This is a genomic window from Phenylobacterium conjunctum, from assembly GCF_042679085.1.
GTDB classification, from domain to species: domain Bacteria; phylum Pseudomonadota; class Alphaproteobacteria; order Caulobacterales; family Caulobacteraceae; genus Phenylobacterium; species Phenylobacterium conjunctum.
In genome coordinates, this window is the sequence record NZ_JBHTLQ010000009.1 from 1 (window position 1) to 54,737 (window position 54,737).

54 protein-coding genes (1 of these 54 running past the window's edge) are annotated in these 54,737 nt (G+C 69.3%); 25 read left to right on the forward strand and 29 right to left on the reverse strand.

The features are described 5' to 3' along the window. Nucleotides 1–282: 282 nt before the first annotated feature. Nucleotides 283–1,377, reverse strand: coding sequence for an NADH:flavin oxidoreductase (locus ACFQ27_RS05655; protein ID WP_377352918.1), 1,095 nt, complete (start codon nt 1,375–1,377; stop codon nt 283–285). Nucleotides 1,378–1,507: 130 nt separating this feature from the next. Here ACFQ27_RS05655 and ACFQ27_RS05660 point away from each other — a divergent pair, with 130 nt between their 5' ends. Next, nucleotides 1,508–1,717 carry a hypothetical protein gene (locus ACFQ27_RS05660; protein WP_377352919.1) on the forward strand — a complete coding sequence of 70 codons (210 nt, stop codon included), beginning with the start codon at nt 1,508–1,510 and terminating at the stop codon, nt 1,715–1,717. Nucleotides 1,718–1,764: 47 nt separating this feature from the next. After that, nucleotides 1,765–2,409: an FABP family protein gene (locus ACFQ27_RS05665; RefSeq protein ID WP_377352920.1), complete on the forward strand. Its 645-nt coding sequence runs from the start codon at nt 1,765–1,767 to the stop codon at nt 2,407–2,409. Here ACFQ27_RS05665 and ACFQ27_RS05670 read toward each other — a convergent pair. Further along, nucleotides 2,406–2,792, reverse strand: a complete 387-nt coding sequence (locus tag ACFQ27_RS05670) for a RidA family protein (RefSeq protein WP_374348034.1) — start codon at nt 2,790–2,792, stop codon at nt 2,406–2,408. The two genes, ACFQ27_RS05665 and ACFQ27_RS05670, sit on opposite strands and share 4 nt — an antisense overlap. Before the next feature lie 56 nt (nt 2,793–2,848). Between ACFQ27_RS05670 and ACFQ27_RS05675 the strand changes: the two genes are divergently transcribed. From ACFQ27_RS05675 to ACFQ27_RS05685, 3 genes are read left to right on the forward strand one after another with little or no spacing between them, the layout of a single operon-like run. Then, nucleotides 2,849–3,571 (forward strand): hypothetical protein, encoded by a 723-nt coding sequence (locus tag ACFQ27_RS05675; RefSeq protein ID WP_377352921.1) that lies wholly within the window; start codon nt 2,849–2,851, stop codon nt 3,569–3,571. Continuing rightward, nucleotides 3,571–4,440 (forward strand): alpha/beta hydrolase family protein, encoded by an 870-nt coding sequence (locus ACFQ27_RS05680; RefSeq protein WP_377352922.1) that lies wholly within the window; start codon nt 3,571–3,573, stop codon nt 4,438–4,440. The genes ACFQ27_RS05675 and ACFQ27_RS05680 overlap by 1 nt, the downstream gene beginning before the upstream one ends. After that, nucleotides 4,437–4,922: a ribonuclease H gene (locus ACFQ27_RS05685; RefSeq protein WP_377352923.1), complete on the forward strand. Its 486-nt coding sequence runs from the start codon at nt 4,437–4,439 to the stop codon at nt 4,920–4,922. Before ACFQ27_RS05680 ends, ACFQ27_RS05685 begins: the two co-directional genes overlap by 4 nt. 138 nt (nt 4,923–5,060) lie before the next feature. Here ACFQ27_RS05685 and ACFQ27_RS05690 read toward each other — a convergent pair whose 3' ends face one another. Then, nucleotides 5,061–5,492 (reverse strand): PaaI family thioesterase, encoded by a 432-nt coding sequence (locus ACFQ27_RS05690; RefSeq protein WP_377352924.1) that lies wholly within the window; start codon nt 5,490–5,492, stop codon nt 5,061–5,063. 10 nt (nt 5,493–5,502) lie between these two features. Further along, nucleotides 5,503–6,132, reverse strand: a complete 630-nt coding sequence (locus ACFQ27_RS05695) for an NUDIX hydrolase (protein WP_377352925.1) — start codon at nt 6,130–6,132, stop codon at nt 5,503–5,505. Between the two features lie 56 nt (nt 6,133–6,188). On the opposite strand from ACFQ27_RS05695, the gene ACFQ27_RS05700 reads away from it, so the two are divergent. Further along, a complete protein-coding gene (locus ACFQ27_RS05700) occupies nt 6,189–6,581 on the forward strand; it encodes a hypothetical protein (protein ID WP_374348047.1) in 393 nt (130 codons plus the stop codon). Here the strand turns inward: ACFQ27_RS05700 and ACFQ27_RS05705 are convergent. Continuing rightward, entirely contained in the window at nt 6,578–7,225 is a 648-nt protein-coding gene (locus tag ACFQ27_RS05705) for a glutathione S-transferase family protein (protein ID WP_377352926.1), read from the reverse strand. The two genes, ACFQ27_RS05700 and ACFQ27_RS05705, sit on opposite strands and share 4 nt — an antisense overlap. Before the next feature lie 151 nt (nt 7,226–7,376). On the opposite strand from ACFQ27_RS05705, the gene ruvC reads away from it, so the two are divergent. The 11 genes from ruvC to tilS all read left to right on the forward strand — a co-directional run bounded on the left by ruvC (nt 7,377) and on the right by tilS (nt 16,420). Further along, on the forward strand, nt 7,377–7,892 hold the full coding sequence (gene ruvC / locus ACFQ27_RS05710) for a crossover junction endodeoxyribonuclease RuvC (RefSeq protein WP_377352928.1): 516 nt from the start codon (nt 7,377–7,379) through the stop codon (nt 7,890–7,892). After that, nucleotides 7,889–8,515 carry a Holliday junction branch migration protein RuvA gene (ruvA, locus tag ACFQ27_RS05715; RefSeq protein ID WP_374348055.1) on the forward strand — a complete coding sequence of 209 codons (627 nt, stop codon included), beginning with the start codon at nt 7,889–7,891 and terminating at the stop codon, nt 8,513–8,515. Before ruvC ends, ruvA begins: the two co-directional genes overlap by 4 nt. Next, nucleotides 8,512–9,549, forward strand: a complete 1,038-nt coding sequence (ruvB, locus tag ACFQ27_RS05720; protein WP_374348057.1) for a Holliday junction branch migration DNA helicase RuvB — start codon at nt 8,512–8,514, stop codon at nt 9,547–9,549. The genes ruvA and ruvB overlap by 4 nt, the downstream gene beginning before the upstream one ends. A 105-nt stretch (nt 9,550–9,654) precedes the next feature. Beyond that, a complete protein-coding gene (gene ybgC / locus ACFQ27_RS05725; protein ID WP_374348059.1) occupies nt 9,655–10,095 on the forward strand; it encodes a tol-pal system-associated acyl-CoA thioesterase in 441 nt (146 codons plus the stop codon). Between the two features lie 73 nt (nt 10,096–10,168). After that, nucleotides 10,169–10,876, forward strand: a complete 708-nt coding sequence (gene tolQ, locus ACFQ27_RS05730; RefSeq protein ID WP_374348061.1) for a protein TolQ — start codon at nt 10,169–10,171, stop codon at nt 10,874–10,876. Nucleotide 10,877: 1 nt separating this feature from the next. Beyond that, entirely contained in the window at nt 10,878–11,375 is a 498-nt protein-coding gene (locus tag ACFQ27_RS05735; protein ID WP_374348063.1) for an ExbD/TolR family protein, read from the forward strand. Nucleotides 11,376–11,384: 9 nt separating this feature from the next. Next, nucleotides 11,385–12,209: an energy transducer TonB gene (locus ACFQ27_RS05740; RefSeq protein WP_377352930.1), complete on the forward strand. Its 825-nt coding sequence runs from the start codon at nt 11,385–11,387 to the stop codon at nt 12,207–12,209. A gap of 17 nt (nt 12,210–12,226) precedes the next feature. Further along, nucleotides 12,227–13,525: a Tol-Pal system beta propeller repeat protein TolB gene (gene tolB, locus ACFQ27_RS05745; RefSeq protein WP_374348068.1), complete on the forward strand. Its 1,299-nt coding sequence runs from the start codon at nt 12,227–12,229 to the stop codon at nt 13,523–13,525. A gap of 145 nt (nt 13,526–13,670) precedes the next feature. Next, a complete protein-coding gene (gene pal / locus ACFQ27_RS05750; RefSeq protein WP_374348070.1) occupies nt 13,671–14,204 on the forward strand; it encodes a peptidoglycan-associated lipoprotein Pal in 534 nt (177 codons plus the stop codon). Between the two features lie 135 nt (nt 14,205–14,339). Next, the gene (gene ybgF, locus ACFQ27_RS05755) at nt 14,340–15,194 is read left to right on the forward strand and encodes a tol-pal system protein YbgF (RefSeq protein ID WP_377352931.1); all 855 of its coding nucleotides are present in this window, start codon (nt 14,340–14,342) and stop codon (nt 15,192–15,194) included. After that, nucleotides 15,182–16,420 carry a tRNA lysidine(34) synthetase TilS gene (gene tilS / locus ACFQ27_RS05760; RefSeq protein WP_377352932.1) on the forward strand — a complete coding sequence of 413 codons (1,239 nt, stop codon included), beginning with the start codon at nt 15,182–15,184 and terminating at the stop codon, nt 16,418–16,420. The genes ybgF and tilS overlap by 13 nt, the downstream gene beginning before the upstream one ends. Here tilS and ACFQ27_RS05765 read toward each other — a convergent pair. From ACFQ27_RS05765 to ACFQ27_RS05805, 9 genes are all read right to left on the reverse strand, one after another. Continuing rightward, nucleotides 16,417–17,271 (reverse strand): alpha/beta fold hydrolase, encoded by an 855-nt coding sequence (locus tag ACFQ27_RS05765; protein WP_374348077.1) that lies wholly within the window; start codon nt 17,269–17,271, stop codon nt 16,417–16,419. The genes tilS and ACFQ27_RS05765 overlap by 4 nt on opposite strands. A gap of 73 nt (nt 17,272–17,344) precedes the next feature. Continuing rightward, a complete protein-coding gene (locus ACFQ27_RS05770) occupies nt 17,345–17,854 on the reverse strand; it encodes a hypothetical protein (protein WP_377352934.1) in 510 nt (169 codons plus the stop codon). Between the two features lie 120 nt (nt 17,855–17,974). Next, the gene (locus ACFQ27_RS05775) at nt 17,975–18,742 is read right to left on the reverse strand and encodes a M23 family metallopeptidase (protein WP_377352935.1); all 768 of its coding nucleotides are present in this window, start codon (nt 18,740–18,742) and stop codon (nt 17,975–17,977) included. Nucleotides 18,743–18,943: 201 nt separating this feature from the next. Further along, the gene (locus ACFQ27_RS05780) at nt 18,944–20,362 is read right to left on the reverse strand and encodes an NAD(P)(+) transhydrogenase (Re/Si-specific) subunit beta (protein WP_377352936.1); all 1,419 of its coding nucleotides are present in this window, start codon (nt 20,360–20,362) and stop codon (nt 18,944–18,946) included. A 15-nt stretch (nt 20,363–20,377) separates the two neighbouring features. Then, on the reverse strand, nt 20,378–20,692 hold the full coding sequence (locus ACFQ27_RS05785; RefSeq protein ID WP_374348086.1) for an NAD(P) transhydrogenase subunit alpha: 315 nt from the start codon (nt 20,690–20,692) through the stop codon (nt 20,378–20,380). Nucleotides 20,693–20,701: 9 nt separating this feature from the next. Next, nucleotides 20,702–21,835: a Re/Si-specific NAD(P)(+) transhydrogenase subunit alpha gene (locus ACFQ27_RS05790; protein WP_377352937.1), complete on the reverse strand. Its 1,134-nt coding sequence runs from the start codon at nt 21,833–21,835 to the stop codon at nt 20,702–20,704. Nucleotides 21,836–21,977: 142 nt separating this feature from the next. After that, nucleotides 21,978–22,208, reverse strand: coding sequence for an aa3-type cytochrome c oxidase subunit IV (locus tag ACFQ27_RS05795; RefSeq protein WP_374348091.1), 231 nt, complete (start codon nt 22,206–22,208; stop codon nt 21,978–21,980). Nucleotides 22,209–22,402: 194 nt separating this feature from the next. Continuing rightward, nucleotides 22,403–23,452: an alpha/beta hydrolase gene (locus tag ACFQ27_RS05800; RefSeq protein ID WP_374348094.1), complete on the reverse strand. Its 1,050-nt coding sequence runs from the start codon at nt 23,450–23,452 to the stop codon at nt 22,403–22,405. Between the two features lie 2 nt (nt 23,453–23,454). Next, nucleotides 23,455–23,934 (reverse strand): PaaI family thioesterase, encoded by a 480-nt coding sequence (locus tag ACFQ27_RS05805; RefSeq protein ID WP_374348097.1) that lies wholly within the window; start codon nt 23,932–23,934, stop codon nt 23,455–23,457. A 112-nt stretch (nt 23,935–24,046) separates the two neighbouring features. Between ACFQ27_RS05805 and ACFQ27_RS05810 the strand changes: the two genes are divergently transcribed. The 5 genes from ACFQ27_RS05810 to ACFQ27_RS05830 all read left to right on the forward strand — a co-directional run bounded on the left by ACFQ27_RS05810 (nt 24,047) and on the right by ACFQ27_RS05830 (nt 31,052). After that, nucleotides 24,047–24,460 (forward strand): hypothetical protein, encoded by a 414-nt coding sequence (locus ACFQ27_RS05810; RefSeq protein ID WP_377352938.1) that lies wholly within the window; start codon nt 24,047–24,049, stop codon nt 24,458–24,460. 64 nt (nt 24,461–24,524) lie between these two features. After that, a complete protein-coding gene (locus ACFQ27_RS05815; protein WP_377352939.1) occupies nt 24,525–26,801 on the forward strand; it encodes a TonB-dependent receptor in 2,277 nt (758 codons plus the stop codon). Nucleotides 26,802–26,806: 5 nt separating this feature from the next. Continuing rightward, nucleotides 26,807–28,198 carry a PepSY-associated TM helix domain-containing protein gene (locus tag ACFQ27_RS05820; RefSeq protein ID WP_377352940.1) on the forward strand — a complete coding sequence of 464 codons (1,392 nt, stop codon included), beginning with the start codon at nt 26,807–26,809 and terminating at the stop codon, nt 28,196–28,198. Between the two features lie 56 nt (nt 28,199–28,254). Continuing rightward, nucleotides 28,255–29,712: an amidohydrolase gene (locus tag ACFQ27_RS05825; RefSeq protein ID WP_377352941.1), complete on the forward strand. Its 1,458-nt coding sequence runs from the start codon at nt 28,255–28,257 to the stop codon at nt 29,710–29,712. Further along, nucleotides 29,712–31,052, forward strand: coding sequence for an amidohydrolase family protein (locus ACFQ27_RS05830; RefSeq protein WP_377352942.1), 1,341 nt, complete (start codon nt 29,712–29,714; stop codon nt 31,050–31,052). Before ACFQ27_RS05825 ends, ACFQ27_RS05830 begins: the two co-directional genes overlap by 1 nt. Nucleotides 31,053–31,152: 100 nt before the next feature. Here the strand turns inward: ACFQ27_RS05830 and ACFQ27_RS05835 are convergent, their stop codons facing one another. Further along, complete coding sequence (locus ACFQ27_RS05835; protein WP_377352944.1) at nt 31,153–33,321, reverse strand: beta-glucosidase family protein; 2,169 nt, start codon at nt 33,319–33,321, stop codon at nt 31,153–31,155. Between the two features lie 70 nt (nt 33,322–33,391). Between ACFQ27_RS05835 and ACFQ27_RS05840 the strand changes: the two genes are divergently transcribed. Continuing rightward, nucleotides 33,392–34,087, forward strand: a complete 696-nt coding sequence (locus tag ACFQ27_RS05840; RefSeq protein WP_377352945.1) for a TetR/AcrR family transcriptional regulator — start codon at nt 33,392–33,394, stop codon at nt 34,085–34,087. Nucleotides 34,088–34,162: 75 nt separating this feature from the next. Here ACFQ27_RS05840 and ACFQ27_RS05845 read toward each other — a convergent pair whose 3' ends face one another. The 11 genes from ACFQ27_RS05845 to ACFQ27_RS05895 all read right to left on the reverse strand — a co-directional run bounded on the left by ACFQ27_RS05845 (nt 34,163) and on the right by ACFQ27_RS05895 (nt 47,717). Further along, complete coding sequence (locus ACFQ27_RS05845) at nt 34,163–35,953, reverse strand: M3 family oligoendopeptidase (RefSeq protein WP_374348115.1); 1,791 nt, start codon at nt 35,951–35,953, stop codon at nt 34,163–34,165. Nucleotides 35,954–36,004: 51 nt separating this feature from the next. After that, nucleotides 36,005–36,166 (reverse strand): hypothetical protein, encoded by a 162-nt coding sequence (locus tag ACFQ27_RS05850; RefSeq protein WP_374348116.1) that lies wholly within the window; start codon nt 36,164–36,166, stop codon nt 36,005–36,007. A 27-nt stretch (nt 36,167–36,193) separates the two neighbouring features. Continuing rightward, entirely contained in the window at nt 36,194–36,418 is a 225-nt protein-coding gene (locus tag ACFQ27_RS05855; RefSeq protein ID WP_374348119.1) for a hypothetical protein, read from the reverse strand. Next, nucleotides 36,418–37,164: an acyl-homoserine-lactone synthase gene (locus ACFQ27_RS05860; RefSeq protein WP_377352947.1), complete on the reverse strand. Its 747-nt coding sequence runs from the start codon at nt 37,162–37,164 to the stop codon at nt 36,418–36,420. Before ACFQ27_RS05860 ends, ACFQ27_RS05855 begins: the two co-directional genes overlap by 1 nt. Before the next feature lie 102 nt (nt 37,165–37,266). Continuing rightward, nucleotides 37,267–38,058, reverse strand: coding sequence for a helix-turn-helix transcriptional regulator (locus tag ACFQ27_RS05865; RefSeq protein ID WP_374348125.1), 792 nt, complete (start codon nt 38,056–38,058; stop codon nt 37,267–37,269). Between the two features lie 67 nt (nt 38,059–38,125). Then, the gene (locus ACFQ27_RS05870) at nt 38,126–40,063 is read right to left on the reverse strand and encodes a S9 family peptidase (protein WP_377352948.1); all 1,938 of its coding nucleotides are present in this window, start codon (nt 40,061–40,063) and stop codon (nt 38,126–38,128) included. Nucleotides 40,064–40,120: 57 nt separating this feature from the next. Further along, on the reverse strand, nt 40,121–41,083 hold the full coding sequence (locus ACFQ27_RS05875; protein WP_377352949.1) for an alpha/beta hydrolase: 963 nt from the start codon (nt 41,081–41,083) through the stop codon (nt 40,121–40,123). 79 nt (nt 41,084–41,162) lie between these two features. Then, nucleotides 41,163–43,304: a transglycosylase domain-containing protein gene (locus tag ACFQ27_RS05880; RefSeq protein ID WP_377352950.1), complete on the reverse strand. Its 2,142-nt coding sequence runs from the start codon at nt 43,302–43,304 to the stop codon at nt 41,163–41,165. Between the two features lie 69 nt (nt 43,305–43,373). After that, complete coding sequence (locus tag ACFQ27_RS05885) at nt 43,374–43,952, reverse strand: hypothetical protein (protein WP_374348135.1); 579 nt, start codon at nt 43,950–43,952, stop codon at nt 43,374–43,376. A gap of 66 nt (nt 43,953–44,018) precedes the next feature. Beyond that, nucleotides 44,019–46,172, reverse strand: a complete 2,154-nt coding sequence (locus ACFQ27_RS05890) for a malate synthase G (protein ID WP_377352951.1) — start codon at nt 46,170–46,172, stop codon at nt 44,019–44,021. Nucleotides 46,173–46,313: 141 nt separating this feature from the next. After that, a complete protein-coding gene (locus ACFQ27_RS05895; RefSeq protein ID WP_374348139.1) occupies nt 46,314–47,717 on the reverse strand; it encodes a helix-turn-helix domain-containing protein in 1,404 nt (467 codons plus the stop codon). 165 nt (nt 47,718–47,882) lie between these two features. Between ACFQ27_RS05895 and ACFQ27_RS05900 the strand changes: the two genes are divergently transcribed. After that, a complete protein-coding gene (locus ACFQ27_RS05900; RefSeq protein WP_374348141.1) occupies nt 47,883–49,481 on the forward strand; it encodes an isocitrate lyase in 1,599 nt (532 codons plus the stop codon). A 194-nt stretch (nt 49,482–49,675) separates the two neighbouring features. Here the strand turns inward: ACFQ27_RS05900 and ACFQ27_RS05905 are convergent, their stop codons facing one another. From ACFQ27_RS05905 to ACFQ27_RS05915, 3 genes are all read right to left on the reverse strand, one after another. Then, nucleotides 49,676–50,185, reverse strand: a complete 510-nt coding sequence (locus ACFQ27_RS05905; protein WP_377352952.1) for a GNAT family N-acetyltransferase — start codon at nt 50,183–50,185, stop codon at nt 49,676–49,678. A gap of 174 nt (nt 50,186–50,359) precedes the next feature. Beyond that, nucleotides 50,360–52,444 carry a PQQ-dependent dehydrogenase, methanol/ethanol family gene (locus tag ACFQ27_RS05910; protein ID WP_374348420.1) on the reverse strand — a complete coding sequence of 695 codons (2,085 nt, stop codon included), beginning with the start codon at nt 52,442–52,444 and terminating at the stop codon, nt 50,360–50,362. A gap of 68 nt (nt 52,445–52,512) precedes the next feature. Next, nucleotides 52,513–53,166 carry a hypothetical protein gene (locus ACFQ27_RS05915; protein WP_377352953.1) on the reverse strand — a complete coding sequence of 218 codons (654 nt, stop codon included), beginning with the start codon at nt 53,164–53,166 and terminating at the stop codon, nt 52,513–52,515. Nucleotides 53,167–53,392: 226 nt separating this feature from the next. Here ACFQ27_RS05915 and ACFQ27_RS05920 point away from each other — a divergent pair, with 226 nt between their 5' ends. Further along, nucleotides 53,393–54,737, forward strand: partial view of a sigma-54-dependent transcriptional regulator gene (locus ACFQ27_RS05920; RefSeq protein ID WP_374348424.1) — the 5' portion only. 134 nt of this gene lie beyond the right edge of the window; 1,345 of the gene's 1,479 nt are visible here — the first part of the coding sequence; its start codon is at nt 53,393–53,395; the stop codon falls past the right edge of the window.

Here is a 54,737-nt window from a genome sequence, read left to right on the forward strand (position 1 = left end):
TCTGGTTAGGACTATCTGCTAGAGCGCCGCCGCCTGCGTTTCTCTTTCCAATTCAACGATGTCAAAGACCGTGACCGGCTCTCGCCCGCCCCACTGTTTAGCGCCGGTGGCCGGCGGAGGCGGCTATCTAGGGGGCCGCCCTTCCCGTGTCAATCAGTCATTTGAAGACTTTTTGACACCGCCTGGAATGCTTTGGCCGGTTGGCCGCCGCCCCCGCAGGAGGGCGGCTCTAAAACCCCGCCCAGCGGAAAGAGTCAACCCCTGTTGCGCGAATTCCGAGGATTAGGCGTTCGCCTCTTCCTTGGCCACGAAGCCCGGCCAGCTCGACATGTAGGTCACAAAGGCCGGCCCAAGGCCTTCCGCCTTCAGGTGGTCCTTCGTCACCGGCAGGGCGATCGGCGCGAAGTCCGGGTCGGCCGCCACCTTCTTGGGATAGTCGTGGTGCAGGATGGCCGCCCGGCCGATGAGGGCGAAGTCGGCCCCGGCCTCAAGCACAGAGCGGGCCTGGGCGGCGGTCATGATCTTGCCCGCCACGCCCAGCCGCACGTTTCCGCGCGGCAGCTCGGTGAAGTAGCTCATCAGGCTGCGCCCCTTGAACGCCTCCTCCACCGGCTCCTTGAAGACATCCCACAGGGACATGTCGAGATAGTCGATCTTGCCGGCCGCCAGGATCCGGCGCGACGCCTCGATGATCTCCGACAGCTGCAGGCCGAAGCGCTCCGGCGACAGACGCAGGCCGAGATTGAAGTCCGGCCGACACCGCGCCCGCACCCCGTCGATGATCTCGATGATCAGCCGCAGGCGGTTCTCCAGCGAGCCGCCATAGTTGTCGGTGCGCTTGTTGATCTCCGGGCTCAGGAACTGACACAGGATGTAGCCGTGCGCCCCATGGATCTCGACGCCGTCAAAGCCGGCCTTGTCGGCGCGCACGGCGGCGGTGATGAAATCCTCCCGCAGTTGGATCACCTCGGGCAGGGTCAAGGCCCGGGCGCCGCTCTCCGGGTCATCAGAGGGACAGACCGGGGCCTGGCCGCCGATCAGCTCCTTGGGCGTGCGGTTGCCGGCATGGTGCAGCTGCACCACCGCCAGGCTGTCATCGGCCTTGATGGCGGCCGCCAACCGGGTCAGGCCCGGCAGGTGGTCATCCGACCAGATCCCCAGCTGGCCGGGAAAGCCCGCCCCGATCTGCTGGACGTGCGCCGCACAGGTCATGGTCAGGCCGAACCCGCCCTTGGCCCGCATGGTCAGCCAGTGGAACTCGTCGTCCGACAGCTTGCCGTCGGCGTGGCTCTGGCTGTTGGTCAGGGGCGCCAGCATGAAGCGGTTCTTCATGGCCGGGCCATGCGCGAAGCTTAGGGGGGCGAAGAGGTCGGTCATGGGCCAAGCCTTGGCTGCATCTTTTGAGGGGGCCCTATTTGCGCTGGCGGTCCCTGCGGAACAAGGTGGACGCTGCGTCAACAGCACTCAGGATTTCTGGACGCTGGCCCACCCATGCTATGAACACCCCATGAGCGCTGAGAAGAAGCCTGAGGTCGTGGACCTCTCCCAGTACAAGCGAGCCAGGGCCGACGCCGAGCAGCAGACCCGGGCCAAGGCCAAGGTGGACGCCAAGGCCGCGCGAGAGCCCCTGCTGGGCCGCCGCCCCAAGGCCGGGCTGATCCTGGGCCTGCTGATCCTGGTCCTCGCCGCCGTGGTCCTGCTGCCGCGCCTGCTCTAGAGCGCGGTCCATTCCCGACATCCCACACCCCGGCTGAAGAGGACCCCATGGGCGAGCTTCCCGACGACATCTTCACCGAGCCCGAAGACGTCGATCCGAACACCCTGGCCAATCTGGGGCCGCTCACCCGGCTGGCCGGGATCTGGGAGGGCGCAAAGGGCGTCGATATAGCCCCCAAGGCGGACGGACCTGAACGGCGGGCGTTCATCGAGCGGGTCGAGATGCAGCCCATCGATCCCCAGGCCAACGGCCCGCAGCTGTTCTATGGCCTGCGCTATTCCATCCACATTGTCGCTTCGGACGAGCCGGGGACCTTTCACGACCAGGTCGGCTATTGGCTGTGGGAGCCCGCCACCGGCCTGGTGATCCAGACCCTGGCCATCCCGCGCGGCCAGGTCGCCCTGGCCGGCGGCCGGGCCAAGCCGGACGGCGCCGGCCTGGTGGTCGAGGCCCGCCGCGGCTCCACCGAGTTCGGCATCGCCTCGCAAGCCTTCCTGGAACAGGCCTTCCGGACCGACAGCTACACCCTGGACATCACCTTCCACGACGACGGGACCTGGTCCTACGTCTCCGACACCCTGCTGGTGGTGCGCGGCCAGGGTGAGCCTTTCCTGCATCGGGACCGCAACACCCTCACCAAGGTCGGGGAGCCGACGCCAAACCTGAAGGCGCGACTGGAAGCCGGGGGCTAGTCCTCGATCACGGCGTCGATCTCGACCTCGACCAGCCAGTCGGGGTCGATGAAGCCCTTCACCTCGACGAAGGTGCAGGCCGGATTGATCCCGGCGAACCATTCGCCGTGCACATCGGCGGCTTCGCGCCAGCGGGTGATGTCCGTCAGCATCATCCGGGTGCGGGTGACGTGCGCGCGCCGGGCGCCGGCCTCCATCAGGGCCTGTTCGGCGATCTCGAAGCAGCGCCGCGTCTGGCCGGCGACATCGCCGGGGCAGGCGGTTCCACCGGCCGCGGCGATTGGCGCGGTGCCCGCCACCACCACATAGGGACCGGCCCGCACCGCGCGGGAGAATCCGATCACCGGCTCCAGGGGCGAACCCGAACGCACCAGCTTGCGCATGCCGCTTCCTTCCATCAGGACTTTGGAGACGTGTGTTGGGGGAAGGACGTCCAAGATTGCAACAGCCGACCGACCTCAGCGGCGTGCTCGACGCCCTGGCGCCTCTCAGACCGCCCTCGGCGCCCTTCATTGTCGGGATCACCGGCGCGGTCGCCGCGGGCAAGAGCGTCTTCGCCGGCCAGCTGGCTGAGGCGCTGTCGGCGCGCGGCGAGCGGGTGGAGAGCGTCTCCACAGACGGCTTCCTGATGACCAACGCCCGGCTGGCGGAGCTCGGCCTCACCGACCGCAAGGGCTTCCCGGAAAGCTATGACCACACGGCCCTGGCCCGGGCGCTGACCGAGATCCGCCTGGGGCCGTCGACTTTCCCGGCCTATTCCCACATCACCTATGACGTGGACGAGACCCTGGCCCGGCGGATCGATCCGCCCGACGTCCTGATCCTGGAGGGCCTGGCCCTGCGCCGGCCGGAGACCGGGCCGGCCAAGCTGTTGGACGCGCTCATCTATATCGACGCCGAGGAGGCCGACCTGGAGGCCTGGTACGTCGCCCGCTTCCTGGGCTTCTGGGCCGCTGCCGAGGACGATCCGCAGAGCTTTTATTTCCGCTTCCGCCACATGGACGAGGCCGCCGTGACGGGGCTGGCCCGCATGGTCTGGGCGCAGGTGAACCTGAAGAACCTGCGCGAGCATATCGTGGACGCCCGCGCCGTCGCCGACCTGGTCATCCGCAAGGGCGCTGACCACGCCATCCTGACCCTTGAGACTTCTGGAGCCGCCTGATGATCCGCGCCCTGACCCTCGCCCTGCTGATGGGCGCCGCGACCTCGGCCGCGGCGGCCCCGTCTTCCGTCATACCCGCCGCCATCTATACCGACCCGCCGGCGGACAAGGCGCACCCGGCCAGCATGGAGGTTCTGCACATCCCTTCGGGCGGGGTGGAGATCAACGCGATCGCCTATCTGGCCACCGGCGCCGGGCCGCACCCGACCGTGATCCTGTTCCACGGCCTTCCCGGCAATGAGAAGAACCTCGACCTCGCCCAGGCGATCCGCCGCGCCGGCTGGAACGTGGTCGCACCCAACTATCGCGGGTCGTGGGGCAGCCCCGGGAACTACCGCTTCCGCCAGAACCTGGCCGACGCCGACGCGGTGCTGGCCTTCGTCCGCGATCCCGCCAACACCGGCCGACTGCGGATCGACACGCGCCGACTGGCGCTGGTCGGCCATTCCATGGGCGGCTGGGTGGCGGCGAACACCGCCAGCCACGACACCGGCTTGATCGGCGTGGTCACCATCTCGGCGGGTGACGCCGGCGCCATGGCCTCGGCCCCGCGCGCCGGGGTCGTCGCCACCATGGCCGACAACCGGGAAGCCCTCGCCGGCGTAACCCCGGAAAGCATGGCCGACGAGGTGGCGACCCTTGGCGACACCGCCTTCCCGAAGATCGCGCCCGGCCTGAAAGCCACACCCTATCTGGCGCTCACCTCCGATGACGGTCTGGCCGGGTTCACGGACGCCCTCGTCGCGGGGGTCAAGGTCGCCGGCGGAACCAAGGTCTCGACGGCCCATGTCGCCACCGATCACAGCTGGTCCGACCGGCGGATTGATCTGGAAGCGCGGATCATCACCTGGCTGCAGGGCCTGAAGTGAGCCTGAAACTCTGGATCGCGACGGCCTTTGATCCCGTCTACGGCAATGGCGGCTGGGCCTATGTGCGCGCTGACGCCGCCGGCCTGAGCGGCAAGGCCGGCGGGGAGCGTCGCACCACCGCCGGCGCGCTCGGGCCGCTGGCCATCGCCGCGGCCCTGGCGGATGTCGACCTCAAGACCCCGCTGACTGTCTATGCGTCGCCGGCGCTTGCGGCCGGCCTCGCCGCCCTGCCCGTCTGGGCCGCCGCAGGCTGGCGCACCGACGACAACGAGCCGGTCCCTGACCGCGTCCAATGGGAGCCGCTGCTGCCGAAGCTGGGCGCCCGGCCGCTCACCGTGCTGGCGGCGCCGCAGGGCGCCGACACGCCGACGGCCTTCTGCGCCGCCTGGGCCGAGCTCGGCCGCGACAAGGCCAAGGCCACGGGCAAGCCCTTCGCCAGCGCGATCCCGAAGCCGAACCTGTCGAAGGTGAAGGGCCTCTAGAAGTCCTCCCCCGCGTGCGGGGGAGGGGGACCGCGAAGCGGTGGAGGGGGCGTGACGGGGCTCAGAGTGGGCGGACGCCCCCTCCACCGCCGTTCGGCGGTCCCCCTCCCCCATTTGCATGGGGGAGGATTAGACGCTTCACCCCCTCGGGTAGAGGATCACCTGGGTGCAGCGGAAGGCGGCCATCAGCTTACCGGTGGCGGCGTCCTCGACGCGGGCGTCCCAGACCTGGGTGGTGCGGCCGCCATGCAGCAGGCTGGCGATGCAGACCGCCTCGCCCTCGCGCAGGGTGCCGACGAAGTTGCACTTCACCTCCGCCGTGGTGAAGCCGCTCGCCCCCTCCGGCCAGGCGGTGGAGACGCCATAGGCGCACAGGATGTCGGCGACGCTCAGCACCGCCCCCGCCAGCAGGAAGCCGGTATGGGCCACCAGCTCGTCGCGCACCTTGAACCGCCCGACGACCTTGCCGTCGGCGACCTCGGTGATCTCCAGGCCCAGGTGGCCGGGCAGCTTGCCGACATTGGCCTGGTTCAGTTTCTCGACGCTGGTGTGGTTGCTGGTCGCGGCCATCGGCCTGCTCCTATTTCCAGGCGAAGACCGGCTGTTCCAGCTCGGCGACGCGGGTGACCCGGCCTGCGATCAGCTCGCGCAGCTGGTAGACGAGGGCCGCCGTCGGGGCGCGGATGTGATGGCCGCCGCCGATGTCCAGGCGGATCAGCGGCCGCGGGCTTTCGGGGATCGTCTCAAAGGCCACCGAGGCGTCGTCGGCGATGATGTCCAGGCGGATGCAGTGGACAGACGCCACCTCCTCCGGGCTCGGATTGAGCGCCGCCAGGTCCTCGACCCAGGCCACCACCGGCGCGATCGCATAGCCGGAGCGGGTCGGATAGTCGTCCAGCACGCCCAGGATGGTGTCGGGTCCGGCATCCAGGCCCAGCTCCTCGCGCAGTTCGCGCAGGGCCGCCTCCTCCAGGGTCTCGCCGGGGTCGCAGCGCCCGCCGGGCAGGGCCCACTGACCGCCGTGGGCGCGCAGGGTCATGGCCCGCCGGGTCAGGATCACCGCCGTCTGGCCCGAACCGTCGTCGGCCGGCGCCAGGGCGGCGACCACGGCGGCCCGCTTCAGGTCAGCCCCCTCATAGGCCAGACGCGGAAACGCCCGGCAGCGCTCCAGCAAGATCTCACGAAAAGCCGGGGTGAAGGCGTGGGTCATGCCAATTCCCTATCAGGGGTCATTGGGCCTAAACAGGCCAAAACAGGAGCCCGCCCATGTCCGACCTCGACGACGACGCCTTCGACGGCGGCGGCTATGACGTGGATGATTGGAACCGCCTTGTCCCCTTCACCGGTCGGGTGGCCACGCTGGATGACGTCCAGGCCAAGCGCGCCGTCTTCGCCCTGGGCGACACCGAAGACCCGCGCGTCCTCGATATGGACCTGCCTCAGCCGGTGATCTGGTGGGAGGAGGATGGCGAACAGGCCGCCGTGGTCGTCCAGGCCGAGGTGCACATGAGCCCAGAGGGTGAGGAGATGCAGGTCCTGGGCCTGATCCTGCCCGACGGCGACGCCGCCGTGGCCCTGTTCGACGACGTCGATCTGGTGGACGACACCGACCCCACCTGGCGGGACCTGGTCGACGCCGCCATCGGCGACGAGGGCTAGCCACCGCTCTCCAGGAAAACCTGGCGCTGCGCCTCGAAGGCCCGCTGGAACGCCGGCCGCGCCTCGCCGCGCGCCACATAGGCCGCGATCCTCGGATGCGCCTCCAGCAGGGCGGAGCCCTTCAGGCGGCGCAGCACATTGATCATCACCAGGTCCCCGGCGCTGAACGCGCCCTCCAGCCACTCGGCCTCGCCTAGCCGGGCCGCCAGCTGGTCCAGCCGAGTGCTGATCCGCGCCTCCAGCATAGCCTGCCGCGCCGCGAACCAGGGCTCATCCTTCTCCAGCATCCCCGCCATGGACCGCTCGACGATCGGCGGCTCCAGCGTGCTGAAGGCCGCGAACATCCACATGATCGCCTGCGCGCGCCCAGCCTCGTCCGTGGGCAGCAGCCCCGTATGGGTCTCGGCGATCCGCAGCACGATGGCGCCGGACTCGAACAGGCTCAGCCCTGGCTCCTCATAGGTCGGGATCTGGCCAAACGGGTGCAGGGACAGATGTTCCGCCTGCTTCATCTCCGCGAACTCGACCAGCCGGACCTCGTAGGCCTGGCCGACCTCCTCCAGCGCCCACCGCACGCCGAAGTCTCGCGCCAGTCCCCTGCCCCGGTCGGGCGCGGCCTTGAAGGCGGTAAGGGTCGGGGTCATCGGCGGGCTCCTGTCTGGGCGATGGTCAGCATGACATGACGACCCGAGGACGCACCATGCCGGCCGGGTCCGACAACCCCTCCTTAACCCTTCCCCGGTCACATGCCGCGCTGTAGGAACATATACTGAACGTCGCGACTCGAAGGGCCGTATGATTCCGATCCGCATCCTTGGCCTCGACCCGGGTCTCCGCCGCACTGGCTGGGGGGTGATCTCGGCCGAGGGGTCGCGGCTGACCCACATCGCGCACGGGGTGATCGCGCCCAAGGAGACCTTGGCCTTCGCCGAGCGGCTGCTGGTCCTGCTGGAGGGGATCGAGGCGGTGATCGCCGCCCACGCCCCCCACGAGGCCGCGGTGGAGGAGACCTTCATGAACAACAACGCCGCCTCGGCCCTGAAGCTCGGCCACGCCCGGGCCATGGCCCTGGTCGCCCCGGCCCGCGCCGGGCTGGTCGTGGCCGAATACGCCGCCACCGTGGTCAAGAAGTCCGTGGTCGGCACCGGCGGGGCGGACAAGACCCAGGTCGGCTTCATGATCCGCCGCCTGCTGCCCACCGCCGGCGAGACCACCGCCGACGCCGCCGATGCGCTCGCCATCGCCATCGCCCATGCCCACGCCCGCACCTCGCGGACCTTGGCCCAGCGCACCGGAGGGCGTGCGGCATGATCGGGCGTCTGCGGGGACTGGTGGCCGAGGTCGGCGAGGAAGAGGCCCTGATTGACGTGGGCGGAGTGGGCTATGTGGTGCGCTGCGGGGCGCGGACCCTGTCGCACCTGCCGCCGCTGGGCGAAGAGACGGTGCTGCACGTCGAGACCCAGTGGACCGAGAGCGCCGGCATGAAGCTCTACGGCTTCCTGGGCCGCGATGAGCGTCGGGCCTTCCTGGCCCTGCAGGCCATCCAGGGCGTGGGGCCAAAGGCGGCGCTGGCCGTGCTCGACGTCCTGCCGCCGCCCGAGCTCGCCGCGGCCTGCGCCCGCGAGGACAAGGCCGCCGTAGCCCGCGCCAACGGGGTGGGGCCAAAGCTGGCCCAGCGCATTGTCACCGAACTGAAGGACAAGCCGATCACCGACGGTCCGGTCGCGGCCTTCCACGCCCAAGGGGTGGCGGCGTCCCAGACGGCTGCGGCCCCCGCGCCGTCAGCCACCGGCGAGGCGGTCGCGGCCCTGCTCGGCCTTGGCGTCGCCGAGGTCAACGCCCGCCGCGTGGTCGAACAGGCCGCCCTGCGCCTGGGCGAGGACGCTCCCGTGCAGGCCCTGATCAAGGCCGGCCTGCAGGAGCTTGGGCGTTGACCCGCCTGATCTCCGGCGATGCTGAGCCCTTCGAGGGCGGGTCGGACCGCGCCCTGCGACCGCAGACCCTGGCCGAGTTCGTGGGTCAGGAGCAGGCCAAGGCCAACCTCAAGGTCTTCATCGAGGCCGCCCGCACCCGTGGCGAGGCCCTGGATCACGTCCTGCTGTTCGGCCCGCCGGGCCTGGGCAAGACGACGCTGGCCCAGATCGTCGCCCGCGAGCTGGGCGTGAACTTCCGCGCCACCTCCGGCCCGGTCCTGGCCAAGGCCGGCGACCTGGCGGCGATCCTGACCAATCTCGAACCGCGCGATGTCCTGTTCATCGACGAGATCCACCGCCTAGCCGCCAATGTGGAGGAGATCCTCTATCCGGCCATGGAGGACCACGTCCTCGACCTGATCATCGGTGAAGGGCCCTCGGCGCGGTCGATCCGCATTGACCTGGCCCCCTTCACCCTGGTCGCGGCCACCACCCGCGCGGGCCTGTTGGCCACCCCCTTGCGCGACCGCTTCGGCATTCCGCTCAGGCTCGAATTCTACACCCACGCCGAACTGGCCAAGGTCCTGGCCCACGCCGCCGGCAAGCTGGGGGTGGGCCTGACCGCCGATGGCGCGGCCGAGATCGCCGCCCGCTCCCGCGGCACGCCCCGGGTCGCCGGCCGGCTGCTGCGCCGGGTCCGCGACTTCGTGAACGCCGACGGGGCGGAGACCATCGACGCTAAGGGCGCCGCCAAGGCCCTGGCCCGCCTGGACGTCGACCCCGCCGGCCTGGATTCCCTGGACCGCCGCTATCTGCGCGCCCTGATCGAGAACTATGGCGGCGGCCCGGCCGGGGTGGAGACGCTTGCCTATGCGATCGCCGAGGCCCGTGACGCCGTCGAGGACGTGATCGAGCCCTATCTGATGCAGCAGGGCTTCATCCAGCGCACCCCGCGCGGCCGCGTCGCCACCGCCCGCGCCTACGCCCAGATCGGCCTCACCCCGCCGCCCCAGATGCCCAGCGGCGGCCAAGGCGCGTTGTTCGACGAGGGGTGAGCCTGCAAGCGCAGCGCTTGCCCCACGGCCCCAAATCAAACATCACCAAGCCTTGGTTCTCTAAGACCTGGGTCCCCGACTTCGCGGGGATGAGCGGATGGAAGCATGACCACCGAACCCTCCTGCGGCTGGATCGAGGGCCGTGAGCACTGCCTGCCAGTGCGGATCTATTACGAGGACACCGACTTCACCGGGGTCGTCTATCACGGCCAGTATGTGCGGTTCTTCGAACGCGGCCGCTCGGACTTCCTGCGCGCGGCCGGCATCGACCACTCCGCCTTGCTGGATCGCGAGGACCCGGCGGCTTTCACCGTCGTGCGCATGAGCCTGGACTTCAAGCGGCCGGCCCGGATCGACGACGCCCTCCTGGTCCGCACCACCTATGACGAGGCCAAGGGGCCGCGCCTGTTCATCACCCAACGCATCACCCGCGGCGCCGAGCTGATCTGCGAGGCTAAGGTCGAAGCCGCCTGTATCGACCTCAAGGGACGGCCCAGGAAGCCTCCTGGGGGACTCCTGGAGACGCTTCGGCCTCTCTTTTGCTAGGACTAGGCCTCAAGTTCGCCACTGGTCTGTTACAGACCACCTGACCAAGCCGCCCAACGGAGCCCAAGACCTGATGGACGCCGCCGCCACGACGATCACGCCCGAGACCTTCTCGTTCATCTCCCTCTTCCTTCGCGCCGACTGGGTGGTGAAGGGGGTGATGATCGGGCTGGGCCTCGCTTCCCTGTGGTCCTGGACCGTCATCGTCGACAAGCTGGCCCGCTTCACGGTGCTGAACCGCCAGGCCGACCGCTTCGAGGGCGAGGTCTCCTCCGGCCGCAGCCTTGAGGACATCGCCCAGGAAGCCGGCGAGCGTCCGAAGCACGCCCTGCCCCGCATGCTTCAGGGCGCCCTGCGCGAATGGCGTGACGCCCGGGCCAAGGGCCTGACCACCGACACCCAGGCCGCCTTCCTGGTGCAGCGGATCGACCGGGTGCTCGACACCACCATCGCCCGCGAAGCGCTGCGGGTGGAGGACGGCCTTGGGTCGCTCGCCATCGTCGCCACCGCCAGTCCGTTCGTGGGCCTGTTCGGCACGGTCTGGGGGATCATGCACTCCTTCCAGGCCATCGCGATCCAGAAGAACACCAACCTGGCCGTTGTGGCGCCCAACATCGCCGAGGCCCTGTTCGCCACGGCCATCGGTCTGATCGCCGCCATCCCGGCCTATATCGCCTACAACAAGTTCTCCACCGACGCCTCGCGCTACACCGCCCGGCTCGAGGGCTTCGCCGACGACCTGTCCACCGCCATCCAGCGCCGTATCGCGGAGCGGTCCTGACATGGCCCTGTCGACCCATGACGCCTTCGCCGCCGGCGGCGGGGGCGGACGACGCCGGCGGCGCGGCCGCCGCGGCGCCCTGTCCGAGATCAATGTGACGCCCCTGGTGGACGTGATGCTGGTGCTGCTGATCATCTTCATGATCTCGGCGCCGCTGCTCACCGTCGGCGTGCCCGTGGACCTGCCCAAGACTGAGGCCGGCGCCATGGAGGACCAGAACGAGCCGATCACCATCTCCATCAAGGCTGACGGTTCGCTCTATGTGCAGGAAAACGCGGTGGCCTTCGCCGGCCTCTCGCCGCGGCTGAAGGCCATGGTGGGCGGAAACACCAAGCGCCCGATCTATGTGCGCGCCGACGGCCGGGCGGCCTATTCCATCGTCGCCCAGGTGATGGCGGCCCTGTCCACCTCGGGCTTCACCTCGATCAACCTGCTCACCGACACCGGCGGGCCCTCGTCCGGGGCCTCGACGCCGGTCGAGCCCAAGCCCGCGCCTTAAGGCTCAGGCATGCAGGAGCGGTCCGATTTCTCGCTGGCGATGGTCGTCTCCGTGCTGCTGCACGCGGGCGCCCTGGTCTTTGCGCTGATCTCGTGGCCGCAGGAGCGCGCCCTGCCCATCGGCGGCGCGGTCGCCATCAATGTGGTGCCCAACTCGGCCATCACCGACATGCGCGCCGCCGCCGAGGCGCCGAAGGAACAGACCGGCCAGACTGAAGCGCCTGAGCCCGACGCCCCGCCCGAAGCCGCGCCGCCCTCGCCCCAGCCGACCCCGAAGCCGACCCCTGCGCCGCCCCAACCCCAGGCCGCCGCCAAGGCTGCGCCCAAGCCGGCCCCGCAGGCCCCGACCAATCCCAACGCCAAGGGCCAGAAGAAGCCCGAGGCCAAGCCCACGGGCCTCGATCTCGACGCTCTGGCCGCCTCGCTGGCCAAGTCCAAGCCCTCCGGCGGCAAGGCCTCCTCCGCCGCCAAGGGGCCGACCCGGCCGGAGACCGCCCTGCAACAGCGCCTGGCGGCCGGCGCTGGGCGCGGGCTGTCGGCCAATGCTGCGGCGGGCCTGGCGTCTGAGCTGATGCGCCGCTGGAACCCCAACTGTGAGGTCGAGGGCGGCCGGGCCGTGAAGGTCCGGGTCACCTTCACCCTGGGCCTGGGCGGCCAGATCGTCGGCCCGGTCAACGCCGGCGGGGCCGAGGACTCCTCCAACGCGGTGGTCAAGGCCGCCGCCGACCGCGCCATCCGGGCGGTCTACAAGACCGCCGCCGACAACGCCTTTCCAAGAGAGACCTACGGGAACACCTGGGCCCCGACCTTCAACGCCCAGGAAGCCTGCAGCTGAGCCTCGGAGACCGACCCATGCGCCTGAAGACCCTGTTCCTGGCCCTCGCGGCCGTGATGGCGGCCTCCGCGGGCCTCGCCCCGGCCCCGGCCAGCGCCCAGATCGAAGTCGACGTCAACAAGGGCGACATCCAGCCCCTGCCGATCGCGATTCCCGCCTTCGGCGGCCAGCGCGGCGCCGATATCGCCCAGGTCATCACCGGCAACCTGGAGCGCTCGGGCCTGTTCAAGCCGGTCGACCAGGCCGCCTTTATCGAGAAGAACCTGAACGTTGCGGTCCAGCCGCGCTTCCCGGACTGGAAGGCGATCAACGCCCAGGCCCTGGTCAACGGCCAGGTGACGGTCGAGGGCGGCCGGCTGCGCGTCGACTTCCGCCTGTGGGACGTCTTCTCCGAACAGCAGCTGCTGGGTCTGCAGTTCACCTCGACGCCGGAGAACTGGCGCCGGGTCGCCCACAAGATCTCCGACGCCGTCTATGAGCGGCTGACCGGGGAGAAGGGCTATTTCGACACCCGCATCGTCTTCGTGGCCGAGAGCGGCGGGCGCCTGAACCGCACCAAGACGCTCGCCATCATGGACCAGGACGGCGCCAACCCGTCCTACCTGACCGACGGCTCCTACATTGTCATGTCGCCGCGCTTCTCCTCGACCAGCCAGGAGATCACCTACATGACGCTGAAGCCCGAGGGCTCGGCCATCTACCTGTTCAACCTGGAGACCGCCCGTCGCGAGTCGCTCGGCCAATTCCCGGGGATGGTCTACGCCCCGCGCTTCTCCCCCGATGGCGGCCGCGTGGCCTTCTCCGTCGAGCGGGGCGGCAACAGCGACATCTATGTGATGAACCTGCGCAGCCGGACGAGCGCCAAGCTGACCAGCGACCCGGCCATCGACACCTCGCCCTCCTTCTCGCCGGACGGCTCGCGGATCGCCTTCAATTCCGACCGCGGCGGCTCGCCCCAGCTCTATGTGATGAATTCCGACGGCTCGGGCGTGCAGCGCATCTCCTTCGGCTCGGGCCGCTACACCACCCCGGTCTGGAGCCCGACCGGCGAGTTCATCGCCTTCACCAAGCAGACCGGCGGCGAGTTCCACATCGGCGTGATGCGCGCCGATGGCTCCGACGAGCGGCTGCTGACCACCAGCTATCTGGATGAAAGCCCCACCTGGGCGCCCAACGGCCGGGTTCTGATGTTCAGCCGCGAAACGCCTGGCGGCCCGCCGCGTTTGTGGACAGTGGATGTGACCGGCCGAATCCTGCGCCCCGCCCCCTATCCGGGCTCGGCGTCTGACCCCGCCTGGTCGCCTCTGCTGAACTAGACCGCTCAACCCGCAAGAGAAATCAGGTGTAAGGGAAACATAGTGGCGTTTCTCTGCCATGTGCGGGACAAGAAAAAGCAGTTAGAGTTTTGGAATTGGCGCATCCCGCGCCGTCGCCGAACCCCAGCCTGAGGAGAAGCCCAAGATGAGCTTCAGCACCAAGCAAGCCCTTCGACTGGCGCTTGTCGCGGCCTGCGCCGTGTCCGTCACCGCTTGCGCGTCCAAGCCCAAGCCGACCCCGTCGACCCCGACGGCGCCGCCCAGCTATCCGACCCAGCCCTCCGTGCCGCCCGGCCCGAACGGTCCGGTCCCCGGCTCCGTGCAGGACTTCGTCGTCAATGTCGGCGATCGGGTCTATTTCGACTTCGACCAGTTCGACATCCGCGCGGACGCCGGCCCGATCCTGAACGCCCAGGCTCAGTGGCTGCTGCGCTATCCGTCGGTGATGATCCGCATCGAAGGCAACGCCGACGAACGCGGCACCCGCGAGTACAACCTGGCCCTCGGCGCCCGCCGCGCCAACTCTGTCCGCGACTACCTGATCGCCCGCGGCGTCCAGGCGGCCCGCATCTCCACCGTCTCCTTCGGCAAGGAACGCCCGATCGATCCGGGCACCTCCGAGGAAGCCTATCAGCGTAACCGGAACGGCCACACGGCCATCACCGGCGGCGCGCGGTAAGCGTACAGTTCGAGGAGAGTATCGGAGGGGGCCCCGCAAGGGCCCCCTCTTTGCGTCTGGCCCCCAGGATCCGCACTGGACTTGAGCCCGGCCCCGGCCCCATTTTGGCCCCGCAACCGAAGTGATGATGAGACCATGAGCCTGCGCCGCCTCGCCCTGCCGTTCGCCTCCATCCTGGTCTTGGCCACCGCCGCCCCGGCCCTGGCCCAGACCCCGATCGACCCACTGGACGCCCGCGATTCGCGCCGGGTTGACCGCATGGAGCAGGTGCTTCGTGAACTGCGCGGGATCGTCTTCCAGGGCCGCGACTCCGGAAAGCCCGTCGTCGTCCAGCCGGCCGAGACCGACTACCAGCTCCAGGAGCTGACCCGCCGGCTCAGCGACCTCGAACAGACCCTGACCCGTCTGAACGGCGCCCTGGAGACCACCACCTTCGGCCTGACCCAGGCCCGCCGCGACGTGGACGCCCTGAAGGCCGAGAACGCCGTGCTCAACGCCCGTATCGCCAAGCTGGAAGCCGGCGCCGTCGCCCCGGCCCCGACCGCCGACGCCGGTCTGGCCGGCGCGACGGCGGGCCAGGCCGCGCCTGCCGCCCCGGTGCAGACCGCGGCCGAGGCCTTCACCCAGGCCCGGCAGATCATGCTGAGCGGCGACTATGCCGGCGCCGAGGGCGCCTTCCAGGACTTCGTCGAGCGCTATCCGGACTCCAGCCGTGGGCCGGAGGCTCGCTACTGGCTGGGCAAGACCCAGAGCGCCCGGGGCGCCAACGCCGACGCCGCCACCTCCTATATCGGCGCCATCCGCGGTTGGCCGCAGACCAGCTGGGCGCCCGACGCCGTGGTCGAGCTGGCCCGGTCCCTGATCGGCCTGAAGAAGCCTGACGACGCCTGCCAGGCCCTGGCCGAGTTCAAGCGTCGCTATCCCAAGGCGCCCCAGGCGGTGCAGAACCGGGCCGCCGCCGCGCGGACCCAGGCCAAGTGCGCGGCCTAAAAGAGGCCGTCCGCGCCCGTCTCGACGCGCGCCTGAACCCGGACAGTCGAGCCCCCCTGGCGGTCGCCCTGTCAGGGGGATCTGACTCCCTGGCCCTGACGATGATGGCCGCGGCCTGGGCTGAGCGTCACCATCGCCGCCTGCTGGTGCTCACCGTCGATCACGGCCTGCGGCCCGAGAGCGCCGGCTGGACCGAGCTCTGCGCCGGCCACGCCCGCCGCCTTGGCGCCGACTTCCAGGCGTTCTGCTGGCGCGGCGACAAGCCCCTCACCGGGCCCGCCGCCGCCGCCCGCGCCGCCCGCCACGCCCTGCTGGCCGACGCTGCACGGCAGGCGGGGGCCAGCGTCATTCTGATGGGTCACACCGCCGATGACCTCGCCGAGAGCGCCGCCATGCGCGCCGCCGGGGCCACGACACCGGACGCCCGCGAATGGTCGCCCTCTCCGGTCTGGCCTCAAGGGCGCGGCGTCTTCCTGTTGCGCCCCTTGCTGGATCAAGGCCGGGCCGTCCTGCGCGCGTGGCTGGCGGCGCAAGGCGAGACCTGGATCGAGGACCCCGCCAACAGCGACTTGCGATTCGCCCGCGCCCGCGCCCGCGCCGCCGGACCCTCGGCGGCGGCCACGCCGCGCCAGGCGCCGGACCTGCGGTCACTTGGGCGTGCGGTCACCGAGACCCTGGACGGCGGCCTGACCCTGCCTCGCCAGGCCCTGCGGATGGCGCCGCCCGACGCCGCCAGAGCCTTTGTCGCGGCCTGCGCCCTCAGCGCCGCCGGAACCTCCAGCCCGCCGCGGGGGGACCGGCTGGATCGGCTCACGGATCAGCTGCGCGGGGCGGCGCCCATGGTCGCCACCCTGGCCGGCGCGCGCATCGAGGCCGATGGAGAGACCCTCGCCTGGCGTCGGGAGCCGGGCGAGTTCCGCCGAGGCCAAAGCCCGGTGTTGCGCCTCGCGCCCGCCGAGACCGGGGTCTGGGACGGTCGGTTCGAAATCACCGCCAACCACGCCTTGGAGATCGCGCCGCTGGTGGGCCGCACGGCCAGCCTGGCTGAGCCTTCCGCCCGCGCCCTGCGCCAGGTTACGGCTTCGGCCCGCGGCGCCCTGCCCGCCCTGAAGACCGCCGCCGGCCTCGTCTGCCCGCTCCTGCAGCCCACGCCGGGCGTCAAGATGCGCGCCCTCGCCCTGGCGCGGCTCCAGGCGGCGTGCGGTCTGGTGGTCCGCGAGCCCTAGGCCCTCAGGACGTGATGGACGCCGTCGATGATCGGGTCGGCAAAGGCCTTGCCCAGCAGGCTGGCGTGGGTCGCGCCGGCGACATCGACCCGATAGCCGGCGTTGGAATGATCCGCAGGCGCGCTCTGCATGGCCTTGATCGCCGGCGGGACCCGCGAGGCGCCCGCCGTCACCACCGCCACCGGCAGGGCCGGATCATAGGCCTCGCGGCCCTGGCGTGAGGTGTCCGGCCAGGCCTGGACCTCGGCCGCCGCCCACTTGGCGTGGGAGGCCAGGCCATAGATGCGCCGCTTCTCAGCCGAGGCCTCGCCCTCCAGCCCGATCAGGTCGCCGATCACCAGCGACACCGGCCGCATGAAGCCCAGGTGCGAGAACCGGCCCACCAGGTCCATGGCCCGGCGATAGCCATGGATCGCCTTGGCGACGCGGGGATGGTCGATCATGTCCGGGGTGACCGCGTCCACCAGGACGAGCCCGCGGATCCGGTCACGGTTGCGGGGCGTGAACACCCGCAAGAGGTTGCCCGCCATGGAATGGCCGACCATCACCAGCGGCCCGGTCTCCCCCGCATGGGCCAGCAGGGCCTCAAGGTCCTCGGCGATCGCCTTGCCGTCGCGGGGCGCAGGCCCTGGATCGGAATAGCCCAGGCCCGCCCGGTCATAGGCCAGGCTGGCCAGACCCTGGGCCGCCAGCCTGGCCTGGACCACGGCCCAGTCGGCGGCGCAGCCGAAGGCGCCGCATTCGAACACGATCAGCGGCTGGTCGGACCTTGTCCCGGCGCGGACGGCCCGCAGGCGGCGGCCGCCGATATCGATCAATTCGCCACGACCGGGGTGCAGTCCGGAGCTCACATGCGCCTCCGCAAAGGGAACCAGGCCCGAGACTTAGGAACCTCGGCCCCCCTCGCGCAAGCGCCCGGCGCAGCTATTTCCAGGTCAGGGTCTGGGGCGCCCCAGGATCCCCATAGTCCAGCTCGATGCGGGTCACCGTCTTGGCGCCGGCCGGCACCGTGAAGGGCGAGCGCACCGTGGTCGGCTTGTTGCCGACCAGCGCCCCGCCGTCGAAGCTGACGCGCACCTCGCGCACCCCCTGGTCCGGCTGGGCCAGCCAGGCCGGCTTGCCCTTGGGGTCACCAGTCTCCTCGGTGATCTGGAAGAACCGCTTGGTCTGGGACAGGCCCGCATACCAGGTGACGTTCAGGACCCCGCCCTGGACGCGCCAGATCGGCGTCAGGGTCATCTTGGCGGAGTAGCCGTTCTTGCCCTGGATGCTCAGGGTCTGGCCGGCCAGGACGCCGTCCTCACCTTCAGCCACAGGTATCGAGAAGCTGGCGGGCGCCGCCGCCGCGGCGGTCGAGGCCGCCTCATCCTTCTTGGCGCAGGACGCAAGCACGAGAACCGACGCGAGCAAAAGCCCGCCCGTCACTAAACGCATGGTCGTCTCCCCCTAGATTATGGGGTGAGCCTGCGCCTGCGCCGGGTTGCGGACAATAGGCCTCTGCAACCGCCTATTTTTGACGGGTTTGCGCAAAACCGGGCGCTTAATCGCGCCGAATCAGTCGGCGCTGCGTTGCAGGGCGAGCTGGGCCAGGCGCAGGTCGGGGGGCAGGCGGCCGCGGCGGTTCTTGGCCTTGGCCTTGGCGATCTTGGCCGCCATCAGGGCGCGCTTGCTTTCCGGAATGGTCGAGACGGTGGCCAGGCGCACGCGCGGCGAGACGGTCTCGGCCATCTCCACCGGCAGGTCATCGGCGGTGGCGAAGCGGCGGTTCAGGAACAGGATCGGATTGATCGGATCGCCGCCGTTGCGGATTTCCAGGTGCAGGTGCGGCCCAGTGGAGGTGCCGCCATTGCCGATGCGGGCGATGGGCGTGCCCGCCGCCACGGCGCGGCCCACGCGCATCTTGCGCTCGACCGAGCCCAGGTGGGCGTAGAAGCTGGTCAGGCCGCCGGGATGCTTGACCTCGATATAGGTTCCATAGCCGCCGGCCACGCCGCGCCCGACCACCACACCATCGGCGACGGCCAGCACCTTGGCCCCGGCGTCGGCGGCGATGTCGACGCCCTCATGCAGGCGGCCATGGTCCTCCCAGGGCAGCTTCCGCAAACCCCAGGGCGAGATGATCTTGCGGCCGGGCACCGGTTCGCCGAACGCCAGGAAGGGCGGCCCCTCGGGTTCGGGCGACGCTTCGTCGGCGATCTCCTCGACCATCGGGGCGGCTTGCGCCTGGCCAGGGCCGATCTCGCCGGGGAGGGCGGCATGGGCCACGGCGATGACGGCGAGCGCCAGGATGCAGGCGCCCAGAAGCGCCAGCGCCCAGCTCATCCAACCCTGTCCGCGGGACGTTTCCGTCAAACCCAGACCCCACACACCGCGCCGCGCTCTCGGCGGCTTTGCAGAGCCTTTGTCCCGCAATTGCGCGGAGAATTGGTTAAGTGCGGGGCGACATTCCGGCGCAGCGGGGCCGCAAACCAAAAGGGCTCCTCCTTGCGGAGGAGCCCTCTGGATCTGTCGAGGTCTGGAAGATCAGAGCCCCTTGATGATGCCTTCGACCATCTTCTTGGCGTCCCCGAACAGCATCATGGTGTTGTCGCGGAAGAACAGCTCGTTCTCGACGCCCGCATAGCCGGAGCTCATGCCGCGCTTCACGAACAGCACGGTGCGGGCCTTTTCCACGTCCAGGATCGGCATGCCGAAGATGGCGCTGGTGGGGTCGGTCTTGGCGGCCGGGTTGGTCACGTCATTGGCCCCGATGACGAAGGCCACGTCGGCGGTCGGGAACTCGGCGTTGATGTCCTCGAGCTCGAAGACCTCGTCGTAAGGCACATTGGCCTCGGCCAGCAGCACGTTCATGTGCCCGGGCATGCGGCCGGCGACGGGGTGGATGGCGTACTTCACCTCGACGCCCTCCTCCTTCAGCTTGTCGGCCATTTCGCGCAGCGCATGTTGCGCCTGGCTGACCGCCATGCCGTAGCCGGGGACGATGATCACCTTCGATGCGTTCTTCATGATGAAGGCCGCGTCGTCGGCGGAGCCCTGCTTCACGGGGCGGGTCTCGACCTTGCCGCCGCCGGCCGCGGCCGCCGAGTCGTCAGCGCCGAAGCCGCCCAGGATCACCGAGATGAAGCTGCGGTTCATGCCCTTGCACATGATGTAGGACAGGATCGCGCCGGAAGAGCCGACCAGGGCCCCGGTGATGATCAGGGTGACGTTCTCCAGGGTGAAGCCGAGCGCCGCGGCGGCCCAGCCCGAATAGGAGTTCAGCATCGAGACCACGACGGGCATGTCCGCGCCGCCGATGGGGATGATCAGGGTCACGCCGATCAGCAGGCTGAGGGCGAAGATCGCCCAGAAGGCCCACATGGCCTGGCCGTGGCTCAGGACCAGCAGCACCACCAGGGCGATGATGGCGCCGGCGATGGCGATGTTCAGCAGGTGGCGGGCCGGCAGCAGGATCGGCGCGCCGGACATGTTGCCGTTCAGCTTGGCGAAGGCGATGACCGAGCCGGTGAAGGTGATGGCGCCGATGGCCAGGCCCAGGGACAGCTCGATCAGCGAGTTCACGTGGATCGCGCCCACCTCGCCGATGCCATAGGCGGCCGGTGTGTGGATGGCGGCGACCGCCACCAGGCAGGCGGCCATGCCGACCAGGGAGTGGAAGGCGGCGACCAGCTGCGGCATCGAGGTCATGGCGACCTTGCGGGCGATCATCGCGCCCACGCCGCCGCCGATGGCGACGCCGCCGCCGATCAGGCCGAGCGTCAGCGGGTCAAGCTTGCCTTGGCTGAACAGGGTGACCAGGGTCACGCCCACGGCGATGGCCATGCCGATCATGCCATTGCGGTTGCCCGCCTGGCTGGTGACCGGACTGGAAAGGCCCCGAAGAGCCAGGATGAAGAGCACCCCTGAGACGAGGTACAGGATGGCGGCGAGATTGGCGTTCATGATCCGTCTCGCCCCTTACTTCGTCTTCTTCTTGTACATGGCCAGCATGCGCTGGGTGACGAGGAACCCGCCAAAGATGTTCACCGCGGCGAAGGCCGCGGCGACCGCGCCGGCCCCTTTCGAGATCATCACATTGGGGGTCAGTCCCCCGGTCCCGGAGGCCGCCGCGGCGATCAGGGCGCCGACGATGATCACCGAGGAAATCGCGTTGGTCACGGCCATCAGCGGCGTGTGCAGGGCGGGCGTCACGCTCCAGACCACGTAGTAGCCGACAAAGATCGCCAGCACGAAGATGGCCAGGCGGAAGACAGTGGGATCGACGGCTTCCATGAGACCCTCCTAGGCCTTGAGCTGGGGATGAACGATGGCGCCGCCCTGGGTGACGAGCGCGGCCTTCAGGATCTCGTCCTCCCAGTCGGGGGCGAGCTGGCCTTCCTTGTTCAGGAGCAGGCTGGAGAAGGCGAAAAGGTTGCGGGCGTAGAGCGCCGAGGCGTCGGCGGCGATACGTCCAGGCAGGTTGGGCGCGCCCAGGATCTTCACCCCGTTGGCGGTGACCACCGTCTCGCCCAGTTTCACGCCCTCGACGTTGCCGCCCTGCTCGACGGCCAGGTCGACGATGACCGAGCCGGCCTTCATCGAGGCCACCTGGGCGGCGGTCACCAGGCGCGGCGCCGGCCGACCCGGGATCAGGGCGGTGGTGATGACGATGTCCTGCTTGCCGATGTGGCTGGAGATCAGCTCGGCCTGCTTGGCCTGGTATTCAGCCGACATCTCCTTGGCGTAGCCGCCGGCGGTCTGGGCGTTCTTGAACTCCTCGTCCTCGACCGCGATGAACTTGGCGCCCAAGCTCTCGACCTGTTCCTTGGTGGCGGGGCGCACGTCGGTGGCGGTGACCACCGCGCCCAGGCGACGGGCCGTGGCGATGGCCTGCAGGCCGGCGACACCAACGCCCATGACGAACACCTTGGCCGCGGCGACGGTGCCGGCGGCGGTCATCATCATCGGCATGGCCTTGCCATAGGCCTCGGCCCCCTCGATCACCGCGCGATAGCCGGCGAGGTTCGCCTGGGACGACAGCACGTCCATCACCTGGGCCCGGGTGATGCGGGGGATGAACTCCATGGCCACGGCGCTGGCGCCCTTGGCGGCCAGGGCGTTCAGCGTGTCCTTGTCCTGGTGGGGATTGAGGCTGGCGGCGACAATGGCGCCGGCCTTCAGGGCCGCGATCTCGTCCTGCGACGGCGCGCGCACCTTGAACAGGATGTCGGCGCCGGAGATCGCCGACTTGGCGTCCTTGGCGAGCATCGCGCCCGCGGCTTCATAGTCGGCGTCGAGATAGGAGGCGGCCGTTCCGGCCCCGGCCTCGACCGTCACCGCAAACCCCGCGGCGATCAGCTTCTTCACCGTCTCGGGCGTGGCGGCCACGCGGGTCTCACCGGCGCGACTTTCCTTGGTGACGGCGATAACAGCCATATCGTACTCCCCCGTTAGGCGAGGGACCTTAGATAGGCCGCCGGACCCTGTCCAGCGAACAGGAGTCCAGATTCAAACAAGCGTTTGACAGAATTTCTGAGGACGCGGCTCCCCCAGCCAGGCCAGGGGAGAGCGCGCTAGGTCAGTGGCCGGAGCCGGGCTTTTCCCGCAGGACCACGACGCCGATCACGGTGACCACGATGGCCGTGACGAAGCCGGCCAGGAAACCCGCCGGGGTGCAGAACCACAGGACCAGCAGGGCCAGCAGCGCCGCGAGGCCCAGGCTGCCCCACTTGGTCAAGCCGTTGAACAGGTTGAAGGTCGCGACCTGTTCGGAGATGTCCATCTCGCCGCGGTGATATTCAGAAGCCATGTCGCTCTCGTGCCGGAAAACGGTAGGCGGTCCGGTTACAACGTCCCGCGCCAGCGCTCAAGCCGTTGCGGGGCCGCAGGGCCTCAAAGTTCCTCCCCCTCTGGGGCGTTGCGAACCGCCTTACCAACAGACCGTCATGGCCGGGCTGAACACCGCCCTGTTTGGACAGCCCCCCAGCGGGAGAGCAACCGTCCCTACTTCGACGGCCAGACAGCCAGCAGGCTGCGCAGGGACGCGATCAGGGCCAAAGGCTGGTCGACCATGATGTGGTGGGCCGAATCCGGGATGGCGATCTCCAGGATGTCCGCCGGCAGCGGCGAGGGCTGGCCCGACGCGCGGCGGCTCATCACCACCGAGCGGTCGCCAAAGATGTGGGCCAGGGGCACGCTCACCTTGGGCGGGCCGTCCGCCGTCATGCCCATCATCACCGAACGGTCGAGCTTGTTCCACATGCTGGGATCGAAGCGCCAGGTATAGCCGACGCCGCCGTCCGGACCGGGAACCTCCTTCAGGGAGCGGCGGGCGATGAAGTCGGCGACGAATAGGTTGCCGGCCGCCTGGGGCGGCATGAACCGGAAGCGGGCCAGGGCCGACTTGATGTCCGGGTAGACCTTGTTGGCGCGGTCCGCGGTGGGGATGTTGCGCACCCGTTCGGCCATCTTCTTGGCTTCCGGCGAATCCGGCGGCGGGCCGCCAAAGCCGGTGTCCACCAGGATGGCGGCGTGCAGACGGTCGGGGTTCAGGGCGGCGGCGAAGAACACCTGCGCGCCGCCGAAGGAGTGGCCGATATAGATCGGCTTACGCGGTCCCTCGTACAGGCCGGCCGCCCGGGCCACGGCCTCGGCGTCCTCGGCGAAATCCTGGAAGGCGTAGCTGTCGCGCCAGTCCGAGCCGCCCATGCCGGCGAGCGACATCGAGGCCACCCGATAGTCCTCGGCCAGGTAGGGGGCGATGAAGCTCCACCAGTCGGCGTGGGCCGAGTTGCCGTGCACCAGCAGCAGGCCGGGCTTGCCGACCTCGCCCCAGGTCAGCATCTCGATCTTGGTGCCCATGGAGTCCACGAGGCTGCGCTCGGGCGCCTTGGCGATGGCGTCGGCGAACCACTTCGGGGTGTCGGGAACCTGGCCCTGGAACGGCGCCAGCGGCGCCTGGACCTCGGGCGGCAGGGCGCCGGGTTCGGAATGGATGGGGTGGTCGTCATAGCCGACCGGAGCGCCTTCCTTGATCGCCGGATCGAGAGCCATGGTCAGTCCTTCGCGTCGCGATAGCCCGCCTTGCGGGCGATGGAGCGGATGCCCTTATAGACACCCGTCCCGGTCATCAGGGTCCGGTCGGCGCACCAGATGCGGCCGCGCACGGTGAAGACGTCGTCCTGTTCGGCGACGATCTCGCTTGTGCCTTCCACCCAGTCGTTCATGTGCGCGCCCGACAGGAAGTCTGTGGTCAGCCGGATGGTGACCCAGCCCATCTCGCGGGTGTTGGAGATCACCCGGCCCCAGGCCATGTCGGCGAAGCTCATCAGCATGCCGCCGTGGCAGTTGTTCATGCCGTTGGCGTGGTGCTCCTCGACCCGGAAGGCCATCACCTCTTCCAGCGTGACCGGGTCGCGCTTGGAATAGAAGGGTCCGACCGTGCGGCCAAAGCCGCGCTGCCAGAGGTTGATCACATAGCCGTCGGGAACGACGGCGGCCTGGACTTCGGTCAGATCATCGGACATCGCGGGCATGCTGATGAACGCCTGTTCGAGGCTTGGCAAGCCTTGTCGCACGCGACGTAAAGGCCGCGCCGTTTGATCCGCCCCCTGGACAAGCCCCCCACACCGGGCGTACGGCCCGCCCATGTTCGCGCGGGGCGACACGATGGGGCGGATGCACGCGGCGGGGCTGGTCCTCGCGGCGATGGCCCTGTTGCTGCGCCTGTCCTTCCCCACCGGCTTCATGCTCTCGCCCGGCCGGGCCGAGCTGCCGACCATCGTGATCTGTACCGGCCAGGGCGCCATGACGGTCACCCTGGGCGAGGACGGCAAGCCGGCGAAGGCCGGCGAAAGCCACAAGTCCGACGCCGGCAAGACCAGCCACCCCTGCACCTTCGCCGCCGCCACCGTGGCGGCCGTCGCGCCCGCGCTGGTCGCCATCCTCATCCCGCAACCGCTGGCGCAGGTCGCGGTCGCCCCCCTGCGCGCCACCCCGCGCCCCGGCCTCGGCCTCGCGGCGCCGCCGCCGCCCACCACCGGACCGCCCGCCAGCCTCTGAACGCCTGACCGCCCCGGCCCTCTATCTGGCCGGCGTCTCCGTTTGGATTCTGGATTCTTTTCAAATGAACCGTCTTTTCGCGCAGGCCTCGCCGCGCGCCCTCGCCGCCGCCGCGGCCCTTCTCGCCCTGCCCGCCGCCGCTCACGCCGCTGAGGCGGAGGTCTCCACCGACGTCAGCGAACTCATCGTCGTCGGCCAGGGCGACCGCCCCATCACCGTCCAGCCCAGGGGCCTGTCGGTCTCCCTTGGCCAGACCGAGTTTGAGGCGATCAACGCCATCAATGTCGAAGACCTGATGAAGTACGCGCCGAACTTCTTCGTGCGGAAGCGCTTCGCCGGCGACGACAACGCCGTGGTCGCCTTGCGCGGCGCCAACACGGTCCAGTCGGCCCGCACCCTGGTGCTGGTGGACGGCTTCGTGGTCTCCAACTTCCTCGGCAACCGCTACGACTATCCGCCCAAGTGGAACGTGGTCGGCCCGGCCGAGGTGCGCCAGTTCGACATCGTCTACGGCCCCTACTCCGCCCGCTACGGCGGCAACTCCATGGGCGGCGTCATCTCCGTCACCACCCGCGCGCCGGAGGGCCGCGAGGTCTACGCCAGCGCCCAGACCATGATCATGCCGTTCAAGGAGTACGGCTTCGACGAAACCTTCAAGGGCTACAGCGCCGAGGGCGGCCTGGCCTACAAGCAGGACGGCGGCCCCTGGAGCGTCCGCGCCGGCTTCCGCCACTTCGACAATGTCGGCCAGTCGATGACCTACAACCTGCTGAGCCCCACCACGGGGACGGGTGTGGCGGTGACCGGCGCCTATGACGACAAGCGCCTGGCGACCCCGGTGTTCGGCGCCGCCTCACCGGTGCACGTGCTCCAGGACCAGCTTCGCGTCCGCGTCGGCTACGCCGCCGACAACGGCTGGACCTTCGAGGGCATGGGCTTCGCCTGGCTCACCAACCAGGATCTCACCGACACCCGAAGCTTCCTGAAGGACGCCGCCGGAAAGCCGATCCACCAGGGCAAGGTCACCTATGGCGGCAAGACCTGGAACGCCACCGGCCTGACCCTGTCGGAGACCAAGCGCACCGAATACCTGGCCGGCGTCCGCGCCGCAGGGCCCCTGGCCGGCTGGGACGCCAGCCTGAACGTCTCCCGCTACTGGATCGCCAAGCAGGACGCCCGGTCCTCCAAGGACTACCTGACCGGCGCCGCCAACGGCGCGGGAACCCAGACCCTCAGCCGCACCCCCGGCTGGCTCACGGCCGACGGCGGGCTCGAGCGACGCCTCGGCGATCACAAGCTGGCCTTCGGCTTCAACGCCAACCGCTACGAGACCGACCAGGACGTCTACAACACCACCGCCTGGAAGGGCGCCGCGGGCAAGACCTATTCCGCCTCCACCTACGGCAAGACCAGCCTGTGGGGCCTTTGGATCGAGGATGTGGTCAGCCTGGGCGACTGGCGCCTGACCGGCGGGGTTCGCTACGACAAGTGGCGCGCCTTTGACGGCGGCATCGGCAAGCTGCTCGCCAACGCCCGCGTCGACAGCGCCTATCCCGAACGCGAGGACTCCTCGGTCAGCCCCAAGCTCAGCCTGCAGGGCCCCCTGCCCGGCGACTGGGACCTGCAGGTCTCGGTGGGCAGCGCGGTCCGCTTCCCCACCGTGGGCGAGCTGTTCCAAGGCAAGCTGGACGACGTCACCCGCCAGATCGACCCGCAGAGCTTCGATCCGAACCTGAAGCCCGAGAAGTCCAGGGACATCAGCGTCATCCTGCGCCGCAGCTTCGGCCCGGTGCGCACCACCACCAGCGTCTTCTGGCAGGACATCGACGACGCGGTCTTCAGCTTCCAGGGCCTCAACCAGTACGGCAATGTCGTCTCGTCCTATAAGAACATCGACGAGGTGCGGCAGTATGGGGTCGAGCTGATCCTCGAGGCCACCGACATCCTGATCGACGGTCTGGACGTGGACGCCAATGTCTCCTGGATGAACGCCGAGACCATCAAGAACGCCGCGGCCACCGCCGCCGAGGGCAAGATGTTCCCGCGCATTCCGGAATGGCGGTCCAACGGCAATATCCGCTACCGGATCAACGACGCCTGGAAGGCCTCGCTGGGCTGGCGTTACGCCACCCGACCCAATTCCGACCTGTTCGGCCTGAGCCGCGGCGACGCCTATGGCTTCCAGTCGGAATACTTCACCGTCGATGGCCGCGTGACCTGGGCCATCACCCCCAAGGCGCAGCTTGGCCTGGGCATCGACAACCTGTTCAACGACCAGGCCTATGTGGCGCACCCGCTGCCGCAACGCACCCTGGTCGTCGACATCAAGTCCCGCTGGTGAGCGCCATGACTGACCACGACAAGGCGACCCGCCGCATCCTCCTGCACCGGACCCTCTGGCGCTGGCATTTCTATGCCGGCCTGTTCTGCGTGCCCTTCGTCCTGATCCTGGCGATCACCGGCGCGATCTACCTGTTCAAGCCGCAGGTGAACGCCTGGCTCGACCAGCCCTACGCCCACGTCGCCCTGTCCGGGCCGGCGGCCTCGCCGGAGGCCCAGGCCCTGGCGGCGGTAGGATCGATCCCCGCCGGCCGGCTCAAGGCCTACCAGCTGCCCGACGCGCCGGACCAGGCCGTCCAGGTGCTGGTCAGCGCCAAGGGCGAGGACACCCGGGTCTGGGTTCATCCCCAGACCCTCCAGGTCCTGAAGGCGGTCCCGGAGAAGGGCCGTTTCATGCAGGTGGTCCACTGCATCCACGGCGAATTGCTGATGGGCAAGACCGGCTCGATCCTGGTCGAGCTGGCCGGGTCCTGGGCGCTCATCATGGTGCTGACGGGCCTCTATCTCTGGTGGCCGCGCGGGGCCCAGGGCCTGGCCGGGGTGGTCTATCCCCGCCTGGGCCGTGGGGGGCGGCTGTTCTGGCGTGACATTCACGCCGTCACCGGGGTCTGGATCTCCAGCCTGGCGCTCTTCCTGCTGCTCACCGCCCTGCCCTGGACCCAGGTTTGGGGTCAGGCCTTCAAGGAGGTGCGGCGCATGGCGGTTCCGGCCGCCGTCCCCGCCGACTGGCCCACCGCCGGCAATCGCGCCCAGCCGGACGACCTGCACGCCGAGCATCGCGGGATGAAGGGCATGGCCAACCACGACCACCTGATGCCCGGCCAGTACGCCGCCCTGAACCTCATTGTGCCCCAGGCCCAGACCCTGAACCTGGCCTATCCGGCCCTGGTCTCGCCGCCAGGCAAGCGCGCCAAGACCTGGACCGCCAAGTCCGACAGCCAGGACCGGCCCCTGCGCGAGGAGTATCGGTTCACGGCCCGCGGCGAGCGGATCGGCCACGACGGCTTCGCCGACAAGCCCCTGCTCGACCGGGTGGTCAGCGTCGGCGTCGCCGCGCACGAGGGCCAGCTGTTCGGCCTGCCCAACCAGTTGCTGGGCGTGATCGCCGCCCTGGGCATGTCCACCCTCAGTGTCTCGGGCGTGGTGATGTGGTGGAAGCGCCGGCCGGAAAGCCGCCTCGGCGCCCCGGAGACCCTCGACACCCGGCCGCTCTCCATCGGCCTGGGCCTGCTGGCGCTGGCCTTCGCGGTCTTCTTGCCGGTGATGGGGATCTCCCTGGCCATCGTGATCCTGCTGGACCGCCTGGTCTTCCCGTTCATCCCGGGCCTCAGGACCTGGCTGGGCCTGGCTGGGCCTGGCGAAGGCCTAGCCCCCTCTCATCGGCGCCGTTTTGCTTGAGGCGGCCCGATTCCTCGTGTCCTATCCCCCTCGACGTGAGTTGAGGGGGATGATCCATGCGGATCTGGGTGACGGCGGCGGCGGTTCTCGCGACCGCGGCGATGGGCGGTTGCGCCACGACCGGAGGCGCCGCCCAGGCGGCGTCCAGGCCCAAGGCCGAGGCCAAGGCGGCGCCGAAACCGCTGCCCAAGGGGCTCGATCCCCAGGCCAGCGCCAACCCCTTCCCTTCGACCTACAAACCGCTGGCCGGCCGTCCCACCGCCATCGTCGGCGCCACAGCCCTCACCGGCACGGGCGAGCAGGTCGACAACGCCACGGTGCTGTTCAAGGACGGCAGAATAGAACAGGTGGCCGCGGGCCTTCCCGCCCCGGCCGGCTATGAGGTGATCGAGGCGAAGGGCAAGTGGGTCACCCCCGGCCTGATCGACACCCACTCGCACCTGGGGGTCTATGCCGCCCCCGCCGTCGCCGCGCATTCGGACGGCAATGAGCTGACCAATCCCACCACCCCGGAGGTCTGGGCCGAGCATTCGGTCTGGCCGCAGGACCCGCAGTTCAACACCGCCCGCGTGGGCGGGGTCACGACCCTGCTGATCCTGCCGGGCTCCGGCAACCTGATCGGCGGCCGGGGCGTCACCCTGCGCAACGTGCCGGGCCGCACCGTCCAGGACATGAAGTTCCCGGACGCGCCCTACACCCTGAAGATGGCCTGCGGTGAGAACCCCAAGCGGGTCTATGGCTCCAAGGGACGCGCGCCGTCGACCCGCATGGGCAATGTGGCCGGCTATCGCGCCGCGTGGATCAACGCCGCGGACTACAAGCGCCGCTGGGACGACTACCGCGCCAAGGTCGAGCGCGGCGAGAAGGCCGATGCGCCGAAGCGTGACCTGGGTCTCGACACCCTGATGGGCGTGCTGAATGGCGAGATCCTGATCGAGAACCACTGCTACCGGGCCGACGAGATGGCCCAGATGATCGATATCTCCAAGGAGTTCGGCTATCGCATCACCGCCTTCCACCACGCCGTGGAGGCCTACAAGATCGCCGACAAGCTGGCCGACAACGGCATCTGCGTCGCCACCTGGACCAACTGGTGGGGCGGTAAGATGGAGATGGCCGACAGCGTCGAGGCCAATGTGCCCCTGGTGGACGCCATCAAGGGCGGCTGCGCCATCATCAAGTCCGACGACCCGGACGTGACCCAGCGCCTGAACCAGGAGGCCGCCGAGGCCCTGGCCGCCGGTCGCGCCGCAGGGCTCAACATCACCGAGGCCCAGGCCATCCGCTGGATCACCGCCAACCCGGCCAAGGCCCTGGGCATCTCCGCCCAGACCGGCAGCCTGGAAGCCGGCAAGCGAGCCGACCTGGTGATCTGGGACAAGGACCCCTTCTCGATCTACGCCCGCACGGAGCGGGTCTATGTGGACGGCGGGATCGCCTATGACCGGCGCGACTCGAGCCGCCAACCCGTGTCCGACTTCGAGCTCGGCCTCGCCCGCGAAGGAGTGCGCTGATGAAATCTGCCCTGATGGCCGCCTGCGCGGCCCTGGCGCTCTCTGCGCCCGCCTTCGCCGAGACCTTCGCCGTCACCCACGCCCGGGTGCTGACCGCCGGTCCAGCCGGTGAGATCGCTGACGGGACGGTCGTCGTCACCGACGGCAAGATCGTCGCGGTGGGCAAGTCCGCCGCCGTCCCCGCCGGCGCCAAGGTGATCGACGCCGCCGGCGCCGTGGTCACCCCCGGCTTCTTCGTCACTGACACCGGGCTCGGCCTGACCGAAATCTCAGCGGTGGGCGACGATCAGTCGGCCAGCAACGCCTCGGTCAGCGCCGCCTTTGACGTCCAGTACGGCCTGAACCCCAACTCGATCCTGCTGCCGGTCGCCCGGGTGGCCGGCATGACCAGCGCGGTCGTCGTCCCCTACGCCTCGGGCGCCAATGAGGGCGATGCTGACGAAGGCGACGAGATGACCTCCGGTGGCGGGCCGGAGGGCGCGCCGGCCCATGGCCTGTTCGCCGGCCAGGCCGCGGTGATCACTCTGGCCCAGGGAACCGACATCCTGACCAGGGCCAAGGTCGCCATGGTGGTGCCGTTCGGCGACGGCGGCGCCAAGCTGGGCGGCGGAGCCCGCGGGGCCGAGATCGTGGCCTTCAAGGCTGCGCTGGACGACGTCCGCGCCTACGCCCGCAACAAGGCCGCCTATGACCGCGGCGAATCCCGCGAGCTGGCCCTGTCCCGCGCCGACCTCGAGGCCCTGATCCCCGTGGTCCAGGGCCGCATGCCGATCCTGGCCCAGGTCCACCGCGCCTCGGACATCCGCGCGGTGCTCAAGCTGGCCCGGGAGGAGAACCTCAAGGTGATCCTCTCCGGCGCCGAGGAGGGCTGGATGGTGGCCGACGAGATCGCCAAGGCCGGCGTCCCCGTGGTCATGTATCCCCTGGCCGACCGGCCGGAGACTTTCGAGACCCTCAACGCGACCATGGAGAACGCCGCCAAGCTCAGCGCCGCCGGCGTGCCCCTGGCCTTCACCTATGACGGCGTCGGCCACCGGGCCCGCGAGACCCGCTACAACGCCGGCAACGCGGTCGCCCACGGGGTGCCCTACGACAAGGCCCTGGCCGCGGTGACGATCAATCCGGCCAAGATGTTCGGGGTGGCCGACCGCAAGGGCTCGCTGGAGCCCGGCAAGGACGCCGACCTGGTCATCTGGTCCGGCGACCCCTTCGAGCCCCTGACCCAGGCCAAGGCGGTGTTCATCCAGGGCGTCGCCCAGCCGATGACCTCCCGTCAGCTCGAACTGCGCGACCGCTACAAGGACCTCTCCCGGCCCCTGCCGCCGGCCTATACGCACTAGAAATCCCCCTCACCCAACCCTCTCCCCCAAAAGGGGGCGAGGGCTATCGCCTCCCTCTCCCCGCGTGCGGGGAGAGGGCCGGGGTGAGGGGTAAGCCCCCCTAAGGCTTCATAGTCCGGGCGGTGAGCACGGCCTCGCCCTTCAGCACCGCTGTCTCGGCGTCCGTGCCGACCCAGACCGCCACCGGACCCCCATCGATCCGCCAGCCGGGCACGTTCACGTCATAGCTGGCCAGGAGGCGCGGCTCGGCGGTCACCGACACGCGCTGGGTCTCACCAGGCTCCAGCGCCACCCGCGCCCAGCCCACCAGGCGCTGACGGCCGGCGATCCGGGCGTAGACCTGGGCGGTCTCGATCCCTGCCCGCTCCCCGGTGTTGGTGATGTCGAAGCTGGCCGTCACGGTCTCGCCGCCGACCAGCTCCAGGCCACCATGGGCGAAGCGCGTATAGGTCAGGCCAAAGCCGAACGGGAACAGCGGCTTGGCGCCCGAGCGGTCGTACCAGCGATAGCCGACATCGGCGCCTTCCGGATGCTCCACCGAGAACCGGCCCTTGTGCTGCTGCACGTCCGGATAGGAGGTCGGGATGGTCCGGCCTTCCACCGGCGGACCAAAGATCATGCCCGGGATCTCCGGGCGCACCAGGTCGTCGACGCTGCGGGGGAAGCTGATCGGCAGGCGGCCCGAGGGCGAGACCTCGCCGAACAGGATGCGCCCGATGGCCTCGCCGCCGCGCGTTCCCGGATACCAGGCCTCCAGCACCGCGTTCACCTGGTCGAGCCAGGGCATCACCACCGGAATGCCGGTCTCCAGCACCACCACGGTCTTGGGCGCGATGGCGGCGACGGCGGCGATCACCTCGTCCTGGCCGTTCGGCAGGGACAGGGTCGGCACGTCCTCGGCCTCGGTGCACCACTGGTCGGCGAAGACGATGGCCACGTCGCAGTCGCGGGCCAGCTCCACGGCCTCGGCCTTGTCCTCGCCAGAGGCGAAGCGCACCGCCACGTTCTGGGCCCGGTCGCGGATCGCCGCCATGGGCGAGGACGGAAAATAGGTGATCGACGAGAACGCCGAGGACGGCCCCATCGACACCCGCTTCTCAATCGCCGGACCGCCCACCGGGATCACCTGGGACGAACCGCCGCCGGACAGCACGCCCACATCCGCATGCGCCCCGATGATGGCGATCTTGCGCAGGCCCTCGCCCAGCGGCAGGACGCCGTCGTTTTTCAGGAGCACGATCCCGGCCTCAGCCGCGGCCTGGGAGATGTCGCCATTGGCGTCATAGTCCGGCTCGGTCGGCTCCGGCGGATGGTCGAACAGGCCCTTGTCGATCATCGAGCGCAGGATGCGGTGGACCATGTCGGTCAGCCGCTCGAAGGGCACCTCGCCCTGTTCGACCGCGGTCTTCATCAGCTCGGGGCCGAAATAGACCTGCTTGTCGAGTTGGTAGCCGCTTTCCTGGTCCATGCCGGCCAGGGCCGCCTTGGCGGTGGAGTGCACCGCGCCCCAGTCGCTCATCACCCAGCCGCGCCAGTCCCAGTCCTGCTTCAGCACCTTGTTCAGCAGGAAGTCGTTCTCGCCGCACCACTCGCCGTTGACGCGGTTGTAGGCGCACATCACCGAGCCCGGATCCCCGATCTCGATGGCGATCTGGAAGGCCAGCAGGTCGCTCTCGCGCAAGGCCGCCTCGTCGATCCGCGCATCCACCACGTGGCGGCAGGTCTCCTGGTCGTTCAGGGCGAAGTGCTTGACCGTGCAGACGATGTGGTTGGACTGGGCGCCCTTCACGGCCTGGCCGGCCAGGACGCCGGACAGCAGCGGGTCTTCGCTCAAGTACTCGAAATTGCGGCCACAGCGCGGATCGCGAGTCAGGTTGCAGCCGCCGCCCAGCAGGACGTTGAAGCCCTTGGCCCAGGCTTCGCGGCCGACCATCGCCCCGCCCTCATAGGCCAGGTGCGGATCCCAGGTGGAACCCAGCGCCAGGCCGCCGGGCAGGCCGGTCGCCCCGTCGTCAGGGCGCACGCGGCGGGGGTTGGTCACGCCCAGGCTGGCGTCGGTCTCGTTCAGGGCCGGGATGTCCAGCCGCGGCACGCCGCCGATATAGCCCGCGCCGGTCAGGGCGTCGGCCGGCTTTTCCCCCTGGATCAGGTTCGGCATCGGCCCGTGGATGAGGGTGATCATCTCATCCAGGGTCAGGCGCTCGATCAGGGCGCGCGCCCGGGCGTCGGCGTCCAGGTTGGTGTCCAGCCAGGGCTTGTCGGGGCTCATCGGCGTCTCTTCCCTTTTGAGATTTTGTCAGACCCTATCCATTATTATCCGAATGGGCAATAATGCGAGCATGAGCGAAGCGCCCACCGTTGACGCCCCCCGCCGCCGCGGCCGCCCGGCCCGCGACGACCGGCCCGTGGAGGAGACGCGCGACGCCATCCTGACCGCCGCCCTGCAGGCCTTCGCCCGCCAGGGCTTCGACGGCGTCAGCCTGCGGGAGATCGCGTCGGCCGCCGGCGTGGAGCACAGCCTGGTCCGCTATCACTACGCCGACAAGTCGGGCCTGTGGCGGGCCGCCATGACCCACCTGGTGGGGCTCATGGACGCCCACATGCTGGAGGCCTGGGCCGTGGCGCGGACGCAAGAGCCGCTGACCCGCTTCCGGACCATGCTGGCGGCCTATGTCCGCTATTGCGCCCGGCATCCCGAGCACGCCCGGATCATGGTGCATGAGGCCATGGGCCAGTCGGACCGGGTCGCCTGGATCGCCACCCACATCATCGCCCCCCAGCACCGGCGCATCGCCACCCTGCTGCAGATCCTGATGGACGAGGGCCACATCGCGCCAGGGCCGGTCCGGCCGCTGATCTACATCCTGTCGGCGGCGGCCCAGGCGCCCTTCACCCTGGCCGGCGAAGCCCACGCCGCCTACGGCGTCGACACCACGGACGAGGCCGAGATCGAAGCCCACACCGAGACGCTGCTCGGCCTCATCCTCCCCCGCATGGCGGGGGAGGGGGACCGCGAAGCGGTGGTGGGGGCGTGATCAGGCTCTGAGGGAGCGGACGCCCCCTCCACCCCTTCGGGGTCCCCCTCCCCCATTTCATGGGGGAGGAAAGCCTCACACCAGGGCTTCGAACTCGTCGACCAGGCGTTCGATCTGGGTCATCCCCGCCGCCCAGAAGGCCCGTTCGCGGGGGTTCAGGCCGAAGGGGGCCAGGGCCTCGACATAGGTCTTGGTCCCGCCGGCGGCCAGCAGCTGCTCATAGAGCGGCGCGAACCCGGCCGGGTCGGCCCGGCGCGTCTCCATCAGGCCCCGGACCAGCAGGTCACCGAAGGCGTAGGCGTAGACATAGAAGGGCGAGTGCACGAAGTGGCTGACATAGGCCCAGTAGTGCTCATAGCCGGCGTTCAGCTTGATGGCCGGCCCCAGGCTCTCGCCCATCACCTCCAGCCACACCCGGCCGATCTCCTCCGGCGACAGCTCGCCCGCCGCCCGCGCGGCGTGGAACCGGGTTTCGAAGCGGTGGAAGGCGATCTGGCGGACCACCGTGTTCAGTCCGTCCTCGATCTTGCCGGCCAGCAGGCCCCGGCGCTCGGCCGGCGAGGCCTCCGCCAGTAGCCGCTCGAACACCAGGCCCTCGCCGAAGATCGAGGCCGTCTCGGCCAGGGTCAGGGGCGTGTCGGCCAACAAGGTGCCGAGCGGTGCGCACAGGGTCTGGTGCACGGCGTGGCCCAGCTCGTGCGCCAGGGTCAGCACGTCGCGGCGCTCGCCCATATAGTTCATGAACACGAAGGGGTGCCGCTCGGAGTTCACCGGGTGCGAATAGGCGCCCGACTGCTTGCCGGACCGGGGCCGGGCGTCGATCCAGGGCTTGGTGAAGAAGGTCTTGGCCGTGTCGGCGAAGTGCGGCGCCAGGTCGGCGAAGCTGTCCAGCACGATCGCCTGAGCCTCATCCCACCCATAGGTGCGCGGCGCCGCCGAATCGAGTGGGGCGTTGCGGTCCCAGTAGTCCAGGGACTTGCGCCCCATCAGCTGGGCCTTCAGCGCATAGTAGCGGTGGCTGACGCGCGGATAGGCGGCCACCACCGCGCTCTCCAGGGCCTCGACCGCATCTGCGTCCACCTCATTGCCCAGGTGGCGGGACGCGGCGGGGTTCGGATACTTCCGCCAGCGATCCTCGACCTGCTTTTCAAAGGCCAGGGTGTTGAGCGCCAGGCCCAGCACCGGGGTCCGCTCCTCCAGCGCCTTGGCCAGCCCCTGGGCGGCGGCCTTGCGCCGCGCGCCGTCCGGGTCCGACAGCCGGTTCAGGGCTTCCGGCAGGGTCAGGGTCTCGCGACCGACCTTGGCGGTCAGCCGGGCCAGGGTCTCGTCATACAGCCGCATCCAGTTGGCGGTCGCCGGGCCGCGCTCCAGCAGCAATTGCTCAAGGTCGCTGTTCAGCTCATGCGGCCGGAACAGCCGCACCCGCCGCATCCAGCTGCGCCACTTGGCGGCCGGGGGATAGGCGCGGAAGGCCTGCTCGACCTCGGAGTCCTCCAGCTCATTGAGCTCCAGGGTGAAGAACAGGCTCTCGGCGCTGATCTTGGCCGCGCGGGCCCGGAAGTCGGCCTCGAACTTCGACCAGGCCGGATCGTCGCGGGCCACCGAGGCGGCCATGGAGGCATAGGCGCCGACGCCCCACAGCCCGTTGGTGGCGGCCTCATAGAGCCCCACCCCGTGGTCCAGCAGTTCACCCAGCCTCAAGGGGTCGGCCCGAGTCGCCACGAACCGGCCCTTCAGCTTGGCCAGCTCTTCATTGGCGGCCTGGGCCGCGGCCAGGTCGGCCTCGATGCGAGGATCCTGACGGCCGGAATAGAGGTCATCGAGCCGCCATTGGGGCAGGGTTTCGGGCTTCACGGGGGCGTTCATGACCACGGGTTTAGCGCGACCGCCCGCCCCGCGTCACCCCGGCCGAAGCGCCTATTCGGCCAGGCTCTCGACGAAGGCCACCAGCTTGGCGCGGGCCGGCCCATGCGGCATCCGGCCATAGGCGATCAGCAGCTCGACCGCGCCCGGCTCGCTCAGCAGCTCGGCGACATCCGGCGCCGCGGCGTCCGGGGCCTCCAGCATCGAATCGGCCATGCGACTCCCCTTGGTGAGGAGATGAGGCTAGCCCTGACCGGGCCGGGCGTCATCGGGGCGCCAGGCCGCCTGCTCATGACGCCCGTCGGCGATCCAGTAGATGGCCTCGGCCAGCGACATGCTCACCGCCCGGCGCAGATTTGCGAGGTCGGGATGCAGGCGCTCGCCCACCATCAGCCCCTCTTCATAGGGACCAAGAATGTCCACCAGGCTCTGGACCAGGGTGCTCAGGTCGGAGGATCGACTGGCCATCACGCGGCCCCTTCCACGGCGAAACACGGCGCCCACACAGGGGCGAGGCTGGGCGGATAGCCGTCGGCGCCTTGGCGCGCCCGACTGCGGATCTCCAGTTCGGCGATCGGGCGGGCCGAAAGCGGACTGCGCGCATCCAGTTCAAAGGCGATGGGAACCGGGCAGGCGAAGTCCCGGCGCAGGTCGGCGAGCAGCCCTTCGGAGACAGGGATGGTGAAGCCGAGCCCCGAGCCGCCCTCAGGGTAGGGCTGGGGCAGGCCGGCGGCCTTCAGCCGGATCCAGCCCTGGGTCGCAGGGCCCAGGAGGCCGGTGTCCATGGCCCCGACGAACTGGCTGATCCCGTCGCGCAGGGCCAGCTCGGTCATGGCCACCCGGATCTCGGCGCTCCGCCGCCGCGCCTCGGGCGCGGTGGCGCCCAGGCCGATGGAGACGTGGCGGGTCATCTCCCAGATGTCGGGCCGCTTCAGCCGGGCGGCGTCACCCATCACCAGGTGCGGCAAGGCATCGGTCAGCACACTCCAGTCGTCGGTCGGGCGCAGGCGCATGCCGCACAGCAGCCGGGCGTCCTGGTCCAGCATCAGCAGGTAGATGGCGCGCTCGTCGTCGCTGCGGTCGTACTCGCCGCCGTCGCGCTCCTCCAGGTCCCAGCCCCGGCCGACGATGAACAGCTCGCGGCGCAGCCGGTGCATGGCCTCAAGCTGGGGTTCATAGAAGCCGCGGTTGGCGGCGGTCACCACATGGATCATGGGGAGGCTCTCTGCATCAGGAGCCTGGAAGGTGCGGCGACGCGGCCGGAGCCGATATAACCTGATCAGGTTAGTTCGGCCTCTGATCAGGTTGGTTCGGCCTCAGAACATGGCCGGCGCGATCAGGCCGAGCGCAAACGCCCGCAGGGCCAGCTGGGCCCGGCTGGCGGCGCCCAGCTTGGTCTTGGCCGCTTCCACGTGGCGGTGGACCGTCTCCTTGGAGATGCCCAGGATCAGGCCGATCTCCCGGTCGGACTTGCCGACACTCACCCAATAGACGCACTCGAGCTCGCGGCGGGTCAGGGGCCGGGCCGGCGGCGGCTCCAGGCTGGTCTCGGGCTCCGCGAAGGCGTCGCCGATCACCGCATAGAGGCTGGCCAGGGCGTGGATCGAGGCCCGCTCCACCAGGTCCACGGGCCGGCGGCGATCCATGCCGAAGGTGACCACGGCGAAGTCGCCATTGGCGGTCCGCACCGGACAGACCAGGGCCTCGGCGATCAGGCTCTCCCGCGCCTCTCCGAACAGGGTGCGGGTCTTGCGGTGCATGCCCCGGGCCTCGGCCTCGGACCAGGTGAACGGCCCCTTGGCCTGGAACGACATGGGGATGACGGGATCCACCAAGGCGTAGGCTTCATCCAGATAGTGCTGGCTCCAGCCGTCCAGGGCGGCGTCATAGGCGCCGACGTCGGCCCGGCCATGGGCGCCGAAGATCGCCCTGGGCGCGCTGATCCGCCCATCGCTGGACAGGCGCACCACCTGGCCGCCGGTCAGGCCGAAATGCCCGATGGCCTTCAGGAGACGCGCATTCAGCGCCTCAAGGGTTTCGCAGTCCTGGGCGCTGTTCAGGAAATCCCAGACAGCCTCGGCCGCGGCAGGGCTGAGCTTTTCTACCATGTGATGTTGCTAGCATCCCCACCACCGCCAGACGAGGGGACGTCTGACCAGAGATGGGGAGCCGGCCTCATTTGCCCTTGAGGTGCGCGTCCAGCCAATCCAGCGTGCGCTGCAAGGCGTCGATCTGGTTCTCCCGCTTCACGAACCCATGGCCCTCGGCGGGGTAGTACTTGGCTTCGACCGCGGCCCCAACGCTCTTCAGGGTCGCCACCACCTCTTCCGCCTGACCGCGAGGCACGCGGATGTCGTTGTCGCCCTGCAGCACCAAAAGCGGCGCCTTGGCGTTGCGGATGTAGGTCATGGGGGAGACCGCGTCATAGACCTTCTTGTCCTTGACCGGGTCGCCGATCAGGGAGCGCTGGTAGGCCTGCAGGGCGGCGTCCTCGTGCTTCAGCATCTCGTACCAGTTGATGATGCCGTACTGTGATACGGCGGCCGCCCAGACGTCCGGCGTCTTGCCGATGGCCATCAGCGTCATGAACCCGCCGTAGGAGCCGCCGGTGATGCCGATCCGCTTGGCGTCCACATAGCCGGTGGCGGCCAGGAACTTCGCGCCATAGACCTCGTCGATCAGGTCCATCCCGCCCAGGTCCTTGTGGTTGGCCAGCTGGAAGGCCTTGCCGTAGCCGGTCGAGCCGCGGACGTTGGGCAGGATCACCACATAGCCGCGCGAGGCGAGCGCCACGCCCAGCCGGCTGAACCGGTCCAGGGTCTGGCCGGTCGGGCCGCCATGGGGAATCACCACGCCCGGCGCGGTCCCGTCCCGCTTCAGGTTGAAGGGGGTGATCATCACCGCGCTGATGATGGTGCCGTCTTCGCTCTTGTAGTGGACGATCTGGGAGCTCGGCAGACGGCTGGCGTCCAGGCTCGCGAGGGCGAACTGGGTCAGCTTGCGGGGCGCCGCGGCGCCTGAGAGATCCGCCACCCAATAGTCGGTGGGCGTGTTCGCCGCGTCATGGACCACAAGCAGACGACCGTCCGCGGTCATGGGGTGGGCGCCGGCCGCGGCGTTGTAGCCCGGCGGCAGGCCCAGCCCGCGACTGGCGCCGGTGGCCAGGTCGACCACCGCCAGGTCGGTGCGGCCGTCGGCGTTGGTGGTCACCAGCACAGACCTGCCATCAGGGGTGAAGGCGTCCGCCGTCTGCTCCCAGGGCGTGGGGGCCAGCCAGCGATAGGCGCCGGCGGCGATCTCCAGCACCGCGGCCTGGAACTGGCCGGCCTTGGCGTCGGAGGAGACGGCGATCAGCTTGCCGTCGGCCGAGACATCCGAAGCCTGGATCATCGCCTTGGCCTTGGGATCGGTCAGCGACACCGCGGCCCCGCCCGCCAGCGGCACGCGCCAGACACCGCCCAGGGTGCGGCCCACATTGCGCCGGTTGGCGACCAGGTCCGTTCCCAGCCAGCCCACCGGCGACCAGGTGAAGTCCGGCGCCGCCTCCGCCGTCAGCACCCGCACCTTGCGGTCGGCCCAGCCCATCGCCGCCACATTGGCCCCGGCGTCGGCCTTGCGCTTCGCGGCGAAGGCCAGGGTCGCGCCATCCTTGGAGAACAGGGCCTCGGTCTCTGAAATGTCCGGCGTTTGGGTCAGGTTGACCACGTCGCCCCCGGCCACGGGCACGGCGTAGAGATCGTACATCTCGTCGCCGCCATGGTCGGCCTGAAAGACCACCCATTTGCCGTCCGGCGAGACCGCGAGGCCGCTCTGCCGGTCGTCGGACACGGTGAGCTGCACGGGCCAGCCGCCGGCGGCGTCCATGCGCCACAGATTGTAGCGGCCGGTCAGGTTGGTGGAGATCACCACCGACCTGCCGTCCGGGGTCCAGGCCGCGTCCAGACCGCCCCGGGTGAAGTAGAGGTCCGCCGCCGAGACCGGCGGGGCGGCGTTGGGGTTCTGGACCGAGACGACCGAGGCCGGATCGGTGACGCCGGTCGCGGGAGAGGGAACCGCCGCCTGGGCCGCGCCCGCGGCCAGGAACAGCCCAAGGGCTGGGATCTTTGTGCGCATGAAGGTCCCCCAGAAGTTGAAAGGGCGACCTTAGACACCGCGGGCCGCGCGGCAAGCTCAGTCGAGCAGGCCGCCTCGCTTCAGCCAGGCCAGCACCAGGTCAGGCCAAGCGGCCACAGGCTTGCCGACCGCGAAGCGCAGGCCAAATCCATGCGCGCCCTCCTGGAAGAAATGCGCCTCCACAGGGACCTTGGCCGCGCGCAGGGCCGCGAGCAGGCCGAGGCTGTTCTCCGGCGGGACGCTGGCATCGTCGAGCGCGTGGACCAGCATCACCGGAGGCGCATCTGGCCGCGCCAGGGCCTCCAGGGAATAGGCGCGCACCTGGTCCGACGCCGGCGCCTCGCCCAGCAGGTTGCGCCGCGAACCTTGGTGGGCGAAGGCCGCATCCATGGTCGCCACAGGATAGACCAGGATCGAGACGTCCGGCCGGGCCGAGACCTGGTCGGCCGCGTCGAGGGGCGCATAGACCGGCCGGTCGAAGGCGAGCGTCAGCATCCCCGCCACATGCCCGCCGGCCGAGAAGCCAATCACCCCCACGCGGTGCGGATCGACGGCGAATTCCGCCGCCCGGTAGCGGATCAGCCGCAGCGCCCGCTGGGCGTCCTGCAACGGCGCATCCGGCCCCGCCGCCCAGCCCTCCTGCGGCAGGCGATAGGTCATGACGAACACCGTGACGCCGGAGGCCGCCAACCGCTCGGCGGTCTCATAGCCCTCCTTGTCCATCACCACCCAGGCATAGCCCCCGCCTGGCGCCATCAACAGGGCCAGGCCGTTGGGGTGCTGGGGCCGAAACACCGTCAGGGTCGGCCGGGTCACGCCCTTGACGATCCGGTCGCGCAGATCAGCCGGCCCCTTGGCCCGCTCGACCACCTCTTCCTTCGCCGTCGCGTGCTCACCCCCCGGCGCCGCCCCAGGCCAGATCGAGATCAGCTCATGCCCAGGCGCGAACGGGCTCTCCCCCGCCAAAGCGGGCGTGGCGACCAGCAGCAACAACGCCAGAAGTCTGGAAACCGGTGTCATGGCGCTATGCTAGGCGCGAGGCGCCGGCGTGAAAACCCCGCCCGCTCATCCCCGCGCAGCGGGGATGAGCGGTGGAGGATCAGAACGGCGGGTCGGCGGGGGTGTCCTTGGGGGGTTCGGCGACCGCTTCGGCGGGGGGCTGGGCCAGGGGCTGGCCATCGGGGCCGAGCGGGACGTCCGCGCCGGGATCGGCGACCACCTCTTCGGCCGGGAGCTCTTCCTCCACCGGCGCAACCGGCTTCGGGTTGTCGCGGTTGACGGCGTAGGAGACGAACTCCTTCCAAATGCGCGCCGGCAGGCCGCCGCCGACCACGCCGTACATGGCGTCATTGTTGTCGTTGCCGACCCAGACACCGACCACCAGGTCCCCGACCCAGCCCACGAACAGGGCGTCGCGATAGTTCTGAGTGGTGCCGGTCTTGCCGAAGGCGCCGGGGATGGCGGCCTCGATGCCGGTGCCGCGCTGGGTGGCGGAGCTCAGCATCTGGCGCATGCCGGCCAGTTCGGCCTTGCCCAGCGGGCGCGGCCGCACCGGCGGGGTGAAGGTGGCCAGGCCGTGCGGGGTGATCGGCGCCTGGCCCGCGGCGATTGCGGCGTAGGCGGCGGTCAGGTCCACCAGGCTCATCGGCCCGGTGCCGAGCGCCAGGGTCAGGTCCTTGGGGATCTCCTCGCGGATGCCCAGCGAGCGGGCGGTGGCGATGATCGCGTCCGGCCCGATCTCCTTGGCGAGGCGCACGGCGGCCACATTGGACGAGCCGGCGAAGGCGGTGATCAGCGGCACCTCGCGCCCGGCGTACTTGCCCTCGTGATTCCGCGGCGTGTAGCCCGAGACCTGGACCGGGGCGTCCAGGATCGGGCTCATCGGCGTCATGCCCTTGCGCAGGGCCGCCAGGTAGACAAACAGCTTGAAGGACGAGCCCGGCTGGCGTTCGCCGTCGGCGCGGTTGAACTGGCTTTCCTTGTAGTCCTTGCCCCCCACCATCGCGACGACCCGGCCGTCAGGACGCATGGCCACCAGGGCGGCCTGGGTGACGTTCAGCATCCGCCCGTCCTGCTGAAGCTTGGTGCGGATGATCTTCTCGGCCTGGGCCTGCAGCTGGGGATCCAGGGTGGTCTTGATGATGGTCTCGCCGTACTGGCCGGCGGTCACCTCCCGGGCCTGGGGGATCACCCAGTCGGCGAAGTAGGAGCCGGTGGGCAGCTTTTTCGGCCCCGGCGCGATGGTCACGGACCGTGCGGCCCGCGCGGCCTGAGCCTTCGTGATCGCCCCGGTCTCGACCATGGCGTTCAGCACGACGCGCATGCGTTCGCGCGCGCCGTCCGGATTGACGCTGGGCGCCAGGCGCGAGGGCGCCTTGACCAGGCCCGCCAGCATGGCCGCCTCGCCGATGGAGAGATCCTCCGGCGACTTATTGAAATAGCGCTGCGAGGCCGCGCGCAGGCCGAACGCCCCTTCGCCGAAATAGACCGACGACAGGTAGCGCGAGAGGATCTCGTCCTTGCTCAGCCGCGTCTCGAGATAGAGGGCGATGAGGGCTTCCTGGGCCTTGCGCCGCAGGCTGCGCTTGTTGGTCAGGAAGGCGTTCTTGGCCAGCTGCTGGGTGATGGTCGAGCCGCCCTCGGCCACCCCGCCCGCCTGGGCGTTGGCCCGCACGGCGCGGATGATGCCCAGGGGATCGACGCCCATGTGCTTGTAGAACCGCCGGTCCTCGATGGCGACGAAGGCGTCAGGCACGGCCTTGGGCAGCTTGCGCGCATCGATCGGGGCTTCCTTGTAGGAGCCACGTTTGGCGATGGGCTGGCCGTTGTCGGCCACCAGGATCAGCACCGGGCTCGACAGGGGCTCCAGCGCCCGGTTGAGCGGCAGGGACCACAGGAGCGAGCCGATGATCGCCACGATCATCAGGAAGACGGCGGCGATCCCGGCCGTCACCTGCCAGCGCCGCTGCATCCAGACCGGGACGGGCTCAGCCTCTTCCCCCGGCGCCGTCTCGACGGCGGGCTCGGTCAGCTCTGCCTCTTCTGGCCCAGGCTCTTCGGCAGCAGACTCTTCGGCAGCGGGTTCTTCGGCGGCAGGAGCTTCTGACGCAGGCTCTTCCGTGACGGCCTCGTCCTCCGCCGCCTCAGCGCCCACGACCTCCGCCGTCACCTCGCCGTCGGGCGCATCGGCCTCGGGGGTCGGCTCGGTCTCAGGGGTTTCGGGCTCAACAGGATCGGACATACGTGTCGCCGTCTTTCGGAAGCCGGGTCCATATCACAGGCAGGCGCTGAGCCAAGCGGCGCAACAGGATCACGTCTTGGGCCACAGGCTGTCGGCCGCCGCCTGGGGCTCGCCTTTCAGGCCCCGACGCACCAGGGACAGGCCCTCCAGCTTGATCTCCGCCCCGCGCAGCAGGCGCGGGTGCAGGCTGTAGCCGAGCTGGTAGAGGGCGCGGTCCGTCTTCATCTGGCCGTCCTCGACGAAGACGGTCTGGATCGCCACCGGAACCCGGCCGGTCTCGGCCTTGGGCGACATCTTGCGCAGCGGACCGGCGATCCAACCGGCCTCGAGGCGCGGATTGCCCGTGGTCTCGACCTTGGCCTCGCGCAGGGCCTTGGGAAACCAGATGGCCTGGGTCTGGATCACCTGGCCCTCGGTCACCGCCTCGAGCTTCAGCCACGCGCCGTCGCCCTGCGGGCTGGCGGTCATCAGGAAGGCCTGGCGCCGCACGCTGGCCTCAGCTTCCGCCTCATGCGCCTTGGCCGCGGCCACGCGCTCGCGGTGCGTGTCCCAATAGCCCAGGGCGGCCACCACCAGGGCCAGCACACCGACGGCTTCCGCCAGGGTCAGCCAGCGGAACGGCGGCAGCTTTCGGGACGGCTCGCTCAAGTCAGGCTCCAGGCTCAACGGACGTGGTTAAGCCTAGGCCCGAACATCTTGGCTTTTTGTTGAAGCCTAGCCTTTCGCCAGCTCGGCCTTCCGCTCGCGACGGCGCCGCGTAAGGATGTGCTCGGTATAGCCGTTCGGCTGGGTGCGGCCTTCGAACACCAGGTCCAGTGCGGCCTGGAAGGCGATGGACTTGTCCGGGGCCGGGGCCATCGGGACATAGGCCGCGTCGTCGGCGTTCTGGGCGTCCACTACGGCGGCCATGCGCACCATGGTCTCGCGCACCTGGGCCTCGGTGCAGACCCCATGATGCAGCCAGTTGGCCATGTGCTGGCTGGAGATCCGCAGCGTGGCGCGGTCCTCCATCAGGCCCACATCGTGGATGTCCGGCACCTTGGAGCAGCCGACGCCCTGGTCGATCCAGCGGACCACATAGCCCAGGATCCCTTGGGCGTTGTTGTCCAGCTCCTGCTGCACGTCGGCCGGGCTCCAGTTGGACTTGGCCAGCGGCGGGGTGAGCAGTTCGTCCGTGCCGGTCTTGGTCCCCGAGGCGCCCATCTGGGCCTGCAGGGCGGGCACGTCGACCTCGTGATAGTGCAGGGCGTGCAGGGTCGCCGCCGTCGGCGACGGCACCCAGGCGGTGTTGGCCCCGGCCTTGGGATGGCCGACCTTGGCGGCCAGCATGTCCTTCATCATGTCCGGCGCGGCCCACATGCCCTTGCCGATCTGAGCCTTGCCGGGGAAGCCGGCGGCCAGGCCGATCTCGACATTGCGCTTCTCATAGGCCGGCAGCCAGGGCTCGGCCTTGATGGCGTCCTTGCGGGCCATGGGACCGGCTTCCATGGCGGTGTGGATCTCGTCGCCGGTGCGGTCCAGGAAGCCGGTGTTGATGAACACCACCCGGTCCTTGGCGGCGAAGATGCAGGCCTTCAGGTTGGCGCTGGTCCGGCGCTCCTCGTCCATGATGCCGAGCTTGACGGTGTTGCGCGTGAGGCCGAGCGCATCCTCGACCATGTCGAACAGCCGCACCGCCAGGGCCACCTCGTCGGGGCCGTGCATCTTCGGCTTCACCACATAGACCGAGCCCGCGCGGCTGTTGCGGCGCGCGCCCTTCAGGTCGTGCAGGGCGGCGGCCACGGTCACCAGGGCGTCGACGGCGGTCTCATAGACCGGCTGACCGTTCAGGGTGACCATGTCGGTCAGCATGTGGTGGCCGACATTGCGCACCAAGAGCAGGCTGCGGCCCTTCAGGGTCAGGCTCTTGCCGTCGGCGGTCTGATAGACCCGGTCTTCCTCCAGACGGCGGGTCTCGGTCTTGCCGCCCTTCTGGAAGCTGGCGGTCAGGTCGCCCTTCATCAGGCCCAGCCAGTTCCGATAGACGCCTGTCTTGTCTTCGGCGTCCACGGCGGCCACCGAGTCCTCGCAGTCCTGGATGGCGGTCAGGGCCGATTCCACCAACACGTCCGAGACACCGGCCGGATCGTCCTTGCCAATGTTGTGGGTGCGGTCGACCTGGATCTCCAGGTGCAGGCCGTTGTGCTTCAGGAGCACGCCGGCGGGCGCCTGCGCCTCGCCCAGCCAGCCGCCGAACTGGGCCGGATCGGCCAGGCCGGTGACGCCGCCATCCTTCAGGGTCACGGCCACCGCGCCGTCCGAAATCGCATAGCCGGTCGCGTCCGCGTGCGAGCCCTTGGCGAGCGGCGCGACACGGTCGAGCAGGGCCCGCCCATAGGCGATGACCTTGCCGCCACGGACCGGATCATAGCCTTTCACACCCGTCGGCGGCTCGAGCGCGTCGGTGCCATAGAGGGCGTCATACAGGCTGCCCCAGCGCGCATTGGCGGCGTTCAGGGCGTACCGGCCGTTAGAAACCGGCACCACCAGCTGCGGCCCGGCGATGCTGGCGATCTCGGGATCGACGTTTGCGACGTCGATCTGGAAGTCGGCCGGCTCGGGCAGGAGATAGCCGATCTCCTTCAGGAAGGCGGTCTCTTCGGCCACGTCCACCGGCTTGCCGCGGCGGGCGGTCCAGTAGGCGTCAACCTTTTGCTGAAGCTCGTCCCGGCGCGCCAGCAGGGCGGCGTTCTTCTCGCCGAACTCGGTGAGTACGGCCTCGAGCGCGGTCCAGAAGGCGTCCGCCGAAACCCCGGTCCCAGGGAGCAGGTCCTGCTCCACAAAGCTCTTCAGGAGATCGTCGACCGACAGGGCGCTGGAGATGTTCATTTCGCGTACCGAGCCTTCCAATAAGGTGACTTCCGGTCCCCAGGGCCAAGCCTGGAGGCGGTTTCTCGGCGCGCTTTACTGCACGGAAGCGGCTCCGTTGAAAGCCCCCCCTGCCCCAGAAATTTCACGCCACCGGGCGTCTCAGCTGTCCGAGAACCCGAACGGGGCGCCGGTGCGGCGGATATCATCAGGCAGGATCTGGCGCCCGATCGGCGGGGCCGAACGGGCCGTGCAGTCGAGCCGGTGGCACAGGCGACAGGTCACTCCGATGGGGGTCGAAAACTCCGGTCCCGGCCCACCCTGGGTGTAGATCAGCTTGGCCGCATGCTCCTCGGCGCAGCCGAGCGCGATGGCCCGTTCGACCTTGGTCGCCCCATAGGCGCCGCCGCCCGCCGTCACCGTCCGGGCGATGGAGAAGAACCTCTGGCCGTCGGGCAGCTCCAGCCACTGGGTGACAATCTGGCGCGGGGTCCGAAACGCCTGGTGCACGTTCCACAGGGGACAGCCGCCGCCGTGCCGGGCGAAAGGAAACCCCGCCCCGTCCAGGCGCTTGGAGACGTTGCCGGCCTCGTCGACCCGGATGAAGAAGAACGGAACCCGCTCCTGCCCCGGCTTCTGCAGGGTGGTCAGCCGGTGGGCGGTCTGTTCGAAGCTGCACCCGAACTGCCGGCCCAGGGCCTCGACGTCGTAGCGTCTGGTCTCCGCGGCCTTAGCGAAGGCCGAATAGGGCATCATCACCGCCGCCGCCGCGTAGGAGGCGAGCGCCCGCCGGGCCAGGCGCTCGCCGCTTTCGCTGGCGAAGTCTCCCTCGGCCACCAGGCCGTCGAGCTCGGCCCGCATCTCCAGATAGACCGCCTGCAGGGCCAGCTGGAACGCCTGGCTGGCGCTGTCCAGGCCATCGTCCAGCAGCACCTCCTTGCGGTGATGGTCCAGCCGGCGGATCGAGCCGACCAGGACCGCCGAGGGCAGGCGACGCACTTTCAGGCCATGCCGGGCGCGGAAATAGCCGGGCAGGCCCTCGTACTCCGCCGCCCGCTGGGCCAGCCGCTCGGCGGCGTCGTCCAGCAGGGGGAAGCTGTTGCGGCGCGCGGCCAGGAACCGGCGGCTCTCGGCCACCGGGTCATTGGCCTCGGCGTCGGGATCCAGCCGGTCCGCGCCCTTGTCGGCCAGAGCCAGCTGCTCCTCGCGATAGGCGGTGTAGAGCCTAAGCAAGGCCTCGGTGACGCCGGGAAAATTGGTGCTGATGTCGGACAGCTCGACGCTCGGCAGGTCGAGGTCGGCGAACATCGGGTCCTTGAGCAACGAGGCCAGCCTGGCGGTCTCGTCGTCTCCCCCGCCCCCCAGGAAGCCCTTCAGGTCCAGGTCGTAGGCCTGGGCCAGCCGGGCCAGCATCTGGCCGGACAGGGGCCGGTGATTGCGCTCCAGGAGGGCGACATAGGAGGCTGAGACCTCCAGGTGGGCCGCCATGTCCGCCTGGGTCAGGCCGCGTTCACGGCGCAGGCGCCGCAATCTGGGGCCGGCATAGAGGCCGCGCTCTCGGGGCATTAACCGAAACTCCTTGTAGAGTCTCGACCTTACAACATTACAGCACTTTTCTGTAAAGTTTTACAATCGCACTTCAGGCCGGCTTCCGCCCCTCAGGCGAGGCGCGTACGCACCCGGCCAACGCGCCGGGCTGCAGTCCGCCCGGGCAAGCAGTGGAAGAGATCCATGGCCTATCAAGATCACATCATCGAGATGGACACCCTCATCAAGGCCAACAAGGCCCCGTGGGAAGGCATCAGCGCCGAGTCCGTGGCCCGCATGCGCCTGCAGAACCGGTTCAAGACCGGCCTGGAGATCGCCAAGTACACCGCCGACATCATGCGCAAGGACATGGCGGCCTATGACGCCGACCCGGCCAACTACACCCAGTCGCTGGGCTGCTGGCACGGCTTCGTCGCCCAGCAGAAGCTGATCTCGATCAAGAAGCACTTCGGCACCACCAAGCAGCGCTACATCTACCTGTCGGGCTGGATGGTCGCGGCCCTGCGCTCCGAGTTCGGCCCGCTGCCGGACCAGTCGATGCACGAGAAGACCTCGGTCCCGGCCTTGATCTCGGAAATCTACACCTTCCTGAAGCAAGCCGACGCCCGTGAGCTGGGCGGCCTGTTCCGCGACCTCGACGCCGCGCGCGCCGCTGGCGACAAGGCCAAGGAAGCCAAGCTGATCGACGCGATCGACAACTACGAAACCCACGTCGTTCCGATCATCGCCGACATCGACGCCGGTTTCGGCAACGCTGAAGCGACCTACCTGCTGGCCAAGAAGATGATCGAAGCCGGCGCCTGCGCCCTGCAGATCGAAAACCAGGTGTCCGACGAAAAGCAGTGCGGCCACCAGGACGGCAAGGTGACCGTGCCGCACGAGGACTTCCTCGCGAAGATCCGCGCCCTGCGCTACGCCTTCCTCGAAATGGGCGTCGACAACGGCATCATCGTCGCCCGCACCGACTCGCTCGGCGCCGGCCTGACCAAGCAGATCGCCGTCAGCCACACCCCGGGCGACATCGGCGACAAGTACAACAGCTTCCTGGACTGCGAAGAGATCTCGCCCGCCGACATGAAGAACGGCGACGTGGTCCTGAACCGCGGCGGCAAGCTGCTGCGTCCGAAGCGCCTGCCGTCCAACCTGTTCCAGTTCCGTGAAGGCACCGGCGCCGACCGTTGCGTGCTCGACTGCATCACCTCGCTGCAGAACGGCGCCGACCTGCTGTGGATCGAAACCGAAAAGCCGCACATCGAGCAGATCGCCTCGATGGTGGACCGGATCCGCGAAGTCGTCCCGAACGCCAAGCTGGCCTACAACAACTCGCCGTCCTTCAACTGGACCCTGAACTTCCGCCAGCAGGTGTTCGACGCCTGGAAGTCGGCCGGCAAGGACGTCTCGGCCTATGACCGCGAAAAGCTGATGAGCGTCGATTACGACGACACCGATCTGGCGGCCGAAGCCGACGACAAGATCCGCACCTTCCAACGGGATGCGGCCAAGCGCGCGGGCATCTTCCACCACCTGATCACCCTGCCGACCTACCACACCGCGGCCCTGTCGACCGACAACCTGGCCAAGGAATACTTCGGCGAGGCCGGCATGCTCGGCTACGTGGCCGGCGTCCAGCGCAAGGAAATCCGTCAGGGCATCGCCTGCGTGAAGCACCAGAACATGTCGGGCTCCGACATCGGCGACGACCACAAGGAATACTTCGCCGGCGAAGCGGCCCTGAAGGCCGGCGGCGTCCACAACACGATGAACCAGTTCGAAGCGATCTGATCCATCGACACCTAGACGGAAACGGCCCGGGAGCGATCCCGGGCCGTTTTTGTTTGCCCCCCGCCGCTCATCCCCGCGAAGGCGGGGATCCAAGCTGAATGTCCGTCAACTCGGCGTCGTGAGGCTCGCTCAGTATGGATCCCCGCCTTCGCGGGGATGAGCGGAGTATGGGGTGGGAGTTAGAGGCCGAGGGCTTACACCCCCACCGAAAACAACAGCACCGGCCCGTGCCAGACCTCGTCCGCAACGTCCACCTCGCGGATCTCCGACACCCCCGGACAGGTCGCCACGGCCTTGCGCCAGAAGGCCAGGGCCGCGCCATTGGTGCGCGCCACCGCCGCCTCCCAGCGGCCGGGCCAGCGTCGAAAGATCGTCTGCGCCGCCGCCAGGCCCACCCCCGCGCGGCGATGCTTCCGCACCACGAAGAACTCGGCCATCGCCCGATCGAGCGGGACGCCGGCATGGGAGAAGCTGTTCAGAAGCGCGAACCCGGCCAGATGGCCGTTCACGCGGATCAGCAGAGGAACGCGATCCTCGTCGCGCCAGTAGCTCGCCAGGTGCGGATAGTCCTCGAACCGGCCATCGTCGCCCAACTCGCCATCATCCCGCCCCGCCCACTGCTCCGAGAAGTCGTGGATATAGAGCTGGAACAGGTTCTCCAGGATCGGCCGCTCCTCGGGCCGGGCGATGTCTAGGCTGAGCATTCCAATATCCTCCTTCTCCCCTTGTGGGAGAAGGTGTCAGCGGAGCTGACGGATGAGGGGTCGCGCCGCCTTATCCGTCAGTCCCGCCAACCTGCGAGGTCTGAGAGACCCCTCATCCGACCTGGCTCCGCCAGGCCACCTTCTCCCACAAGGGGAGAAGGCTACAGGCATACCTTACTGCGCCGCCTGGGACTTCTTCGCCTCGCTGATGATGTAGGCGCGGATGTCCTCGGCGTCCTTCACCGACAGGGTCTTGGCGAAGCTGACCATGCCGTTGGCCTTGCGGGCCCCGTCGATCACCACCGATTTGAAGTTGTCGGCGGACACGATCATCTGGGACTTCTTCAGGTCCGGCAGATAGGCGCCCGAGGCGTTCGGGCCGTGGCAGACCTGGCAGTTCTCATGGAACCGCGCGAAGCCGGCCTTGGCGTCGCCCGCCGAGCTCACCCCGGTCAGGTCAAGGGCGGGAACCTCGTCGATCTCATAGGCCGGCTGGGTCGCCTTGCCGCCCAGCTTGAAGACCATCAGGCGGCCCGGCAGGCGCTGCTGGTTGCCCAGGAGGACCGAGGCCGAGACCGGCCCGCCGCCGCCGTAGCCGACCAGGATGGCCACGTACTGCTCGCCGTCGATCTCATAGGTGGACGGGGCGGCGATGACGCCGTTGGTGGTCTTGTACTCCCACAGCACCTTGCCGTTGGCGGCGTCGTAGGCGACGAACTTGCCCTCGGCCGCGCCCTGGAAGACCAGGCCGCCCGCCGTCGACATGATGCCGGCGTTCCAGAAGTAGGGATGCTCCACCGTCCAGCGGGGCTTCTGGGCCACGGGGTCCCAGGCCACCAGCAGGCCGCGGTTCATGGCCTTGATGGCCGCCAGCGTCGCCTTGTCGTCCGGCAGGGCGTTGGCCAGGAGGTTGGTGCCGACGTTCCAGCCGTTCGGATTGTACTTGAACTCGCCGATATTGGTGTAGGCGAAGGGCGAGGCCTGGGCCGGGATATAGACCAGGCCCGTCTGCTGGCTGTAGCTCATCGGGTGCCAGTTGTGGGCGCCCAGCGGACCCGGGAACTGCATGGACGGGGCGTCCTTGTAGCGGGCCCCGGGGGTTTCGATGGGCCGGCCGGTCTTCATGTCGACGCCGGTGGTCCAGGTCTGGGGCGCATAGCCCTTGGCCGAGATCAGCTTACCCGTCGCCCGGTCGATCACGTAGAAGAAGCCGTTCTTGGGCGCCTGCATCAGGGCCTTGACCGGCTTACCCTCGATCTTCAGGTCGGCCAGGATGATGTGCTGGGTCGCGGTGTAGTCCCAGCTTTCGCCGGGTGTCGTCTGATAGTGCCAGACGTACTCGCCGGTGTCCGGCTTCAGGGCCAGGATGGACGAGACGAACAGGTTGTCGCCCTTGCCCTCGGAACGCTTCAGGTGGTTCCAGGGCGTGCCGTTGCCGACGCCGAAATAGACGATGTCCAGGTCCGGGTCATAGGCCATGGAGTCCCAGACCGTCGCGCCGCCGCCCGTCTGCTTCCAGACGTCGCCGAACCAGGTGCCGGCGGCCTTCTCGGCCATGATCTTGTCGCTGGCCGCGCCGTCGGGTTTCCCCTGCGGATTCGGAGCCGTGTAGAAGCGCCAGACCATCTTGCCGGTGTTGACGTCATAGGCGCTGACATAGCCGCGCACGCCGTACTCGGCGCCGCCGTTGCCGATCAGCACCTTGTCCTTCACCACGCGCGGAGCGCCGGTGATGGTGTAGGGCTTGGAGGTGTCGGTGGTCTGGACCGACCAGACCTGCTTGCCGGTCGCGGCGTCGAGGGCGATCAGGCGACCGTCGAGCGCGCCCACATAGACCTTGCCCTTCCAGACGGCGACGCCGCGGTTGACCACGTCGCAGCAGGCGTCCACCGCCTTGCCGCCGTCGACCTTGGGATCAAAGGCCCACTTCTGGGCGCCGGTCTTGGCGTCCAGCGCATAGACCTTGGACCAGGCGGTGGAGACATACATCACCCCGTCCACCACCACCGGCGTCGCCTCCTGGCCGCGGTTGGTGTCGAACTCATGATACCAGGCCAGGCCCAGCTGGTTGACGTTGCCGGTATTGATCTTGGTCAGCGGGCTGTAGCGCTGTTCGTCATAGGTCCGGCCGACGGCCAGCCATTCGCCATCGGCGGTCGCCTTGGCGAGGCGCGCGCCATCCACATTGCCCGCCTTGGGGCTGCAGGCGGCGAGGGCCGCGGTCACGGCGACCGCGAGGACAAGCTTGGTGATCTTCAATGGAGCCTCCCGACGGCCGTCAGTGCGGCCTTGGGCGGCACTATGCCCCTAAGCCCCTCTCGCGCAACCTATGACGTGGCGGCAGTCGAACGCCGATCCGCCAGCCAGGCCAGGACCGTGGTCACCAGGTAGGCGATGAGGGCCGTGCGGCCAAAGCCTGCGGGGTCGCCGCTGCCCGGTAGGACCAGGGCCACGATCTGCAGAGCAATCAGGAAGGTCGTGAACCCCAGCACCGGCGCCAGGCTCTGGCCCAGCTGTCCGCGCCGCCAGCCCCAGGCCGCGGCGCCCAGCCCCAAAAGGCCCATCTCCAGGGCTTCCTCAGGCACGGGATAGTTCCACAGGCCAAAGCCCACCTTGTCGCCGCCGAACCAGAGCTCCAGGTCCGGCCGGTGGACAGCCAGGTCCCCCAGCCAGTGCGAAAAGGCCACCAGCCCGACCATGACCGCCGCCGCGCGCGGCAGCTTCAGCAGGAGGCCGACCGCCACCGCCGCCGCCAGCGACCACAGCACCGCCGCCGGCAGGCTGTGGGTCCAGGGCATGTGCTCCAGCACCAGGGGACTGCCCGGCAGGCTCTCGTCCAGCCGCAGCCGCTCCACCCCCGCCATCACCAGCCCGGACCATGCGATGTCCACCAGCTGGGCCGCGCCCACATAGGTCCACAGCGGCGCCCGCGGCTCCACAGCCTTGGCGGCCAGCGCCGCCGCATAGTGCCCCACAAACATGGAAGCCCCCTCCCCCGTCCTATGACGAGAGTGAGCGCCCCCAAGGCCAAGCTGGCAAGTCCCCCATTCCGCTCACCCCCGCCTAGGCAAGCCCCGCCCGTTAACCCCTGACTCAGGTCTCCGAAACCCCGCCTTTACCCCGGACCTGTATCAATCCGCGACATAACGAGCCTCATCCCGGGGTCATCCCGGCAGATGAGCGTCCAGTCCAGGTGGGTGTCTTCATATGGCCAAAACGGTCCTCGTCGTCGATGACGACCCGACTCAACGCAGGCTGATCCAGGCGGTCCTGGAGCGCGAAGGGTTCACCGTCGCCCACGCCGAAAACGGCGACCAGGCGATCGGCAAGCTGACCTCCGGCTCGGCCTGCGACCTCATTCTGCTGGACCTGGTCATGCCGGGCCTGTCGGGCCAGGACACGCTCAAGGAAATCCGCACCCGCGGCTTCTCCCAGCCGGTGATCGTGGTCACCGCGACCGGCGGCATCGACACGGTGGTCAAGGCCATGCAGGCCGGCGCCTGCGACTTCTTCATCAAGCCGGCGGCGCCGGAGCGGATCATCGTCTCGATCCGCAATGCGCTGTCCATGGGCGACCTGAAGGGCGAGGTTGAGCGCCTCAAGAAGCACGCCGGCGGCCGCTTCACCTTCGCCGACATGGTCGGAACCTCGGCCCCCATGCAGATGGTCAAGCGCCTGGGCGAGCGGGCGGCCAAGTCGTCCATCCCCATCCTGATCACCGGTGAGAGCGGGGTCGGCAAGGAAGTGATCGCCCGCGCCGTCCACGGCTCTTCCGACCGCGCCGGCAAGCCCTTCGTCGCCGTGAACTGCGGCGCCATCCCCGAGAATCTCGTGGAATCGATCCTGTTCGGCCACGAGAAGGGCAGCTTCACCGGCGCCACCGACAAGCACCTGGGCAAGTTCCAGGAGGCCAATGGCGGCACCCTGTTCCTGGACGAGGTCGGCGAGCTGCCCCTGGACATCCAGGTCAAGCTGCTGCGCGCCCTGCAGGAGAGCGAGATCGACCCGATCGGGGCCAAGCGCTCGGTCAAAGTCGACGTGCGCATCGTCTCGGCCACCAACCGTGACCTGGCGACCGCCGTGAAGGACGCCCGGTTCCGCGAGGACCTGTTCTATCGCCTGAACGTCTTCCCGATCGAGGCGCCGGCCTTGCGCGAACGTCGCGAGGACATCCCGGCCCTGGTCGAGCACTTCGTCCGCCGCTTCAATGTCGAGGAAGGCAAGGCCGTGGCCGGCGCCTCGGCCGAGACCCTGGCCCTGCTCACCGGCTTCGACTGGCCGGGCAATGTCCGCCAGCTGGAGAACGCGGTCTACCGCGCCATCGTGCTGGCCGACGCGCCCTATCTGCAGCCCTACGACTTCCCGGCCATCTCCGGCGTCGCCGCGCCCCTGCCTGAGGCGGTGGCCGCTGTCAGCCACGCCCCGCCCCCGGCGATGGGCGAGCTGCTGGACGAGATCCCGAAGGACGCCCCCGTGCGCATTCTCGACGGGCGCGGCCACCTGCGCACGCTCGAGGACATCGAGCGCGACCTGATCCAGCTGGCCATCGAGA

What these genes read in the sequence shown, in the direction of transcription:
- ACFQ27_RS05655 (WP_377352918.1), bottom strand. Translation starts at nt 1,377, where the DNA reads ATGACCGACCTCTTCGCCCCCCTAAGCTTCGCGCATGGCCCGGCCATG.
- ACFQ27_RS05660 (WP_377352919.1), top strand. Translation starts at nt 1,508, where the DNA reads ATGAGCGCTGAGAAGAAGCCTGAGGTCGTGGACCTCTCCCAGTACAAG.
- ACFQ27_RS05665 (WP_377352920.1), top strand. Translation starts at nt 1,765, where the DNA reads ATGGGCGAGCTTCCCGACGACATCTTCACCGAGCCCGAAGACGTCGAT.
- ACFQ27_RS05670 (WP_374348034.1), bottom strand. Translation starts at nt 2,792, where the DNA reads ATGCGCAAGCTGGTGCGTTCGGGTTCGCCCCTGGAGCCGGTGATCGGA.
- ACFQ27_RS05680 (WP_377352922.1), top strand. Translation starts at nt 3,571, where the DNA reads ATGATCCGCGCCCTGACCCTCGCCCTGCTGATGGGCGCCGCGACCTCG.
- ACFQ27_RS05690 (WP_377352924.1), bottom strand. Translation starts at nt 5,492, where the DNA reads ATGGCCGCGACCAGCAACCACACCAGCGTCGAGAAACTGAACCAGGCC.
- ACFQ27_RS05695 (WP_377352925.1), bottom strand. Translation starts at nt 6,132, where the DNA reads ATGACCCACGCCTTCACCCCGGCTTTTCGTGAGATCTTGCTGGAGCGC.
- ACFQ27_RS05700 (WP_374348047.1), top strand. Translation starts at nt 6,189, where the DNA reads ATGTCCGACCTCGACGACGACGCCTTCGACGGCGGCGGCTATGACGTG.
- ACFQ27_RS05705 (WP_377352926.1), bottom strand. Translation starts at nt 7,225, where the DNA reads ATGACCCCGACCCTTACCGCCTTCAAGGCCGCGCCCGACCGGGGCAGG.
- ruvC (WP_377352928.1), top strand. Translation starts at nt 7,377, where the DNA reads ATGATTCCGATCCGCATCCTTGGCCTCGACCCGGGTCTCCGCCGCACT.
- ruvA (WP_374348055.1), top strand. Translation starts at nt 7,889, where the DNA reads ATGATCGGGCGTCTGCGGGGACTGGTGGCCGAGGTCGGCGAGGAAGAG.
- ybgC (WP_374348059.1), top strand. Translation starts at nt 9,655, where the DNA reads ATGACCACCGAACCCTCCTGCGGCTGGATCGAGGGCCGTGAGCACTGC.
- tolQ (WP_374348061.1), top strand. Translation starts at nt 10,169, where the DNA reads ATGGACGCCGCCGCCACGACGATCACGCCCGAGACCTTCTCGTTCATC.
- ACFQ27_RS05735 (WP_374348063.1), top strand. Translation starts at nt 10,878, where the DNA reads ATGGCCCTGTCGACCCATGACGCCTTCGCCGCCGGCGGCGGGGGCGGA.
- ACFQ27_RS05740 (WP_377352930.1), top strand. Translation starts at nt 11,385, where the DNA reads ATGCAGGAGCGGTCCGATTTCTCGCTGGCGATGGTCGTCTCCGTGCTG.
- tolB (WP_374348068.1), top strand. Translation starts at nt 12,227, where the DNA reads ATGCGCCTGAAGACCCTGTTCCTGGCCCTCGCGGCCGTGATGGCGGCC.
- pal (WP_374348070.1), top strand. Translation starts at nt 13,671, where the DNA reads ATGAGCTTCAGCACCAAGCAAGCCCTTCGACTGGCGCTTGTCGCGGCC.
- ybgF (WP_377352931.1), top strand. Translation starts at nt 14,340, where the DNA reads ATGAGCCTGCGCCGCCTCGCCCTGCCGTTCGCCTCCATCCTGGTCTTG.
- ACFQ27_RS05770 (WP_377352934.1), bottom strand. Translation starts at nt 17,854, where the DNA reads ATGCGTTTAGTGACGGGCGGGCTTTTGCTCGCGTCGGTTCTCGTGCTT.
- ACFQ27_RS05775 (WP_377352935.1), bottom strand. Translation starts at nt 18,742, where the DNA reads ATGAGCTGGGCGCTGGCGCTTCTGGGCGCCTGCATCCTGGCGCTCGCC.
- ACFQ27_RS05780 (WP_377352936.1), bottom strand. Translation starts at nt 20,362, where the DNA reads ATGAACGCCAATCTCGCCGCCATCCTGTACCTCGTCTCAGGGGTGCTC.
- ACFQ27_RS05785 (WP_374348086.1), bottom strand. Translation starts at nt 20,692, where the DNA reads ATGGAAGCCGTCGATCCCACTGTCTTCCGCCTGGCCATCTTCGTGCTG.
- ACFQ27_RS05790 (WP_377352937.1), bottom strand. Translation starts at nt 21,835, where the DNA reads ATGGCTGTTATCGCCGTCACCAAGGAAAGTCGCGCCGGTGAGACCCGC.
- ACFQ27_RS05795 (WP_374348091.1), bottom strand. Translation starts at nt 22,208, where the DNA reads ATGGCTTCTGAATATCACCGCGGCGAGATGGACATCTCCGAACAGGTC.
- ACFQ27_RS05800 (WP_374348094.1), bottom strand. Translation starts at nt 23,452, where the DNA reads ATGGCTCTCGATCCGGCGATCAAGGAAGGCGCTCCGGTCGGCTATGAC.
- ACFQ27_RS05805 (WP_374348097.1), bottom strand. Translation starts at nt 23,934, where the DNA reads ATGCCCGCGATGTCCGATGATCTGACCGAAGTCCAGGCCGCCGTCGTT.
- ACFQ27_RS05810 (WP_377352938.1), top strand. Translation starts at nt 24,047, where the DNA reads ATGTTCGCGCGGGGCGACACGATGGGGCGGATGCACGCGGCGGGGCTG.
- ACFQ27_RS05815 (WP_377352939.1), top strand. Translation starts at nt 24,525, where the DNA reads ATGAACCGTCTTTTCGCGCAGGCCTCGCCGCGCGCCCTCGCCGCCGCC.
- ACFQ27_RS05820 (WP_377352940.1), top strand. Translation starts at nt 26,807, where the DNA reads ATGACTGACCACGACAAGGCGACCCGCCGCATCCTCCTGCACCGGACC.
- ACFQ27_RS05825 (WP_377352941.1), top strand. Translation starts at nt 28,255, where the DNA reads ATGCGGATCTGGGTGACGGCGGCGGCGGTTCTCGCGACCGCGGCGATG.
- ACFQ27_RS05830 (WP_377352942.1), top strand. Translation starts at nt 29,712, where the DNA reads ATGAAATCTGCCCTGATGGCCGCCTGCGCGGCCCTGGCGCTCTCTGCG.
- ACFQ27_RS05835 (WP_377352944.1), bottom strand. Translation starts at nt 33,321, where the DNA reads ATGAGCCCCGACAAGCCCTGGCTGGACACCAACCTGGACGCCGACGCC.
- ACFQ27_RS05840 (WP_377352945.1), top strand. Translation starts at nt 33,392, where the DNA reads ATGAGCGAAGCGCCCACCGTTGACGCCCCCCGCCGCCGCGGCCGCCCG.
- ACFQ27_RS05845 (WP_374348115.1), bottom strand. Translation starts at nt 35,953, where the DNA reads ATGAACGCCCCCGTGAAGCCCGAAACCCTGCCCCAATGGCGGCTCGAT.
- ACFQ27_RS05850 (WP_374348116.1), bottom strand. Translation starts at nt 36,166, where the DNA reads ATGGCCGATTCGATGCTGGAGGCCCCGGACGCCGCGGCGCCGGATGTC.
- ACFQ27_RS05855 (WP_374348119.1), bottom strand. Translation starts at nt 36,418, where the DNA reads ATGGCCAGTCGATCCTCCGACCTGAGCACCCTGGTCCAGAGCCTGGTG.
- ACFQ27_RS05860 (WP_377352947.1), bottom strand. Translation starts at nt 37,164, where the DNA reads ATGATCCATGTGGTGACCGCCGCCAACCGCGGCTTCTATGAACCCCAG.
- ACFQ27_RS05865 (WP_374348125.1), bottom strand. Translation starts at nt 38,058, where the DNA reads ATGGTAGAAAAGCTCAGCCCTGCCGCGGCCGAGGCTGTCTGGGATTTC.
- ACFQ27_RS05870 (WP_377352948.1), bottom strand. Translation starts at nt 40,063, where the DNA reads ATGCGCACAAAGATCCCAGCCCTTGGGCTGTTCCTGGCCGCGGGCGCG.
- ACFQ27_RS05875 (WP_377352949.1), bottom strand. Translation starts at nt 41,083, where the DNA reads ATGACACCGGTTTCCAGACTTCTGGCGTTGTTGCTGCTGGTCGCCACG.
- ACFQ27_RS05880 (WP_377352950.1), bottom strand. Translation starts at nt 43,304, where the DNA reads ATGTCCGATCCTGTTGAGCCCGAAACCCCTGAGACCGAGCCGACCCCC.
- ACFQ27_RS05890 (WP_377352951.1), bottom strand. Translation starts at nt 46,172, where the DNA reads ATGAACATCTCCAGCGCCCTGTCGGTCGACGATCTCCTGAAGAGCTTT.
- ACFQ27_RS05895 (WP_374348139.1), bottom strand. Translation starts at nt 47,717, where the DNA reads ATGCCCCGAGAGCGCGGCCTCTATGCCGGCCCCAGATTGCGGCGCCTG.
- ACFQ27_RS05900 (WP_374348141.1), top strand. Translation starts at nt 47,883, where the DNA reads ATGGCCTATCAAGATCACATCATCGAGATGGACACCCTCATCAAGGCC.
- ACFQ27_RS05905 (WP_377352952.1), bottom strand. Translation starts at nt 50,185, where the DNA reads ATGCTCAGCCTAGACATCGCCCGGCCCGAGGAGCGGCCGATCCTGGAG.
- ACFQ27_RS05915 (WP_377352953.1), bottom strand. Translation starts at nt 53,166, where the DNA reads ATGTTTGTGGGGCACTATGCGGCGGCGCTGGCCGCCAAGGCTGTGGAG.